55 protein-coding genes and 1 riboswitch (2 of these 56 cut by a window edge) are annotated in these 55,740 nt (G+C 62.9%); of the genes, 26 read left to right on the top strand and 29 right to left on the bottom strand.

Annotated elements, in window-relative coordinates:
* Positions 1–1,071, bottom strand: partial view of a phospholipase D-like domain-containing protein gene (locus FKM97_RS15135; RefSeq protein WP_144293264.1) — the 5' portion only. Its footprint begins 369 nt before the window's first position; the window shows 1,071 of its 1,440 coding nt (coding positions 1–1,071); it begins with the start codon at positions 1,069–1,071; its stop codon lies beyond the left edge, outside the window.
* A gap of 272 nt (positions 1,072–1,343) precedes the next feature.
* Here FKM97_RS15135 and FKM97_RS15130 point away from each other — a divergent pair, with 272 nt between their 5' ends.
* Positions 1,344–2,000 carry a hypothetical protein gene (locus FKM97_RS15130; RefSeq protein ID WP_144293263.1) on the top strand — a complete coding sequence of 219 codons (657 nt, stop codon included), beginning with the start codon at positions 1,344–1,346 and terminating at the stop codon, positions 1,998–2,000.
* A 59-nt stretch (positions 2,001–2,059) separates the two neighbouring features.
* On the opposite strand, the gene FKM97_RS15125 is transcribed toward FKM97_RS15130, so the two are convergent.
* From FKM97_RS15125 to FKM97_RS15090, 8 genes are all read right to left on the bottom strand, one after another.
* Positions 2,060–2,311 (bottom strand): hypothetical protein, encoded by a 252-nt coding sequence (locus tag FKM97_RS15125; protein WP_144293262.1) that lies wholly within the window; start codon positions 2,309–2,311, stop codon positions 2,060–2,062.
* A gap of 109 nt (positions 2,312–2,420) precedes the next feature.
* On the bottom strand, positions 2,421–3,449 hold the full coding sequence (locus FKM97_RS15120; protein ID WP_144293261.1) for a TerC family protein: 1,029 nt from the start codon (positions 3,447–3,449) through the stop codon (positions 2,421–2,423).
* Between the two features lie 308 nt (positions 3,450–3,757).
* A complete protein-coding gene (gene arsH / locus FKM97_RS15115; protein WP_144293260.1) occupies positions 3,758–4,468 on the bottom strand; it encodes an arsenical resistance protein ArsH in 711 nt (236 codons plus the stop codon).
* A complete protein-coding gene (gene arsB / locus FKM97_RS15110) occupies positions 4,468–5,523 on the bottom strand; it encodes an ACR3 family arsenite efflux transporter (RefSeq protein ID WP_144293259.1) in 1,056 nt (351 codons plus the stop codon). Before arsB ends, arsH begins: the two co-directional genes overlap by 1 nt.
* A 95-nt stretch (positions 5,524–5,618) precedes the next feature.
* The gene (locus tag FKM97_RS15105) at positions 5,619–6,146 is read right to left on the bottom strand and encodes an arsenate reductase ArsC (protein ID WP_144293258.1); all 528 of its coding nucleotides are present in this window, start codon (positions 6,144–6,146) and stop codon (positions 5,619–5,621) included.
* Positions 6,139–6,510 carry an ArsR/SmtB family transcription factor gene (locus tag FKM97_RS15100; protein WP_144293257.1) on the bottom strand — a complete coding sequence of 124 codons (372 nt, stop codon included), beginning with the start codon at positions 6,508–6,510 and terminating at the stop codon, positions 6,139–6,141. Before FKM97_RS15100 ends, FKM97_RS15105 begins: the two co-directional genes overlap by 8 nt.
* A 149-nt stretch (positions 6,511–6,659) precedes the next feature.
* Positions 6,660–7,421 carry an SDR family NAD(P)-dependent oxidoreductase gene (locus tag FKM97_RS15095; protein WP_144293256.1) on the bottom strand — a complete coding sequence of 254 codons (762 nt, stop codon included), beginning with the start codon at positions 7,419–7,421 and terminating at the stop codon, positions 6,660–6,662.
* A 112-nt stretch (positions 7,422–7,533) separates the two neighbouring features.
* A complete protein-coding gene (locus FKM97_RS15090) occupies positions 7,534–8,016 on the bottom strand; it encodes an Lrp/AsnC family transcriptional regulator (RefSeq protein ID WP_144293255.1) in 483 nt (160 codons plus the stop codon).
* A 97-nt stretch (positions 8,017–8,113) separates the two neighbouring features.
* Between FKM97_RS15090 and FKM97_RS15085 the strand changes: the two genes are divergently transcribed.
* Together FKM97_RS15085 and FKM97_RS15080 are read left to right on the top strand one after the other, a co-directional pair.
* Positions 8,114–9,316: a diaminopropionate ammonia-lyase gene (locus FKM97_RS15085; RefSeq protein ID WP_144293254.1), complete on the top strand. Its 1,203-nt coding sequence runs from the start codon at positions 8,114–8,116 to the stop codon at positions 9,314–9,316.
* 20 nt (positions 9,317–9,336) lie between these two features.
* Positions 9,337–10,512 (top strand): M24 family metallopeptidase, encoded by a 1,176-nt coding sequence (locus FKM97_RS15080; protein WP_144293253.1) that lies wholly within the window; start codon positions 9,337–9,339, stop codon positions 10,510–10,512.
* A gap of 23 nt (positions 10,513–10,535) precedes the next feature.
* Here the strand turns inward: FKM97_RS15080 and FKM97_RS15075 are convergent, their stop codons facing one another.
* The 6 genes from FKM97_RS15075 to FKM97_RS15050 form a co-directional block, all read right to left on the bottom strand.
* Positions 10,536–13,214, bottom strand: a complete 2,679-nt coding sequence (locus tag FKM97_RS15075; protein ID WP_144293252.1) for an AMP-binding protein — start codon at positions 13,212–13,214, stop codon at positions 10,536–10,538.
* Positions 13,214–14,710 carry a sugar ABC transporter ATP-binding protein gene (locus FKM97_RS15070; protein ID WP_144293251.1) on the bottom strand — a complete coding sequence of 499 codons (1,497 nt, stop codon included), beginning with the start codon at positions 14,708–14,710 and terminating at the stop codon, positions 13,214–13,216. The genes FKM97_RS15075 and FKM97_RS15070 overlap by 1 nt, the downstream gene beginning before the upstream one ends.
* Entirely contained in the window at positions 14,707–15,789 is a 1,083-nt protein-coding gene (locus FKM97_RS15065; protein ID WP_144293250.1) for an SMP-30/gluconolactonase/LRE family protein, read from the bottom strand. Before FKM97_RS15065 ends, FKM97_RS15070 begins: the two co-directional genes overlap by 4 nt.
* Complete coding sequence (locus FKM97_RS15060; protein ID WP_144293249.1) at positions 15,786–17,900, bottom strand: ABC transporter permease; 2,115 nt, start codon at positions 17,898–17,900, stop codon at positions 15,786–15,788. Before FKM97_RS15060 ends, FKM97_RS15065 begins: the two co-directional genes overlap by 4 nt.
* A gap of 69 nt (positions 17,901–17,969) precedes the next feature.
* Positions 17,970–18,965: a sugar ABC transporter substrate-binding protein gene (locus FKM97_RS15055; protein WP_144293248.1), complete on the bottom strand. Its 996-nt coding sequence runs from the start codon at positions 18,963–18,965 to the stop codon at positions 17,970–17,972.
* Between the two features lie 26 nt (positions 18,966–18,991).
* Positions 18,992–19,966, bottom strand: coding sequence for an ABC transporter permease (locus tag FKM97_RS15050; protein ID WP_144293247.1), 975 nt, complete (start codon positions 19,964–19,966; stop codon positions 18,992–18,994).
* Positions 19,967–20,221: 255 nt separating this feature from the next.
* Between FKM97_RS15050 and FKM97_RS15045 the strand changes: the two genes are divergently transcribed.
* Positions 20,222–21,205 (top strand): helix-turn-helix domain-containing protein, encoded by a 984-nt coding sequence (locus tag FKM97_RS15045; protein WP_144293246.1) that lies wholly within the window; start codon positions 20,222–20,224, stop codon positions 21,203–21,205.
* Between the two features lie 64 nt (positions 21,206–21,269).
* Here the strand turns inward: FKM97_RS15045 and FKM97_RS15040 are convergent, their stop codons facing one another.
* The gene (locus FKM97_RS15040) at positions 21,270–21,740 is read right to left on the bottom strand and encodes a cupin domain-containing protein (RefSeq protein ID WP_144293245.1); all 471 of its coding nucleotides are present in this window, start codon (positions 21,738–21,740) and stop codon (positions 21,270–21,272) included.
* Positions 21,741–22,083: 343 nt separating this feature from the next.
* Between FKM97_RS15040 and FKM97_RS15035 the strand changes: the two genes are divergently transcribed.
* The 3 genes from FKM97_RS15035 to FKM97_RS15025 are packed head-to-tail and all read left to right on the top strand — an operon-like array spanning position 22,084 to position 24,771.
* On the top strand, positions 22,084–22,935 hold the full coding sequence (locus FKM97_RS15035; RefSeq protein WP_144293244.1) for an ABC transporter ATP-binding protein: 852 nt from the start codon (positions 22,084–22,086) through the stop codon (positions 22,933–22,935).
* Positions 22,932–23,726, top strand: coding sequence for an ABC transporter permease (locus tag FKM97_RS15030; protein WP_144293243.1), 795 nt, complete (start codon positions 22,932–22,934; stop codon positions 23,724–23,726). The genes FKM97_RS15035 and FKM97_RS15030 overlap by 4 nt, the downstream gene beginning before the upstream one ends.
* A 34-nt stretch (positions 23,727–23,760) precedes the next feature.
* Positions 23,761–24,771: an ABC transporter substrate-binding protein gene (locus tag FKM97_RS15025; protein WP_144293242.1), complete on the top strand. Its 1,011-nt coding sequence runs from the start codon at positions 23,761–23,763 to the stop codon at positions 24,769–24,771.
* Positions 24,772–24,864: 93 nt separating this feature from the next.
* Here the strand turns inward: FKM97_RS15025 and FKM97_RS15020 are convergent, their stop codons facing one another.
* The 5 genes from FKM97_RS15020 to FKM97_RS15000 form a co-directional block, all read right to left on the bottom strand.
* Positions 24,865–25,509, bottom strand: a complete 645-nt coding sequence (locus FKM97_RS15020; RefSeq protein WP_144293241.1) for an ABC transporter permease — start codon at positions 25,507–25,509, stop codon at positions 24,865–24,867.
* On the bottom strand, positions 25,506–26,129 hold the full coding sequence (locus FKM97_RS15015; RefSeq protein ID WP_144293240.1) for an ABC transporter permease: 624 nt from the start codon (positions 26,127–26,129) through the stop codon (positions 25,506–25,508). Before FKM97_RS15015 ends, FKM97_RS15020 begins: the two co-directional genes overlap by 4 nt.
* Positions 26,126–27,100: an ABC transporter ATP-binding protein gene (locus FKM97_RS15010; protein WP_144293239.1), complete on the bottom strand. Its 975-nt coding sequence runs from the start codon at positions 27,098–27,100 to the stop codon at positions 26,126–26,128. Before FKM97_RS15010 ends, FKM97_RS15015 begins: the two co-directional genes overlap by 4 nt.
* A gap of 15 nt (positions 27,101–27,115) precedes the next feature.
* Complete coding sequence (locus FKM97_RS15005) at positions 27,116–28,276, bottom strand: saccharopine dehydrogenase NADP-binding domain-containing protein (protein ID WP_144293238.1); 1,161 nt, start codon at positions 28,274–28,276, stop codon at positions 27,116–27,118.
* Between the two features lie 97 nt (positions 28,277–28,373).
* The gene (locus FKM97_RS15000) at positions 28,374–29,393 is read right to left on the bottom strand and encodes an ABC transporter substrate-binding protein (RefSeq protein ID WP_205015044.1); all 1,020 of its coding nucleotides are present in this window, start codon (positions 29,391–29,393) and stop codon (positions 28,374–28,376) included.
* 106 nt (positions 29,394–29,499) lie between these two features.
* Between FKM97_RS15000 and FKM97_RS14995 the strand changes: the two genes are divergently transcribed.
* Positions 29,500–30,639, top strand: coding sequence for an NAD-dependent epimerase/dehydratase family protein (locus FKM97_RS14995; protein ID WP_144293237.1), 1,140 nt, complete (start codon positions 29,500–29,502; stop codon positions 30,637–30,639).
* Positions 30,640–30,648: 9 nt separating this feature from the next.
* Here FKM97_RS14995 and FKM97_RS14990 read toward each other — a convergent pair whose 3' ends face one another.
* The 3 genes from FKM97_RS14990 to FKM97_RS14980 form a co-directional block, all read right to left on the bottom strand.
* Entirely contained in the window at positions 30,649–30,855 is a 207-nt protein-coding gene (locus FKM97_RS14990) for a hypothetical protein (protein WP_144293236.1), read from the bottom strand.
* Between the two features lie 144 nt (positions 30,856–30,999).
* Positions 31,000–31,188 carry a hypothetical protein gene (locus tag FKM97_RS14985; RefSeq protein ID WP_144293235.1) on the bottom strand — a complete coding sequence of 63 codons (189 nt, stop codon included), beginning with the start codon at positions 31,186–31,188 and terminating at the stop codon, positions 31,000–31,002.
* Between the two features lie 115 nt (positions 31,189–31,303).
* The gene (locus FKM97_RS14980; RefSeq protein WP_144293234.1) at positions 31,304–32,893 is read right to left on the bottom strand and encodes a winged helix-turn-helix domain-containing protein; all 1,590 of its coding nucleotides are present in this window, start codon (positions 32,891–32,893) and stop codon (positions 31,304–31,306) included.
* Between the two features lie 199 nt (positions 32,894–33,092).
* On the opposite strand from FKM97_RS14980, the gene FKM97_RS14975 reads away from it, so the two are divergent.
* From FKM97_RS14975 to FKM97_RS14965, 3 genes are all read left to right on the top strand, one after another.
* Positions 33,093–33,848: an SDR family oxidoreductase gene (locus FKM97_RS14975; protein ID WP_144293233.1), complete on the top strand. Its 756-nt coding sequence runs from the start codon at positions 33,093–33,095 to the stop codon at positions 33,846–33,848.
* A 27-nt stretch (positions 33,849–33,875) separates the two neighbouring features.
* Positions 33,876–34,316, top strand: a complete 441-nt coding sequence (locus FKM97_RS14970; protein WP_144293232.1) for a hypothetical protein — start codon at positions 33,876–33,878, stop codon at positions 34,314–34,316.
* A gap of 92 nt (positions 34,317–34,408) precedes the next feature.
* A complete protein-coding gene (locus tag FKM97_RS14965) occupies positions 34,409–35,902 on the top strand; it encodes an adenylate/guanylate cyclase domain-containing protein (protein ID WP_144293231.1) in 1,494 nt (497 codons plus the stop codon).
* A 14-nt stretch (positions 35,903–35,916) separates the two neighbouring features.
* On the opposite strand, the gene FKM97_RS14960 is transcribed toward FKM97_RS14965, so the two are convergent.
* The 3 genes from FKM97_RS14960 to FKM97_RS14950 form a co-directional block, all read right to left on the bottom strand.
* Entirely contained in the window at positions 35,917–36,879 is a 963-nt protein-coding gene (locus tag FKM97_RS14960) for a Bug family tripartite tricarboxylate transporter substrate binding protein (RefSeq protein WP_144293230.1), read from the bottom strand.
* Between the two features lie 104 nt (positions 36,880–36,983).
* Positions 36,984–37,412: a PaaI family thioesterase gene (locus FKM97_RS14955; protein WP_144293229.1), complete on the bottom strand. Its 429-nt coding sequence runs from the start codon at positions 37,410–37,412 to the stop codon at positions 36,984–36,986.
* On the bottom strand, positions 37,409–38,248 hold the full coding sequence (locus tag FKM97_RS14950; RefSeq protein ID WP_246105100.1) for an alpha/beta hydrolase: 840 nt from the start codon (positions 38,246–38,248) through the stop codon (positions 37,409–37,411). Before FKM97_RS14950 ends, FKM97_RS14955 begins: the two co-directional genes overlap by 4 nt.
* A gap of 149 nt (positions 38,249–38,397) precedes the next feature.
* Here FKM97_RS14950 and FKM97_RS14945 point away from each other — a divergent pair, with 149 nt between their 5' ends.
* The 12 genes from FKM97_RS14945 (at position 38,398) to FKM97_RS14890 (ending at position 50,779) form a co-directional block, all read left to right on the top strand.
* Positions 38,398–39,552: an ABC transporter substrate-binding protein gene (locus FKM97_RS14945; protein WP_144293228.1), complete on the top strand. Its 1,155-nt coding sequence runs from the start codon at positions 38,398–38,400 to the stop codon at positions 39,550–39,552.
* A gap of 52 nt (positions 39,553–39,604) precedes the next feature.
* Positions 39,605–40,642, top strand: coding sequence for a branched-chain amino acid ABC transporter permease (locus tag FKM97_RS14940; protein WP_144293227.1), 1,038 nt, complete (start codon positions 39,605–39,607; stop codon positions 40,640–40,642).
* Positions 40,639–42,414, top strand: a complete 1,776-nt coding sequence (locus FKM97_RS14935) for a branched-chain amino acid ABC transporter ATP-binding protein/permease (RefSeq protein ID WP_144293226.1) — start codon at positions 40,639–40,641, stop codon at positions 42,412–42,414. Before FKM97_RS14940 ends, FKM97_RS14935 begins: the two co-directional genes overlap by 4 nt.
* On the top strand, positions 42,411–43,184 hold the full coding sequence (locus tag FKM97_RS14930) for an ABC transporter ATP-binding protein (RefSeq protein WP_144293225.1): 774 nt from the start codon (positions 42,411–42,413) through the stop codon (positions 43,182–43,184). Before FKM97_RS14935 ends, FKM97_RS14930 begins: the two co-directional genes overlap by 4 nt.
* Positions 43,185–43,217: 33 nt before the next feature.
* Positions 43,218–43,832: a glutathione S-transferase N-terminal domain-containing protein gene (locus FKM97_RS14925; protein WP_144293224.1), complete on the top strand. Its 615-nt coding sequence runs from the start codon at positions 43,218–43,220 to the stop codon at positions 43,830–43,832.
* A 3-nt stretch (positions 43,833–43,835) separates the two neighbouring features.
* The gene (locus FKM97_RS14920; protein WP_144293223.1) at positions 43,836–45,239 is read left to right on the top strand and encodes an amidase; all 1,404 of its coding nucleotides are present in this window, start codon (positions 43,836–43,838) and stop codon (positions 45,237–45,239) included.
* 25 nt (positions 45,240–45,264) lie between these two features.
* Positions 45,265–45,930 carry a TetR family transcriptional regulator C-terminal domain-containing protein gene (locus FKM97_RS14915; protein ID WP_170240927.1) on the top strand — a complete coding sequence of 222 codons (666 nt, stop codon included), beginning with the start codon at positions 45,265–45,267 and terminating at the stop codon, positions 45,928–45,930.
* A 174-nt stretch (positions 45,931–46,104) separates the two neighbouring features.
* A complete protein-coding gene (locus tag FKM97_RS14910) occupies positions 46,105–46,449 on the top strand; it encodes a RidA family protein (protein WP_170240926.1) in 345 nt (114 codons plus the stop codon).
* 14 nt (positions 46,450–46,463) lie between these two features.
* Positions 46,464–47,582, top strand: a complete 1,119-nt coding sequence (locus FKM97_RS14905; RefSeq protein WP_144293220.1) for an LLM class flavin-dependent oxidoreductase — start codon at positions 46,464–46,466, stop codon at positions 47,580–47,582.
* 27 nt (positions 47,583–47,609) lie between these two features.
* Complete coding sequence (locus FKM97_RS14900; RefSeq protein WP_144293219.1) at positions 47,610–49,184, top strand: class I adenylate-forming enzyme family protein; 1,575 nt, start codon at positions 47,610–47,612, stop codon at positions 49,182–49,184.
* Positions 49,185–49,215: 31 nt separating this feature from the next.
* Positions 49,216–49,617 (top strand): Zn-ribbon domain-containing OB-fold protein, encoded by a 402-nt coding sequence (locus tag FKM97_RS14895; protein ID WP_144293218.1) that lies wholly within the window; start codon positions 49,216–49,218, stop codon positions 49,615–49,617.
* Positions 49,618–49,627: 10 nt separating this feature from the next.
* Complete coding sequence (locus FKM97_RS14890) at positions 49,628–50,779, top strand: acetyl-CoA acetyltransferase (protein ID WP_144293217.1); 1,152 nt, start codon at positions 49,628–49,630, stop codon at positions 50,777–50,779.
* An 83-nt stretch (positions 50,780–50,862) separates the two neighbouring features.
* Here the strand turns inward: FKM97_RS14890 and FKM97_RS14885 are convergent, their stop codons facing one another.
* Complete coding sequence (locus FKM97_RS14885) at positions 50,863–51,663, bottom strand: class I SAM-dependent methyltransferase (RefSeq protein ID WP_144293216.1); 801 nt, start codon at positions 51,661–51,663, stop codon at positions 50,863–50,865.
* A gap of 125 nt (positions 51,664–51,788) precedes the next feature.
* Entirely contained in the window at positions 51,789–52,742 is a 954-nt protein-coding gene (locus tag FKM97_RS14880; protein WP_205015043.1) for a polysaccharide deacetylase family protein, read from the bottom strand.
* Between the two features lie 96 nt (positions 52,743–52,838).
* On the opposite strand from FKM97_RS14880, the gene FKM97_RS14875 reads away from it, so the two are divergent.
* From FKM97_RS14875 to FKM97_RS14865, 3 genes are all read left to right on the top strand, one after another.
* The gene (locus FKM97_RS14875; protein WP_246105099.1) at positions 52,839–53,357 is read left to right on the top strand and encodes a GlcG/HbpS family heme-binding protein; all 519 of its coding nucleotides are present in this window, start codon (positions 52,839–52,841) and stop codon (positions 53,355–53,357) included.
* Positions 53,354–54,307, top strand: coding sequence for an alpha/beta hydrolase (locus FKM97_RS14870; RefSeq protein WP_144293215.1), 954 nt, complete (start codon positions 53,354–53,356; stop codon positions 54,305–54,307). The genes FKM97_RS14875 and FKM97_RS14870 overlap by 4 nt, the downstream gene beginning before the upstream one ends.
* 23 nt (positions 54,308–54,330) lie before the next feature.
* A riboswitch (cobalamin riboswitch) is annotated at positions 54,331–54,528 on the top strand.
* A gap of 113 nt (positions 54,529–54,641) precedes the next feature.
* Positions 54,642–55,740 carry the 5' portion of a TonB-dependent receptor plug domain-containing protein gene (locus tag FKM97_RS14865; RefSeq protein WP_144293214.1) on the top strand. The gene runs 917 nt beyond the window's last position, so only the first 1,099 of its 2,016 coding nucleotides appear in the window; it begins with the start codon at positions 54,642–54,644; the stop codon falls past the right edge of the window.

Raw genomic sequence — 55,740 nt, 5'->3', positions numbered from 1 at the left:
ACGTAAGAGCCAGTCATCGATGATCATGATCTTCGCGTGGACATAGATCGGACTGCCTCGTTCGGAGACGGGCGTGTAAATCCGGAATCGTCTGTATGGATCCGATCTTTGCACAAGAGATAGTAATCGAGCTCGTGCGGTATCCATGACGGCTGATTCGAGGAAGCCGTCTGCAGAAAGCGGGTTTATGACAACAATCTCCGGTCCTTGTTCTTCACTGAGACGCTTGATTATTGCTTCCGATACTCGTCGAGAGGCAAAGTACTGACTCTCGCAATAGATCGCTGTTTTTGCACTGGCAATCGCATCCAAGTACAATGTCTCAATTTCCCGGACCTCCTGCTGTTCTCCATCGGCTCCCAAGGTGCGAGCGATGGCGACATCGACATGGGTGAGGGACGGTTTCAGATCCGAAGGCCACAATCCATCCCACGGCTCCGGGGGCAGGAGCTTGTCACCCGTGGCACGATGCCAACGCTCACGGGCAAGCTCACCCAGCGCTCTTGCGGCGGGGCCTTCAATTGCCGTCGTCGCGTCGTGCCAGGGTCCATAGGAATGGCCATCCGGCTTGATCCGGCAGGGATCGTCATCGAGGTGCTTGCGGGTGTCCCAGCGGAGGCCGGTGATGTCGATGCCGCCACAAAAGGCTACGGAATCATCGATGACGACCAGCTTCTGATGATGGGCTGCTCCCGGAGGATGGGCCCCATCCAATTTGAAATTCACATTTGGCGAGGTCATGAAGTTCAAAAGGTGAAAGGGCATCGTACCGCGGCCAAGCGATTTCAAAGCGCCCAGGTCCCATTTCAGAATCCGGACGGAGAGATGGGGCCGCGTCTTGCCGATCCATTTGAGGAAAGACCCCAGGGTGTTCGGGCCCTCCAAGCTGGCGCCCGCGGGCTCGAATTTGATCCGCGTGTCGAAGTCCCAGCCGATCAGATAGATGCAGTGCCGAGCGTCCAGCATCGTGCGCTTGACGGCGCGAAAATAATCGGCCGCGTCAATTATGATGGCAAAGCGACGGGCTGTCTCGACCCGCAAACAGTTACGACCTGGCGATAATAGCGGCATATGGGTCTTCGCACCCTGCAACGAAGCAAAAAAGGAACCGGCCCCCGGTGGTTCACCCGACCAACTGAGGGTGTGACGCGGGCCACGCTTTTCCGGAATGAGGAGTGGCCGCGTCAGTGCGCATGTGGCGGTCTTCCCGGCCAGCAACAAGGCGCACTCCATCACTAAATTCTCTGCGCAAGCCGTCGAACTTGTGGGGAAAGCCACTTACGGAGCCCGCAAAGGGTGAGAGCTTTGCCTCCCGAAAGCTTTTTGAGCACAGGGGGTCAAGGATGTCACCCTTCAGGGCGTTCGCGCGGACATGCCGTCTGATCGTTTTCTGCAGGACGTCCACGGTTGATCTGCGGCCGGCGCCGACGCCCAAGCCGATCCGCCAGTGGGGCAACGGCAGCACCCTCACTCAGAGGTGGGCGATCACGCTGGCCGCGACCGCGGCCTCGACCTACGCATTGGATGCCGCCGCAACGGTGGTCGGTGTCCTGCTCGTTGGTTCAGAACTGTTGCACGGTCTCGATCACATCCTCGTCGTCCTGTTCCTGGCCAGCACTTATCTCGTCTGGGGGGCCGGCTTGAGGGTCAACCTCAAAGCGAACTGGCAACTGCTCGAGACAACGGGGACCAGCACCAGCGCTCTCTCCAAGGCAGCCTATGACCTCAACAAATATGCGTCCGCAAGCGGACGAGTGCGGAGGCTTGCCGCCAGTGCGGGCTACATCCTCATGGAGATCGTCAAAGAAGCGTTCTTCTACGGCGCTGCGTTCGGCGTGGCCATCGTCAGCGATACGGTTACAGCGAACGATGCGATGATCTTTCTCGCCGGCGCCAATTTGGGTGCTGCCGGATATGAGTACGGACTGGCATGGGTGACCCGGTCATTCCTGAAGCGCCGCGGCCATGCCGCGGTCGGCCATGCCAGTGAGGGTCCCTAGACAGACGCCTCGGATCGGCTCACGAACGAGGATGCTTTGCCAAGCGCATGCTCGCCGCATCAGGGGTCGGGCGGGCGCTTCTGGATGAGCGCGAGCGACCGGCTTAGCGCCCAGAGCCCGAGGGCTAACATGGCCGCAAGGACAGCCGCGTAGAAGCCTGCACTCTCCTTGGGAGGCCCGCTCATGAGGTGGTCGAGTGTCGGCACCAGCAAGGCCAGCAGAAAGCCGCAGAAGAGCCCCCATGAAGCGACCAGCGGCGCTGCACCCGCACGCGGTGACACGGCGGCGGCAGCGACCAAAGCAGCCGCCACAGCACCTCGTCGAGCGCCATGGGAAAAAATCGGGGACTGCCCCACCATCGCGCGACTTCTCCGGCAGCAATCAGGACTGCGACCGCAAAGGTCACGTAACGAAGGGTTCTCATGGCTGGTCGCTCCGTGCCGGATCATCGGGCCCCATGCCCGTGGGCCAATCCGGCTCCGGCTGGCCGCGTGTCTTCCACAGCGAATAGCCGATGCCAGCCGCGATCAGGGCGAAGGTGACACCGAGGCTTATCGCTGGCGGGAACTTGTCGCCACCGAGGAGGAAGTCCGCGACGAAGATCTTTGCCCCGATGAACACCAACACCGCCGCCAAGGCATATTTGAGATAATGGAACCGATGCACCAATGCTGCCAGAGCGAAATAGAGAGCCCGGAGGCCCAGGATGGCCATGATGTTGGAGGTGTAGACGATAAACGTGTCAGTCGTGATCGCGAAAATGGCAGGCACAGAGTCCACCGCGAAGACGAGGTCGGCGAGGTTAATCACCACCAGCGCCAGGAAGAGAGGCGTCGCCGCGCGGACCATCTTGCCCGTTTTCGGATCCGGAGTGCGCACGAAGAAGCGGTGCCCATGCAGTTCCCGCGTGACCCGCATGTGGGTGGAGATGAACCGAACCGCGGGGTTGTTGGCAACGTCCATCGGTTCGTCGCCTGCAAAAAACATCTTGATGCCGGTGAAAACCAGGAAGGCAGCGAAGAAGTAGAGGACCCAGTAGGCTTCATTCACGAGGGCGGCACCGCCTGCGATCATCAGCCCCCGCAGGACGATGACGGCGACGATCCCCCAGAGCAGCGCCCGGTACTGATATTTTGCAGGGATCGCGAAATAGGAGAAGATGAGGCTGATCACGAAGACGTTGTCGATCGATAACGCCTTTTCGATGAAGAAGCCTGTGAAATACTGCATGCCGGGCTCAGGGCCTCGAGTGTGCCAGACCCATGCGCCAAACAGCAGCGCCACTGAAATGTAAAAGGCCGAGAGCTTCAGGCTCTCGCTGATGCCCATTTCCCGGTCTTCCTTGTGCAGAATCCCGAGATCGAATGCCGTCAGTGCAACGACCAATCCGAGAAAGGACAGCCAGAACCACACCGGCGTTCCCAACCAGTCGGAGAGTAGAAATTCCATCGCCCTCATTCCTCTCAATCACCTAAGCGACAGGAGGATCCGAGATTGGGAGTGGCGTCAGCCGGGCCTCGCAAGCATCGGATCATCCGATGCGGCCGACATCACGCGCTTCGAGAATCGAAGGTGGGCGTCAGAGGGGCCCGGTCCGCCCGGCGAATATAGAGGGTCGATCTCGCAGGTTCAACCGTGGAGCCATGAGCAGCTTCGCAGGGGCGCCTGGTCTTTGAAGGTGGGGGAGGATCGATGATGCGCCGTCAATGGCGGGTGCAGGTCATTCGGGTTTGACCATCCGCAGAAGAGGAGGGATGTCAGATCGTTGCGAGCTTCACTCGTGCGGACAGCTTCTCGGCCGCCTCCTTGCGTTCGCTGTAGCGGTCCGTGAGATAGGAGGAGGCGTCGCGGGTCAGCAGAGTGAACTTGATCAGCTCCTCCATCACGTCAACCACCCGGTCATAATAGGCGGACGGTTTCATGCGGCCCGCCTCGTCAAACTCCTGGTAGGCCTTCGCGACGGAAGACTGGTTGGGGATGGTGATCATCCGCATCCAGCGGCCGAGCACCCTGAGCTGGTTGACCGCATTGAAGCTCTGGGAGCCTCCCGAAACCTGCATGACAGCCAGGGTCCTGCCCTGGGTCGGCCGAATGGCTCCAAGGGCAAGGGGGATCCAGTCGATCTGCGCCTTCATCACCGCGCTCATCGCGCCATGGCGCTCGGGGCTGGTCCAGACTTGACCCTCCGACCAGAGCGACAGATCACGCAGCTCCTTCACCCGGGGATGATCGATTTCGGCACCGTCCGGCAGCGGCAGACCGCGGGGATCGAAAATTCGGGTCTCGGCTCCGAAGTGCCGCAGCAGTCGTGCGGCCTCAAGCGTCAGAAAGCGGCTGTAGGAGCGCTCCCGCAGCGAACCATAGAGCAGCAGGATGCGAGGAGGATGGCTCGAGATGTTCGGGCGCAGCCTGCCGATGCTCGGCACCTGGAGACAGTGGGCATCACTATTCGGCAGGTCATCGCGCATCAGCGATGGACCTCGACGGGTGTTGCCACCTTCTCGCCCCGCTCGTACCAGCCCTTGGACCGGTTCACGATCCAGACGACGCTGAGCATGACCGGCACTTCGATGAGGACACCCACCACGGTGGCGAGGGCTGCGCCGGAATGAAAACCGAAGAGGCTGATGGCGGCGGCGACGGCCAGCTCGAAGAAGTTCGATGCCCCGATGAGAGCCGAAGGTCCCGCGACGCAATGCTGCTCGCCGGCCATGCGATTGAGGAGATAGGCGAGGCCTGAATTGAAATAGACCTGGATGAGGATCGGGACGGCGAGAAGGGCGATGATCATCGGTTGAGCGATGATCTGTTCACCTTGGAAGCCGAACAGTAGCACCAGTGTCGCGAGCAGCGCGATGAGCGATACGGGGGAGAGCCGGGTCAGCAGCCTGTCCAGGGCCGCGTGTCCTCCCGTGGTCAGCAGCCTGCGCCGGAGCAGCTGCGCAATGATCACCGGGATGACAATGTAGAGCACCACCGACAGAACCAGCGTGCCCCACGGCACGGTGATGGCCGAGAGACCGAGCAGCAATCCGACGATGGGCGCGAAGGCCACCACCATGATGGCGTCATTGAGCGCAACCTGGCTCAAGGTGAAGTGCGGCTCGCCCTTGGTCAGATTCGACCAGACGAAGACCATGGCCGTACAAGGCGCTGCGGCCAGGATGATAAGGCCGGCAATATAGCTGTCGATCTGATCCGCCGGCAGATAGGGCCGGAACAGCCAGCCGATGAAGAGCCAGCCGAGGAGCGCCATGGAGAATGGCTTGATTGCCCAGTTGACGAAGAGGGTGACGCCAATGCCGCGCCAATGGCGGCCAACCTCGCCAAGGGCGGCGAAGTCGATCTTGAGCAGCATCGGGATGACCATCAGCCAGATCAGGACCGCGACCGGCAGGTTGACCTTGGCGATCTCGGCCGCCCCGACCAGCTGGAAGGCGCCGGGCATCATATGCCCGAGGGCGATCCCCGCGACGATGCAGAGGGCGACCCAGAGGGTCAGATAGCGTTCAAACGTCGACATGACTCTTCCCTCAGGTGGCCGGAACCCGGCGGCCGTGCTCGTCGATCAGAGGCTCGCCGTCGGATTGTGATAGATGACCACGTCCATGCTGGACCTCACGCCGCGGTGTGCCGCGGTGAGGTTGCGCCTTCAGCCTGACCGATCTCGCGCAGCTTGGTCCCCAGCGCCATGCGATCGAGGCTGTTGATGGGCAAGGCCACGAAGATGGAGATGCGGTTCTTGAGGTATCGGAATGCCGCAGCGAAGGCTGCTTTCTTTGCGATCTCACTGCCCTCGACGGCGGCCGGATCCTCGATACCCCAATGCGCCGTCATGGGCTGGCCGGGCCATATCGGGCAGACCTCGCCGGCGGCGTTGTCGCAGACGGTGAACACGAAATCCAAGGCTGGTGCGCCGGGGAGAGCAAATTCATCCCAGGGTTTCGACCGCAGGCCTTCGGTCGGGTAGTCGAAGCTCTCGAGCACTTTCAGCGCCATCGGGTGCACCGCGCCCTTGGGCTGGCTGCCTGCGGAGAAGGCACGAAAGCGGCCATCGCCGTCCTTGTTGAGAATACTCTCGGCCAGGATCGAGCGGGCCGAGTTGCCAGTGCATAGAAACAGAACATTGTAGATGCGATCAGCCACGAGCGGCCTCCACGGTGATAGGGGTTGAAACTGTGCAACAGGGCGTGAGATCGGCAATCAGCGGTGCGCAGATCTCCGGTCGACCGCCGCAGCAATCCTTCACGAGGTAACTGGCAAGCTCTCTGACAGCGTCGAGCTGCGCCCGATAGACGATCGACCGGCTCCGGCGCTCAGCCTCGATCAGGCCGGCGCGCGACAGCACCGCCAGATGCGTCGACATGGTATTGTGGGGCACCGCCAATTGCCGCGCAATGTCGCCGGCCGGCAGCCCTTGCGGTTCGTTTTCCATGAGCAGCCGGAAGACGTCGAGACGGGTCGGCTGGGCAAGGGCTGAAAACGCCAGAATGGCTTCATTCGATTCCATATGTCGAGAATTATCGACATATATTGATGACGTCAAGAGGAGTCTGGCTTCACTCTTCCACGCTGGTCTGCCGGTGACGGGCCCGTTCATGGATCGACCAGGCGGAGATCGTCCGCTGCTGGTTCAGCGGGCGGCGGCCAAGACCTCGATCAATGCGTGGTGCTGCCCCCGTCGACGGAGAGAATGGCTCCGGTCATGTAGCTCGCATCGTCAGAGGCCAGAAAGCGGATCGAACGGGCCTGCTCCTCGGGCTCCGAGATCCGGCCAATGGGGATCGTCTTGCCCATTTCCTCGAAGCCGGTCTCGGGAGTGAAACCGCGCCGTTCGAGCCCCGAGGCCAGCATCGGCGTCCGGACTTCGCCAGGACAAATCGCGTTGATGCGGATCCCGTCGCGGGCATGATCAAGTGCAAGTGCGCGGGTCATGTTGATGACGGCGCCCTTCGTCGCGCAATAGGCGACGTGCCCCTTCCCCCCGACCAAGCCCCAGTCGGAGGCCACGTTCACGATCGCGCCGCCCCCGTTTCGCTTCATGACGGCAATGGCTTCCCGGCACATGAAGAAGGTGCCGCTGACATTGACGCGAAAACTTTCGGACCAGTCTTCGTCAGTGAGATCGAAGACATCGCCTCGCCTCATGATCGCGGCACTGTTGACGAGGACGTCCACGTGCCCGAAGCGCTCGACGACGCGGCTGACCGCTCCCGCGCAAAATTCACTCTCACCAACATCGCCGAGAATCGCCGTGAGACGCTCTCCCCCGCCAAGCGAGGCAATGATCTCATCCGCCTTGGCCGGGTCGCGCCCGATCAGGACGACCTGTGCACCAAGCTTGTGAAACTCGCGAACACAGGCTTCGCCGATGCCCGAAGTGCCGCCGGTCACGACGACCACGCGCCCGTGAAAATCCATGTCCTTCCGCCTCCCGTCCTTCCACTTGCGCAAGACGGTAGAGTTCGAAGCGCAGGGAGTCACGCGCCGACTTGAGCCGGAGGCGCTCAGACCGCAGACGGGGACAATCGATCTATCGGGTGGGGACGGCCAAGCCGACTTTCACCCTGTCCATGGCGACAAAGCTGCGGAAGCGCTTCACATTGGTGTTGCCGAAGAACAGCCGCTTCGTCAGCGCCTCATAATCAGCCATCGAGGGCACGACGACCACGAGAACGAAGTCGATCTCGCCGGTCACGTAATAGCATTGCTGCACTTCGGGGGCGGACGCGAGGTCACGCTTGGCCGCATCAATGTTGGCCGCCGTCTCGCTGATGATTTCAACTTCCACGAAGATGGTGATCGGATGTCCGACGCGGGCTGGATCGAGGACGGCCACATTGGCACGGATCACTCCGGCTTGCGTCATTCGCTTGATCCGGCGCTGCACCGCGGGCGCCGACAGGTTCACCCTGCTTCCAATGACCCGCTGGGGAGTCGTGTTGTCCTGCTGGAGAATGTCGAGGATCGCGAGGTCAAGCCGATCGAGAGTAAGGGGGGCGTAACGATCCTGCATAACGGTCCCTGCGAAACAAACTTGCGCCAAACGCCGGAAGTTCGAGCGCCTTTATTGCGGGTTGTAGAATAAAACATCGTGCAGGAGGCGATAGACAATGCTCATCCTGAACGACGATCCCGATCACGGCCAGCCTCTGGAGGCCATGGACGCCGCGACGCTCAGCCTGACCGCCGCCGCGGAGGTCGCGCGATACCTGTCCCACCGGCCCCATCACCGAGAGACGCCCCTGCATTCGCTTGAGGGGCTTGCGCGGAGCGTCGGCGTGGCTTCCATCCATATGAAGGACGAGGGGTACAGGCTGGGCCTCGGCAGCTTCAAGGCGCTGGGCGGCTCCTATGCGGTGACAAGGCTGGTCCTGGAGAAGGCTGCGAGCATCCTGCAGCGCAGCTTGGACATCGAGGACCTGCAGAAGCCCGAAGTTCGGGGCGTCGCCGAGGACATGATATTCGCCTGCGCGACCGATGGCAATCATGGGCGCTCGGTCGCGCAGGGCGCGCAGCTTACGGGCGCCGCGGCGGTGATCTTCCTCCATGGCGGGGTCAGCGAGGGGCGCGCGGCTGAAATCGCACGCTATGGTGCGAGAATCATCCGCGTGGAGGGGACGTATGACGATTCCGTGGCGGAGGCCGCGCGGGTCGCCGATCGGGAGGGGTGGACCGTCGTGTCGGACACGTCCTGGCCCGGCTATGAGCGGATCCCCGGTCTTGTGATGCAGGGCTACACGGCTATGGCGCGAGAAATTCTCGGCCAGATCCCGCAGCCTCCAACCCATGTGTTCCTGCAGGCGGGGGTCGGTGGCTTTGCAGCGGCCCTGGCAGGCTATCTCGGGATGGCCCTCGGCGAGCGCAGGCCCCGGGTGATCGTCGTCGAGCCGGCGCGCGCGGCCTGCCTCTATGAGACGGCCAAGGCCGGGAAGCCGGTGAAGATTCCACACGGTGAGCCCACGGTGATGGCCATGCTGGAATGCTACGAGCCGTCGTTGATCGCGTGGCGGATCCTGCGTCGGCTGGCCGATGGGTTCATGACGGTCGCGGAATCCGATGCGATCGGCGTGATGAACCGGCTGGCGCGGCCAGAGTCCGGCGACCCGGCCATCATCTCAGGAGAAAGCGGCGGCGCCGGACTGGCCGGCCTTCTCAACATCATGAGCGAGGCGAGCGCCATGAAGAGCCTTGGGCTCGGCGCCACATCCCGTATCCTGGTGATCAACACGGAAGGGGCGACCGATCCAGAGAAATATCGAGACTTGGTCGGCATGACGCCAGAAGATGTCGAGCTTTCCAACACAACCCGATGAGTTTCACCGGAGGATCGAAGATGCGGCCCGGAACAGCACCCAAACGCGGCTTTACCCCTGAAGAATTTGCCCAGCGAACCCATCGCGCCCAGACGATCATGCATAAGCATCAGCTGGACGGCCTGTTGGTCACCATGCCGCCGAATGTCCGCTACTTCACGGGGTTCGATTCGCAGTTCTGGGAGAGCCCCACCCGACCCTGGTTCGTGCTGGTTCCACAGCAGGGTGCCCCCATCGCCATCATCCCCGACATCGGGGTGCCGGAGATGGAAATGACCTGGATCAAAGATATTCGCAGCTGGCCGGCGCCCGTGCCCGAGGATGACGGGCTGTCACTGATCGCCGCCGCGCTCGCCTCCCTCCCGGTGCGTTTCGGCCGGATCGGTGCGGAGCTGGGCCGCGAGATGACGCTTCGGATGCCGGTCATGGATTTCCTCAAACTGCGGGACATGATCAAGCAGTTCGAGTTCGTGGATGGTTCCCCCGCCCTGTGGGACATCCGCATGGTGAAGACCGCGGCCGAGATCGCGCATATCCACCACATCTGCCATATTGCCAGCGAGGCCTATAACGGACTTCCCAGCCTGATCTCGATCGGCGACACGGAACGCGAAGCGGTGCGGCGCCTGCGCATCGACGTCGCCCAACGCGGTGCGGATTCGACGCCCTTCATGCCGGGTATCGCCGGGCCCGGCGGCATCAGCCAGATCGTCTGTGGACCGCATGACCGGGCGCTGACCGAGGGGGATATCCTGTTCATCGACAGCGGCTCGACCTATGACGGCTATTTCTGCGACTTCGACAGGAACTACGCGGTCGGAACGGTGGCCGACGAGGTCCACCGCGCCCATGAGGCGGTATGGCTGGCCACGGAGGCCGGCATCGCCGCAGCCGTTCCCGGAGCGACCACCGACGACGTCTATCACGCCATGGCCAAGATCATCGATGCCGCCGGCTCCGTCGGCAACAATGTGGGACGCTTCGGTCATGGCCTCGGACTGCAGCTCACCGAGCCGCCTTCGCATCGGCCTGGAGACGGTACGAAGATCCTGGAGGGGATGGTTCTCACCATCGAGCCGGGGATCGAATATGCCAAAGGCAAGATGATCGTCCATGAGGAGAATGTCGTCATCACCTCGTCAGGGGCCGAACTCCTGACGCTTCGGGCGCCACGCGAACTGCCGGTGATCCGCTAGGGCGCCCAAGCCAGCGATCATGATCATTGAGGGTCGTCGTATCGGGGCGACTGCTTCTGCTTGAAGGCCGCAAGCCCACGCTGGAGATCCCGACCGTCGAGATGGCTGGCGAAAGCCGCCAACTCGGCCTGCATCCGCGCCTTTCGCTCAGGGCTGGTCGAGCGCCAGCCGGTGAGCGACTTCATGTGACGGATGGTCTCCGGGCTTCTCCGACCGATCTCGTCCGCAAGTTCCCTCGCGCGGGACAGCAATTGCTCCCGAGGAACGATTTCGTTCACCAGCCCCCAGTCAGCGAGGCGCTCTACCGACATCAGGGAGGCTGTGTAGAAGAGGTGCGCGGCGCGACCCGGCGAGATCCGCTCGCCCAGCCGGACGGTTGCGCCGCCGGCCGGCACCACGCCGTACTGCGCATGCCCGTCGCCCATCTTCACGCCTGCCGCCGCCAGGATGATATCGCAACAGAGCAGCAGCTCGAGGCCGCCCGCCACAGCCACACCATTGGCGGCCCCGATGACCGGCATGGGCAGGTCCTCGATCAGCTGGAGGACGCTCTGATTGTAGGCGAGATCGTGAAGCAGACGCGCCTTGTCGGTCTCCAGCGCCTCCCCGAATTCAAGGAGGTCGCCGCCGGCACAGAAGGCACGGCCGTTCCCGGTGACGATGACCACGCGGATGTCCTTCCGATCCTGCAGCGACCTCACCTTCGATTCCAGGTCGGTCATGACTTCGCGGGAAAGAGCGTTCATGGCCTCGGGGCGATTGAGGGTCAGAAGGGCGACTGCGCCATCCACCTCCAGGATGACCGGGGAGGCCGAGGGCGCACCGGCCGAAGACACGGTATAGGTTTGCGGCAAAGGCCGCAGCACGTTCGACAAGGCTTGGACCCCTTCTGGTGTGGCTCCCGTCACCGTCACGTCGACGAGGGTTTGCTTCTTGGCGTCGAGGCCGATCTTGACTGCGACCTCGGCGGTGTCGCCACAGGTTTGGAGAGCTTCCAGTCGCACCTTCTCGGCAATGGCCCTATCTCGCAGCGCGGGCTTGAAGATCTTGCCCACCGCCGTCACGGGCAGCGCATCGATGACGAGGATGCTGCGCGGCCGGGCCGGCGGTTCGTGAAGGTGCCGATGGAGATGCGCACGCAGGGCGTCGAGATCCACCCGGGCGCCGGGAGACGGGACGATGAAGAGTGCCGGCACCTCGCCTGCATATTGGTCTGGCATGCCGACGGCGGCGCTGAGGGCGATGCCCTCGAACTGGTTGGCCACATCCTCGATGGCGGCCGGATCGATGTTATGGCCGCTGCGGACGATCAGGTCCTTCTCGCGCCCGGTCAGCACCAGCCGCTCATCGGCCGTCAGATAGCCGACGTCGCCGGTGGTGAGCCAGCCATCCGGCTCCAGCATGCCCACATCGTGCCGGGGATCGAGATAGCCCGGGAAGACCTGCGGACCTCGGACCTGGACGCTGCCGCTTTCCTCCGTCTGGCACGGGGTCGGATAGGGCGCGCCTTGGCGAAGGATGCGGATTTCCGAGAAGGGAGCGCGGAAGCCGACGCTGCCGGCGCGAGGAGTCCCACGTCCCGGATTGAAGGCGATGGCGGCGGCGGTTTCGGTCATGCCATAGGTCTCGAACAGCTTCAGCCCCGTCGTTGCTTCGAACCGCGCCCCCACCGCTTTGGGGAGGACGGCGCCACCGGTGACCGCCATGCGCACGCTGGAGGCGTCCGTGCCCTCGGTCCAGGCATTCGCCATGGCTGCAATCGAGGTCGGGACGCCGCTTACGACAGTCGCCCTGAAATGCTCGACGATGCGCCAATAGGATCCGATTGCGGCAGGGGTGCGCAGGCCATAGGGCGAGGGCACGACGACATGGCCGCCGGCCGCAAGGACCGACAAGCCGACCGTCATGGTGCCGCCGACATGGAAGAAGGGAAAGCCGCTGACGACGCAGTCGCGCTCGTCATAGCCGAAGACTTGGGCAAAGCCGAAGGCCGCATGGATCTGGTTTCCATGGGTGAGGCGGACAAGCTTCGGCCGGCCCGTTGTGCCTCCGGTATGGAAGAGCGCGCAGATCTCCTCGCGATTGGAAGAGGGGGCGAAATCCAACCGGTCGGCCCGCACGGCAGCGATCGCCTCTTCGAGACCCACAAAGCCGGGAACGGCTCCCGCTCCACCGCCGGCGACCACCACATGGCGCAGGCTCGGGACATGATCCAGAGCGCCTTCGGCAATCGACCAGCAGGCCGCGTCACTGTCCGCCGAGGGGATTACAAGGATGCTCGCCTGCTGGGCGTTCAAGAGATCGAACACCGCCTCCCGGCTCAGCAGGTAGTTGATCGAACTCGCGATACCGGCGACCTGGGCTCCCAGAAGCAGGGAGGGAAGGCAGGGCAAAGTCGGCATGAGGAAGGCTGCGACCCCGCGGCCGGGGGCGAGGCCGAGCGTGTGGAACAGGTTGGCTGCACGGGTCACCTCGGCCAGCAGCTGGCGATGGGTGAGGGAGGCACCGATGTCGATTGGGTCTGGGCTCCGAAGAACCGTGAGCGCCTTTCTCTCGCCCCCATGCTCGGCCGTCGCGAGACACAGATCATAGAGATTATGCGCCGTGACGAGGTCGTCATAGGGGGAGCGCTCGATTTCGACAATGTCGGCGATGGTGCGGACGTCGCGAACCGGCCGGGTGGTCTTCAGCGCGCGTGCCATCAGTGCACCGCCGCATACATGATGGTTTCCTCGTCCGCCTTGTCGCCGGCGAACTCCTCCACGATCCGGCCCTGCCTGCACACGAGCACGCGATCGGACAAATGAAGGACCTCCGGCAGGTAGGAGGAGATCACGACGACGGCGATGCCCTCATCGGCGAGCCCGTTGATCAGATGATGGATATCGGCGATGGCGCCCACGTCGACGCCGCGGGTCGGCTCATCGAAGATCACGAGCTTCGGCTTCTGGACCAGGGATTTGGCGACGACCACCTTCTGCTGGTTGCCTCCGGACAGTTCGATGACGCGTGCGTCGCTGTTGATGGCCTTGACATTCAGGGCCTTGATCCAGACGGCTGCGACCTCCTTCATCTCGCTCATGCTCATGGTCGAGGAGCGGGTCCGGCCTGCGGCGACCGCGCCGAGATAGATGTTCTCGGAGATGGACATGGTCTCGAAGAAGCCTTCGAGCTTGCGATCCTCCGTGACGTAGACAAGCCCGTCGCGGACGGCGGGGCGCGGCACGCGGTAGCGGACGGAGCGTCCATTCAGCCGCACCTCGCCTCCGTGAAAGAGGTCGCGCTTCAAGATGCCGGAGACGATTTTCGCCGCTTCGGTGCGTCCGGAGCCGATGAGACCGAACACCCCGGTGATCTGGCCTGCGAAGACTGAAAAGGAGGTGTTGCGCACGATATTGCCCATGGAGAGGTTCTGCACGCTGAGCACCTTCTCCGTGCCGGGACGGATCTCGCGGTCCTTGCGCTCCCCGTAAAGCTCCTGGCTGAGAGAGCGGCCAACCATGGCGCGCACGATCTTCTCACGATCGAAGGTGGAGGTTGCATCGGTCACCACATGCCGGCCGTCCCTGAGAACCGTGATCCGGTCAGAGATCAGGAGGGCCTCCTCCAGCGCGTGCGATATGAAGATGATCGAGACGCCGCGTCCCCGCAGCCGCTGAACGAGCGAGAAGAACTGGTGCTTTTCTTCCGGCGTCAGGCTGGCGGTCGGCTCGTCGAAGATGATGACTCGGGCATTGTGATGAACGGCGCGGGCGATCTCCACCATCTGCTTCTGGCCGGCCCCCAGGCTGGAGACCATGGCGGTGGGGTCGACGGGAAAGTTCAGCGACTGGAGGAACTGCTGGCCGGCGATATAGATGCCGCGGAGCCGGTGAAACCACTTCCTGTCCGCCAGATAGAGGTTCTGGGCGACAGTAAGAGAGGGCACAAGGCTGGTCTCCTGATAGACCATGGCAATGCCGCGCGCCAGGGCTTCGGACGGCGTCCTCAGCACGACCCGTTGGCCGTCGATCAAAATCTCGCCCGATGTGGGCTCGACCCCGCCGGCGAGCATCTTGGTGAGCGTCGACTTCCCGGCGCCATTCTCGCCGAGCAGGGCATGCACCTCGCCCTGGAGAAGGCTGAAGCTCACATCCTGGACAGCGGGAACGCCGCGATATTCCTTGGTGGCCTTTCTGAGCTCCAGAATGGGGGTCATTCCTCGCCTCCCAGCGCATTCAGGTCCACCAGCGCCACGACGCCGTCGCCACGGGCCGCGACATAGAGGCGGCCCTCGTGTTCGAGTGCCGAGGTCACGCCATGGGTCGCACCGTCGGCGCGGCTCTGGAGGCTCATGATCGGTTGGAAGGTGCTGCCGAGCTTCACGCAAAGGCCCGCGGACATGGTGGGGGCCCAGGGTTTCAGAATGCCCAGATGCTTCACCCCGCCCCCCTGAAGTGGCTCGTAATAGCTGCGCCCCGACCGGAGCTTGGGCGCAATCCAGAAGTCAGGGGGCACCTCCGCGATCATCCGCTCACGATAGGCGGGCTCACGCAGAACGAATTCCACGAGCTGGCTGCGCGGGGCGAAGACCGACAGCCAGTGGTGGCCCTGCGCAGAGGAGATCCGGCCCGGATAACCAGGGAGATCAGCATAGACGATTGCAGGCCTCGCGGTGCCGCCAGGGCTCAGGCGCATCAGCCGATGACGCCATGCTTCGGCGTAGACGAGGCCATCGCCCTCCACCGCCAGGCCTGCGGGCCAGGCGAGGTTGCCGGCCAGCTGGGAAACGGCTCCGTCGTCGAGGTCGATCCGCCAGAGACTGCCTGCCGCGGTCTTCCGCATCAGATCTCGCTGCCAATCTGCCGCATCGTGGGTGGAGGAGCCGTTGGCGACGAAGAGATGCGAACCGGTAGCGATGAGGGCCGTCATGCAGCGGACATTCTCCGCCACCCGATATCGGCGCCCATGGTAGCGACCACCCTCGATGGCGATCTCCCCGTTTGCCAGCGCCAGGCACACTCCCTCTCCGTCGATGGTCGCCATCGCGGTTACCAAGTCGGAATACTCGCTTCTGAGCTGCCAATGGCTTCCTTCAAGGCTGTACAGCGCCTTGGCCGTGGACGCGACGAGCTGACCGGAGAGGAAGGCGAGGTCGTCGACATCGGCCAAGGGCAGACGCGCCGCTTCGTCCAAGCGCCGGTTGGGACGCAGGGGTCCATCGAGCGGCGGCACGGTGACTGCGGCATCCCCACGGCCAAGGAGATTGTCCAGCACGCGGACCAGTGCGCCCGTCATGGCCGGCCCCAATAGGAGCGCTGACCCGTCCAGGCCTCATCGGCGCCTTCGATCTTCAACCTGCCGATGCGGTTGTTGAAGATGCCGCCGATATAGAGATGGCCCTTGTGCTCGCGCATGGAGGTGATCATGGGATGGTTCTCGCCACCCAGATCCCACAGGGTCTCCAGCACCCGACCCGTCTCGTCGAAGCGGACAATGCAGCCGGTGTTGATGTTGGGGTACAGCCACTCGTCCGGGGCCGTCCGCCGGGCCATGCGCTTGCGGAAGCCGGGCAGCTTCATCGCCAAATCGAGGGAGGGAGTGCGCATGCCGACAAGGGCGAGCCAGTAGGTGCCGTCGGAGGCGCGATTGATGTTGTCGGGATAGCCTGGCAGATCGGCGATCACCGGCTCGACCCGGCCGGCCTTCGGCCCGTCGAACCAGTAGCGGCTGATGCGGCAGGCCCAGGATTCGGCGAAGATGAAGGACTGGCCATCGCCGGCCATGCAGATGCCGTTGGGGAAGACCAGGTTCTTCAGCACGGTGCGGGTGGTTCCGGAGTTCGGATCATAGCAGATGATCCGCCCATTGCCGCGCGATTCCAGGCAGTCCACGGGCCAGTCATGCATGTCGTAGCGGATCGTCGCCTCGCTGAAAAAGACGCGTCCGTCGGGGGCGATGTCGAGATCGTCGGCAAGCCTCAGGCGGGAATCGTCGATGACCGAAAACCACGACCGGTTCGTTTCGTCCGTCAGGCGGTGGATCGAGCGGTCCGGGTCAATGCGATAGAGGCCCATGCCGCCGACACAGCAGAGCAGCGCACCATCGCGCGCAAAGGCCATGCCGAGGGGCCTGCCGCCGATATGGACAAAGACTTCGCTGCGAGCGTAATCCGGCGCCAGGAAGCGCATGATATCGCCCGTCCGGTTGCCGGCGTAGAGATTGTCCGCATCATCGAGGATCACGTCTTCAGGTCCGTCAATGGCTCCCAGGGCCAGGGACTCGACGTCGCGCAGGCGGTCATTGAGTGCATAGGGGGAGGGGGCTGCGGTCGCCGGGGCGGGCGGCAATGCCGCATAGGTCGGCGAGACGTAGACCTTAGACAGAACTTTCCGATAGTTCTTCAGCCAGCGAACATCGATGGCGACCGCCCCCAGCAGCGCGAGCCCCAAAAGCAGCGAATTGGCGCCGCTGGTCACGCCAAGCCGAACCAGGCTGTTGACCAGGACCATGACGGTGATGGAGCCGATCACGGCTTTGGCCGCCGAGCCACGGCCACCGCCCAGGCTGTTGCCCCCAAGGACCGCGGCGGTCAGGGCGGCGATTTCCAGGCCGATGCCGGTGTCCGCACCAGCACCGCCCAGGCGGGACGCGAAGATGAGCCCCGCCAAAGCACTCAGCGTCCCGGAGACGACATAGGTGGCGCAGATGACACGGCGGACGGAGACCCCGACATTGTGTGCGGACCGGCGGGAGCCGCCGGTTGCGAGGATGTGCCAGCCGATCCGCGTCCGGCTGAGCACGAGGTGAAGCGCGATTGCGATGACCACCGCGACCACGACGCTGAACGGCACACCGAGCACCGATCCCTCGCCGAAGAAGTACCAGAGATCGGAGTCCACGAAGGCCGCCGCGATGGGAACGGAATATTTCAACAGCAGCATGTCGACGATGGCGCGGACGATGATCAGCGTGACCAGGGTGGTGAGGAAGGCGCGAAGGCGGAGGAACCCAACCAGCACGCCGTTCACCAGACCGACGGCCGCTCCGCACGCGAGGGTGGCCGCTACTGTGGCGGGCACGGGCCATTCCGCGACGTTCAGGAGGGCGAGGGCCACGATATTGCCCAGGGCGAAGGTTGATCCCACGCTGAGATCGATGCCGCCGGCAACCATGACGACCATGAGGGCGAGCACCAGGAGGCAGAATTCACCCCATTGCCGCATGAGGTTGGTGATGCTGGCAGCCCCGAAAAAATCCGGGATCGCAGACCCGAAGACGGCGATCACGGCCATCAGGATCAGGAGTGGAATGGCATTGTCGATCCAGCGCTTGCTCAAGACCTCGCCGACCAGATGGTCGGGAATGGCCCGGTATCGCCAACGCATGATCGTGTCTGACACGGACATAATGAAGGGCTCTGTTCAGCGGTTTGCCGGCACGGTTCGCCTGAGGGCGCCGTGCCGGGGCGGAGTGACTCAGCTCTTTGCGGGAAGGCTCCAGCATGAGGACGGCGTCATGTTTTCCTTGGTGAGGAAGGTCAGGGGCGTGAAGAGCGTGGTCTTCGTCGAACCCGGCGTCTGCTTCAGCTGCAGCATTTGCTTGATCATGGAGGCCATGTCCCGGGCCTGTCCCGGCACGAAATAGACCACGACCTCGGAATAGGTGCCGTTCGCCAGTCCATCGCAGGCTGACTGGTTGCCGCTCCCCTGGGTCAGGAGATAGACGTTCTTGCCGGATTCCTTGATGGCGGCTGCGGTGCCCACATCCATGACGTCCCAGAAGCCGGTGATGGCGCAGAGGTCAGGATGCTGCTGGATGACGGTCGCAGCAATGTTCCGCGCCTTGGTAGCGTCCCAGTCGGCCGCCTGGTTCGAGACGATCTGTATTTCGGGATGCTTCGACAGGACGTTGTTGATGCCCTGCATCTGATAGACGCTCGCCGCTGCGGTCAGCACACCCTGGGTGATCGCGACCTTGCCGCTGCCGCCCTTTTCGGGCGAGCATTTCTCGACCAGCCGATTGCCGATCTGCTCACCCATGCCGACGTAATCGGCGCCGATGAAGGCGTCGGTCGAATAGCTGGAGCGCATGTTGACCTGCACCACATAGATGCCGGCCTCCTGTGCCTTCTTGAGCAGGCGCGCATAGGATTGGACGTCGGGATTGTGCACCACGATCACGTCGGGCTTCTCGGAGATGAGCGAGGTGATGGCCTGGGCGCCGGCATCGGTGCTCCAATTCGGATCCCGGATCTCGAAGGTGACGCCGAGAGGCTCGAGGGCCTCCCGCAGGCCCGCAGCCCAACCCTCGGTGAGGTCGAAGCCCATGGCCACGGGGACGTAGGCGACGCGCTTGCCCTTGAACGAACTGTAATATGGCTCCCGGGTGGGATCATCGATCCCCTGGGCCATGGCTGCGCCGGCGCCGAGAACGAGCGCTGCGGCCAAGATCATTGTCTTGAAGAGCTTCATTGGTGGGTCCTCCCTTTCGTTTGAATTTAGATGTCCCCCTGCTGACCGGTCTGTTCGTCGCGGGGGTTGATCATGGTGTCGATGACGATGGCCGTGAGCAGGATCACGCCCTTGATGACGTTCTGGACGGTGTATTGGATATCCATGATCGTCATGCCGTTGAGCATCACACCGATGAGGAGCGTGCCGACGATGACATTGCGGATCCCGCCCTTGCCGCCGGAGAGGCCGATGCCGCCCAACACCACGACGAGGATGACGTCGTAGACATAGGTCGAATTGGCGATCCGCGTGTTCACGCTGGCCACCGACGCGGCGGTGACGATGCCGGCCAGGAAGCCGATCAGCGATGACAGCATGTATTGGAGAATGATGATCGGCCGCGCCGGAACGCCGGTGATGCGGGCGGCAAGGAGATTGTCGCCGATCGCTCGGAGGTAGTGGCCGGCCTTGGTCAGGCGCAGGAAGGCATGGGCGGCGAGACATATGCCGGCAAACAGGAGGATCGGCACGGGAATGCCCAAGAGGCTGCCCTGTCCGAGCCACAGCAGCGCCTTTGCGCTTTCGGGCATGTAGATGACGTCGAGGCGGAAGAGGAAATAGCGCCCAAAGCCATAGATCGTGGTGCCCATGGCCAACGTGGCGAAAATAGGAGGGATCTCCACATAGGCAATGAGGCAGCCGGTAATCATCCCCGTCACGAGGCTAAAAGCGAGACCCATGGCGAGCGCCTGGGGGAGCGGTACGCCCGTCGAGGCCAGTTGCAGCGTCCAGGCAATGGAAATCGCCATGAGCGCGACAAGGGAGAGATCGATGCCGCGGCCGATCACTACGAGACCCATCGCAACCCCCAAAATGCCGAGGATCGAGACGCTCCTGACGAGATTCAACAGGTTCGTGGTCGTCAGGAAACCGGGCAAAGCGAAGGCAAATGCGACGCAGAGCAGGACCGCCAGGCCGAATACGATCTTCTCTTGGGTGAGGCGCCCGAGGACAGGCATGTCTTTCGTCCCGATTATGCTCTTCGGTCGCCCGAAAAAGGCAGATGCGGGGAAGTTATCCGGGAGATCTCGGCAACTCTTTTCCAATAGCGCACGAGACTTGCTCAAGCGCGTACTCGTTCCTTTCTTGCTGAAAGGCTGTCAAATCGGCTAGAAGGACTCTCAGAGAAAGAAAAAGCCGGCACGATCGAAGTGTTCGCCTCGAGCTCGTTTCGATTGTTGTACGGCATGTGTGGTCACGGGGTGGAGGAACCCATGGACCTCGTCTTCACGACGGAAAACCTTCCGCGGGCGAAGCGCTATGATGCATGGCGCGCCGCCATATGCGATTTCTACGTGCATGTGGACGTCAAGGCAAAGGAACCGGAGAATTACAAGGGCTTCATCCGGGAAGCCTGCTTCGGTGACGTGGTGCTGACGGACATCCTGCTGTCGGAACAGAGTATCCTCCGCAACACTCAGCACATCTCGAAGCTGGACAAGGACTGCTATTATCTTCAGCTCTTGTATCGAGGAAACTTGACCGTCCTGCAGCGGGGTGCCAGCCACTTGTCCAACGCAGCCCGAGGTGCGATTTTCTGTGCGACGGAGCAGTATGAGCTGCAATGCGCCGGCGAGGTTCGCTCGTTCTATCTGGAGATCCCGCGCGCGGACTTCGCCCAGAGGTTCCCCAAGGGGTGCATTCCCGTCTCGGCGACGATCAACAGCATTCAGGGAATGGGTCGCATCACCACGGAATTCTGTGCGATGCTGGCCAATGAAGGGTCGAGGCTCGGCGTCGACGTCAGACGACATCTCGGCGGGCAGCTGATGGATCTGCTGGCCGTCACCCTGCAGACGGCCGAGCCCGACATTCCCATGCTGGACCGGTCAGTGCAGCAGGCCCGACTGAGATCGGTCAAGCATTGGATCGAAACGCATCTCAGTGATCCGAATCTGACGCTTGAGCGAATCGCCAACGCGAATGGAATGTCGCTGCGTTATCTACACCGCCTGTTCGAGCGAGACGAAATGTCGGCGTCCGAGTGGATCTGGGACCGGCGGCTGCAGCTTTGTTATGACCAGATCGCAAAGGCGGATGGGCGTTCGATCACCTCCATCGCCTTCGAAAACGGTTTCAACAGTTCTGCGCATTTCAGCACGATGTTCCGCCGTAAATACGGCGTTGCACCACGGGAGGTCGCGTGCCGGAAGCCGGCCTGGCAAAGGACGGCGCAGCCCGACGGGACGAAAATCTAGTTTCCGGCGACTGCCGGGGTGCGGGGTCAGTCCTGTGTCGGTGCGGGGGGCGGCAGCGTGCGGCTCACTCTCGGTTGGTCAAGGGGCCACCGAGGAACTCAACGTCCCAGGGCCCACCGAACGCATTGAGTTCCGTAAGGGGAACGGGGCCGTTGCGGAGCAGGTCTCCCAAGGCGGCGAAGAATTCCCGTGCGTTCATGCTCGGGCTGATCACAACGAGCTGACGGGCGGGGGTCTTGCCTATGTTCAAGAACCCATGCGGCTGTCCTCCGGGAATACAGACGACGTCCCCTTCTTCCGCAAAGAACCGTTCCCCTGCAATTTCATAGAGATAGCGACCCTCGAGGACGCGGAAGATCTCGGTCTGGGGATGCCTATGAAGAGGCGGGCCAAAGCCCGGAGCATTGATGGTCTCGATGATCTCCAAGGTTTCACCCCGGTCGGAGCCAAGCCGCACGGACAGCGTGAGGCCCAAAGCCGGGATCGACAGGGCCCCGTCCGCACCTAGGTGGTTGTGAACGAATGTGAACTCCATGGGTCGGCCTCGTATCGCGCTGCGCCTGAGCCGCTATCCCCAGGCTTCGGCGTTAGATTATGGCGGGGCGTCTGCGACTTCACCCTCAACGAGGGTACCGCAAATTACCGTCTGGTGGCGAGCCGGTGTTGACGCCCCAGACCGGCGGGACCGATGGCGAAGAGTTCGGGAGCATCGCTCCGATGCAAAAGCGGATCCAACTGAGGTCTTGGTAGCGCGAGGGCTGCCGAGCCTGCTAGGCATTGGACAAGCGAACAAGTGGCCGAGGGGGGCCGGAGCCGGATGGTCCTCCCGCACAGGGTCCCTCTCAAGGCCGCGACCTGACGATGATGGGAGAACGGACATGGAAACCGCCGTGCGAGGGGCGCGCACCAAGGCGAGCGAGCCCGGCGCGAAGCCATTTGCCGTTGCGCTCGACGATGTCAGCATAGAGTTCGCCATCACGGGTGGTGCGTCCTACAAGGCGGTGGCGCCGACGTCGCTGCATGTCAGTCAGGGAGAGTTCGTTGCCATCGTCGGCCCGACGGGGTGCGGGAAGTCGACTTTGCTCAATGTCGCAGCCGGCTTGCTGAAGCCGGCGAGTGGCACCCTGGCGATCTTCGGAGAGACGCTGGAGGGTTTGAACGCCAGGGCCGGCTACCTGTTCCAGCAGGATGCGCTAATGCCCTGGAAGACCGCGATCGACAATGTGGCGATCGCGCTGGAGATCGGCGGCACCCGCCGTACGAATGCCCTGGCGCAAGCGCAGGACTGGTTAAAGAAGGTCGGCCTCGCGCGTTTCGGTGAACGCTATCCACACCAGCTTTCCGGTGGACAGCGTAAGCGGGTGGGCCTTGCCCAGGTGCTGGTGCGGCAGCCGAAGATCCTGCTCATGGACGAACCCTTCGGGCCGCTCGACGCGCAGACCCGACAAATCATGGGAACGCTGCTGCTCACTCTGTGGGCGCAGGACCGCAAGGCGGTGCTGTTCGTCACTCACGACCTGGAAGAGGCCATCGCGCTTTCGGACCGGGTGGTGATCATGTCGGCCGGCCCGGAGGCGCGCATCATCGGCGACTTCACGATCGATCTGGCACGTCCGCGCGACACCGCCGACGTGCGGCTCGACCCGCGTTTCCATCAGCTGCACCGCGACATCTGGAACCGGCTCAAGGCCGAGGTCGCCAAGACGTATGGGGAGGATCTCCAGCCGTGAAGCTTCATCCCGGCAAGCTGCTCATTCTACAGATCCTGGTCGCGGTCGCCGCCCTGGCCTTCTGGCAGTTCGGTGCCACGGTGCCGATCGGCGGCGGCTATCTGCTCCCCGAATTCTTCTTCTCTAAGCCCTGGGACGTGCTCAGCCGCGTCGTGACGCTGTTCGTCAGCGGCACGATCTGGAAACACCTCTGGATCACCTTGACGGAGACGGTGCTCGCCTTTGCCATCGGCTCGCTCGGGGGCGTCATCATCGGCTTCTGGTTCGCCCGCAAACCGGTCGTGGCGGCGGTGTTCGACCCCTATCTGAAGATGGCCAACGCCCTCCCGCGCGTGGTGCTGGCCCCCATTTTCATGCTGTGGCTGGGCCTCGGGATCTGGTCGAAGGTGGCGCTTGGTGTCACGTTGGTGTTCTTCATCGTGTTCTTCAACGTCTATCAGGGCGTGAAGGAGGTGAGCCCGGTCGTGCTCGCCAACGCGAGGATGATGGGGATGAACGAGCGACAGCTGTTCCGCAACGTCTACTGGCCGTCGGCCATGTCGTGGATGTTCTCGTCGCTGCATACCGCGGTCGGCTTCGCCCTGGTGGGTGCGGTGGTGGGCGAATATCTCGGATCGTCCGCGGGCCTCGGCTATCTCATCCACCAAGCCGAGGGTGTCTTCGACGTGACCGGCGTCTTTGCAGGCATGTTCATCCTGGCCGCCTTCGTCCTCGTCATCGATTGGGTGGTGACGCGGGTGGAGCGGCGACTTCTCGTGTGGCGGCCCCAGGCCGCCAGCGAACAGAATTGAATGCCCATTCCAGAAGAAACGGAGGAAACATGAGATGATACGGACCTTATTTCTGGCCGCGGGCCTCGTCTTTGCCGCTTTCGGAGCCGTCCAGGCGGCCGATGTGGAAAAGCCCGACCTCACGCTCGGCGTCGGCGGCAAGCCGCTGCTCTATTATCTCCCGCTGACGCTGGCGGAACGGCTCGGCTATTTCAAAGATGAGGGACTGAACGTCGAAATCAACGATTTCGGCGGTGGCGCCAAGTCGTTGCAGGCGCTGATCGGCGGTTCGGTCGACGCCGTGACGGGGGCGTATGAGCACACCATCCGGATGCAGCAGAAGAAGCAGGATATCCGTGCCGTGATCGACCTTGGCCGGTATCCGGGAATCGTGCTGGCGGTGCGCAAGGCGGAAGCCGACAAGTTCAAAACCGTCGCCGATCTCAAGGGCGCCAATATCGGGGTGACCGCCCCCGGCTCCTCGACCCATATTCTGGTGCAATATGCCTTCGCCAAGAACGGGCTCAAGCAGGATGACGCCTCCTTCATCGGCGTGGGCGGCGGCGCTTCGGCGGTGGCTGCCATGCAAAAGGGCGAAATCGATGCCATCTCGCATCTCGATCCCGTCATCTCCAAGCTGCAGGATCTCGACCTGATCAACGTGCTGATCGACACGCGCACCACGCAAGGCACGGAGGATCTGTTCGGTGGCATGAACCCGGCTGCCGTTCTTTACTTCAAAGAGAGCTTCATCAAGGACAATCCGAAGACGGTCCAGGCGCTCACCAATGCCTTCTACCGCACCTTGAAATGGCTGGAGACGGCGACGCCGGAGCAGGTCGCAGCGACCGTGCCGGAGGAGTATTGGCTGGGCGATAAGGCGCTTTACATCAAGGCGTTCAATGCGTCGCGCCAGTCCTATTCGACCGACGGCACGATCGACGAGGCGAGCATGAAGAGTGCGCTCAACCTGCTGACGACGGCAGATCCGGCCTTCGATACGTCGAGCATCGACCTTGCAAAGACCTTCGACGGTTCGTTCCTCGCCAAGGCGAAGGCGCAATGAACAGAGCCGCATGAGGTGACGGATTCGCAGTGAAGGCTCCGGGGGGCGGTGCACAACGCATCGCCCCCTGAGCTATAAGTCACGGGGGTGCGCTTAAGGCCGTCCCACAGCCATGACCGTAGTGAGCGCCCTTTGCACTCTGGCGAGAGAGAGCTCCACGCAAATCGCCAGACCAGCGGCCGGAATGGCCCCGGCGAGCAGCCTGTCGGTGTCGCGCAAGGCAATCCCCTGAAGGATGAGATCGCCCAGGCCGCCCCCGCCGATGAAGGCCGCCAAGGTCGCGATCCCCACACTTTCAACCGCGGCGGTGCGCAGGCCGCCGATCGTCGCGGGCAGCGACAGGGGCAACTCGACCATGACGAGGCTCTGCCAGCGCGTCATGCCGATGCCTTTGGCTGCCTCGCGCAAGGCCGGATCCAGCCCCTGCAGGGCCACATGGGCGTTCAGATAAATCGGCAGCAGAGCCCGCAGGCTCAAGGCGAGCAGGGCCGGGGCGAAGCCTATGCCGAGGAGGGGAATGGCAAGCCCCAGCACGGCGAAACTCGGGATGGTCTGGGCGATGTTGGCGGCAGCCGAGAAGCCTTGGCCGAGGCGTGGCATTAGAGCGGCCAGGATCGCCATGGGGAAAGCAACGGCCAGACCCAACGCCGTCCCGGACGCGCTGAGGACGATGTGTTGCTTCAGCAGGAGCCAGATCTGGTCGCTGTTGTCGACCATGAAGTCCAGGAAGGAGCTCATGGCACAGGCTCGGCTCTCGCCAGGCGCTCAGCCTGGCGCAGCAGCCAATCGCAGGCCAGCGCCAAGGCCGCAGTCGGCAAGGCGCCGGCGATGATCATGTCATTGTCGGCCGTGGCGATGCCGCGGAAAATGAGCACGCCGAAGCCACCGGCACCGATATAGGCGGCGAGGCTGGCGACGCCCACGGTCATCACCGTCGCAATGCGGATGCCGGCGATGATCATCGGCACCGACAGGGGAAATTCGACGAGTCGGAAGCTCTGCGACCTGGTCATGCCGATGCCGCGCGCCGCCTCAAGCAGAGGTTCCGGTACGGCCGACAAGCCGATGGCAACATTGCGCATGATCACCAGCAGGGAATAGATGCTGAGGCCGACCACGGCAGTCAGGGTGCCGAGGCCGAGGATCGGGATGAGAAAGGCAAAAAGGGCGAGACTCGGCACGAGGTAGAGAAGCCCGGCTAGGGTAAGGGCCGGGAGCTCGAGCCAGCGGATCTTGGCGGCGGCAATGCCCAGGGGAAGGCCGATCAGGACGGCGATCAGCACAGCTCCGAGCGACACCGACAGATGCTGCAGGCCCAGGTTTAGGATCGTCCCAGGGTTGGCGATCAAAAAGTTCATGCACCCTCGGCCGGATCGGCAACCGCGCCTACCACCGCGCGCACGAGGCCGGCCGCGTCGAGCGTCCAGCACGGCCCATCGGCGTCGCCCATAATGACGGGGGAGAGACGGTCGACCTCTTGGCGTCCGGCCAAGGCGAGCACCACGTCAAGAACCGACACGTCCGCCGGCAGTTCCGGGGCGAGCGCGGATCCGGGCATGGCGAAGTCCCGCGCTTTCATGAACCGCAGTCCCAGGAGCTCCCGGCTTTCGGCCAGATATTCGGAGACGAAGGGCGAAGAGGGGGCAAAGAGCAGCTCTTCGGGAGAGCCCGCCTGGATCACGACCCCATCCTTGAGGAGGACGATCCGGTCAGCCAAACTGAAGGCCTCCAACAGGTCGTGGGTTACGAAGACGATAGTTTTGCCGGTCTCGCGCTGGATGCGCCGCATTTCGTCCTGCAGCTGCTTGCGAATGACCGGATCGACGGCGGCGAAAGGTTCATCCATGAGGATGATGTCGGGGTCGGCGGCAAGGGCGCGTGCGACACCCACGCGCTGCTGCTGGCCACCGGACAGGGCGCTCGGCCGCCGATCGGCATAGACGGACGCAGGCAGTCCCACCAGGTCCAACATCGCGCGGGCACGGGCCCGGCACTCTTCCCTGGGACGGCCCATGATCCGCAGAACGGCGCCAGCATTGGCTTCGACCGACATGTGCGGAAACAGGCCGACCTGCTGGATCACGTAGCCGATGCGCCGACGGAGCAACACCGGATCCATGGCGGCGGCGTCTTCATCGTCGATCAGCACGCGGCCGGAGCTCGGCTCTATGATGCGGTTGATCATCTTCAGCGTCGTCGTCTTGCCGCAACCGGACGGGCCGACGATGGCACAGAACTCGCCCTGGGCCACCGTAAAGCTTGCGCTCCTCACCACCGGCGTGGCGCCATAGGCCTTGGAAACGGCGTCGAGGCGAAGAGCATCGGGCATGGGATCTCGGTCGCGCTAATGGGTCTGCAGTGCGAGCCCGTGGCGCTCGCCAAGGGATCGTAGCGCAGTCGTCAGCTCCTTGGCGATGGCCAGACAATCGGCTAGGGGATAGCGGCGGATCTCATAGCCGAAGACTTCCCGCAGAGTGCCTGCCGCTATGTCGGTCAGCACGATGGTGCCGCCGGGCTCAATGGACTCGATGCCTTCGGCGCGCTGCGCCTCCCAATTGACGGCAACCGCCTGGTCGCGATCGACGTCGTGCGGAAGCGCCAGCTCGAGGCCACCGGCATTCACCTGGATCGGATAGCCGCCGACCAGCCCCAGCGGGCCCGGAGCGTGGATTAGCTGGCCGAGGGGATCCAGCAGCGCCATCAGGATGCGGATCGCCGAAGCGGCCACGATCCACGTGGCGGCCGCCGCACCCGGGATGCGGGCGATGTCGGGGACCTCGGCGAACAGGGCCGCCTTATCCAGGCTGTCCGTGACATCGCGCCCGTCGATCGAGATCCGGAGCGGGAAATCCAGCCCATGGGCGTGACCGTGCATGAGGATGTTATAGGCGTGGAAATGATGCGCCACGAGGACGATCCCGACCCGATGCGGGGCCACGCGGAAGCGAGCGGCGACCACCTGCTGGAGGGCCGGAACCAGCAGGTCGCCATTGCCGATGCCGATGTCGGGGGCAAGACCCGCCGCAGCGAGGGCGGGATTCACGCCGTCGGGATAAGAGCTGTTGATCACCGGCACCGTCAGGCCGCTGTCGCGGACGGCTTGCATGAGGGTGTAGGCCAAGGCTGCATGGGAGGCCGACCATACGCCGGAGCCCGCGCCGAACACATGCAGGCGCTGCTTGACCGCCTCGGGGAGGAGATCGCGCAACCACCAAGTCGCCAGGGTCGTCGCATTGAAGACGAGATCGGGCGCGATCCGCTGCAGCAGAGCCGCGGTCTGGTCGATGTTGCGAAGGTCGACCGTCGCGGTCGTGACGCGCGTCTCGGTTCCCCATTGCAAGGCGCCCTGCTGAGCCGAGTTGGCTCGCCGCATCGCCAGGTCCGCGTTCAGGTCGGCGAGCACGATCTCACCCCGGAACTGCGGATGACGCGCGAGGAGCTCGGCTACGATGCCACCGAGTTCACCAGCGCCGAAAATGATGATTTTGCGATGCGACTTGATCATGAGATTCCAGATCGTATGGAGTGAGGAGGATTGCGGGCATGGCGGGAGCGTCGTCCGCCAAGGGCGGATGGCGCTCCGAACCGGATGACAGCTGCTGCTAGGAGATGAGGCCCGACTTCTTCAGAAATTCCTTGGCGACCTCTTCTGCGGGACGCTTGTCCTGATCGATCGAGGAATTGATCTCGATCATGGTCGCCTCATCGATCTTGCCCACAAGGGCGTTGAGGGCATCGGCGACGTCGGGATGGGCAGCCAAGGTCTCGGCCCGGACGATGGGCGTGAGGTAGTAAGGCGGGAAGAACATCTTGTCGTCCTTGAGGACCACCAGGTCATTGGCCTTGATGCGGCCGTCGGTGGTGAAGACGGAGATGACGTCCACATTGCCGTTGGCGATGGCCTGGTACACAAGGCCCGGGTCCATGCCGCGGCTCGCCTTGAATTTCAGATCATAAGCCTTGGACAGGCCCGGCAAGGCGTCCGGGCGGACCTGGAATTCCTGGGTCGAGCCGAGCGTCAGATCGCCCGAATGGGCGCCAAGGTCGCTCAAGGACTTGATGCCAAGCTTTTCGGCATCGGCGCGGCGCATGGCCAGTGCATAGGTATCGTTGAAGCCAAGGGGTTTGAGCCAGGTCAGCTTGAACTTCTCGGCATAGCCGTCCTTGACGATCTCATAGGCCTTGTCGGGATCATTGACGACCGGCTCCTTGAGGATCACCAAGAGCGCCGTCCCGGTATATTCCGGATAGACGTCGATCTCACCGCTGACGATCGCCTCGTGGATCACGGAGGTGCCTCCCAACCCTATCTTGCGATCGACCTCGTAACCCTTAGCCTCCAGCAGGTCGGCGAGCATATGGGTGATCACGATGCTCTCCGTATAGTTCTTCGAACCGACGGTGATCTTGTCGGCGGCCTGCGCCGCGGTCAGCAGCGCTAGGCTGCCCATGATGGCGGCGCCGGCCAGGATGGCGCGCCTGCTGAGGGTCGAGGGCATGATGTCTTCTCCGGACAGGTTCTCGTTGCCGGCATGCACCCCGCATGCCGCATCCGCGCCGCTGATCGCGACGGACAAAGCATCGACCCTGTCGGGTAAAAAATCAAACAAAATCAATGACATCAGAGTGACGTCACTTTGATGCCACGACGAAACTCCGCTGGCAATGGCTTGGAAAATGAGCTTAGGTTTGGCACCTGATTAATTCGCCACGCAGGGAGACGAGGGCTTGCGCAAGCCGGTTTTGATGATCTTCGGACTGGGTAATGTCGGTGGCCAGCTGGTGGAGTTCCTGGCCCGCATCCCGCATCTCGGCTGGCGCATCGTTGCGGCCGGCCGAGACGCCGAGCGCGGCCTGCGCAAGACCCGTTCGGCCCTGTTCGGCGCCAGTTACATGGGACTCTATCCCGACATCGAATTCCGCCAGGCCGACCTCACGGACCTCGATGCGACTGCAGCTCTGATGCATGACGAGCAGCCCGAGATCGTTGTCAATGCCGCGAGCTTCGCAGCCTGGTGGCTGCGCGACCTGTTGCCGCCGGATATCCGCGCAGAGCTCCTGTCGATCGGGCCCGGGTTGTGGGCGGCAGCGCATATGACGCCGTCCTTCAGCCTGATGCGGGCAATCGAAAGAAGCGGCACCGCGCCGCGATTTCTCAATGTTTCCTATCCCGATGTTGTCAATGTGGCCCTGGCAAAAGTCGGCCCAGGACCCACTATCGGCGTCGGCAATATCGACCTGCTGGTGCCGGCCATCCAGTATGTGGCGGCAAAGCGGCTTGCAGCACCCATGCGCCACATCGTGCCCTATGTGGTCGCGCATAATCATCACTCCTACAACATCCTGACGCGGGGGACGACCTGCGGCCATGATTTCTATCTCAAGATCGTCCTCGCCGGCACCGACGTGACCGACAGGATTGACCGCTCCAGCCTGATTGCCGAGATCGCCGCCGAGGCCTCCATCCCGACCGCGGCCGGGGCCAGCAGCCTCGCTGCCGGCTCGCTCTGCAAGGTGCTTCTGGCGGTCATGACCGATAGCGGCGAGCGCTCCCATATCCCAGGGCCGAACGGGCTTCCCGGTGGCTATCCCGCGATCGTCTCAGCGGCCGGCGCTGAGGTCATGTTGCCGGGCAATCTCTCCCTGGCGGAGGCGATCGCCATCAATGAAGTTGGCCAGCGGGCCGAGGGCGTGGAGGCGATCGAAAGCGATGGCCGCATTCTCTATACCGAGGCGGCGCAGCGGGTGCTGCGCGACCGCTTCGAGATCAATCTTTCAGGCTTTCCACCAGCAGACTCCTACAAGGTCGCGCGTCTCGTCGACCAACAGCTCAAGGCGTTGGGCGCCAGGTTCGGCCTGCACAGCTGAGACCCTCCCTCACCCCTGCTGTTCCTTCTTCAGCTTCTCGGTGATGGCCTCCAAAATCCAAGTATTGCGCGAGATCTTGCCCGGACGACGCGACCGCGCCTGGTCAATGAGCGTGAACAGGTAATGCGAGGCTCGGAGCGTGAATCGCACCTCGTCTTCGGGATGGGGTGCCGGGGGGCTCCGAACCGGAAGCTTGGGAGGAAGTCTGCTGGTCATCGACACTCCGAGACGGCGCTGACGAAATCGCCAGCCCGACGCTACCTCGAAGCCCGTCGACATTCCAGCCATGGGAATGTCGTCAGGCGCATCGATCCTCTGGATGCAAACGCGCAGGGGGAAGCGATCGCAGCTCCGGTCCGATTAGAGATCAGGATCTTCGGCCCGTCGTCCCGGCTGGTCGACTTTCAGGATCGGCTCGCGGCCGCGACGCATCCGGCGGCGAAAATTGGGGGAGCGCTCGCGCTGCCATCGCTTTCGCTGAAGATGCCATCGCACAACCAAAGTGCCGGCAAAGGCCGCGCACAGGACGAAGATCAGCATCATCAGCATGTGTCGCTCCGAATATTTGCGCCGGCACAGATGGGATCAAAGCCCGAAAATGTGAGCAGAACATGATCACTGTCAGCACTCTTCCGGGTCGCCGAGACGTTCGCTGCCAAGAGCATCATTCCGGGAGCCCGGCCAGCCGAAGTCCCTCGGCGAAGATCGCGAGATCCTCAGCCCGGTGGATCGGCAGCCAGTCGCCAAGATTCGAAAGGCGAAGTGCTGGATCAAGCTGGCGCAAACGCCGTATGGCAAGCCGGGCGCGCTCCTGGCGGCCGGACAGAGCGTGGCTCGCCGCGATGATGCCGATCACCATGAGAAAACTCGGCAGGTTCCTGTGTGTCCGCTCCACCCATAACGAAGCCGCATCGAACCGGCCGGCGAAGAGATGAGCCATGGCGATGCCGGCTTCCATTCGATAGAGTTCCGGATCCAGCGGGCTGAGGCGCATGGCCTTTGTGAAGCGCTCGATGGCTCCATCGCTTTCACCCCGCCAAACCCGCAAATAGCCGCCGAGAAACCAGGCAGCAGCCAGATTGGGATTGAGCACGAGCGCCCGGTCGAGGAGGGCTATGCCGCCATCGAGGTCGCCGACCAGATGAGCCAGCGCATGACCCGCCCGCGTGAGCGCCACCGGATCATCCCGGCCCAGCTCGACCGCCCGCCTGGCGAGGCTTGCTCCGGCGGACACCTCCTGCTCAGGATCGGTCATCCAGCCATTGACCTTGCGCCAGAAGTGACACCATGAGGCCATCGCATAAGCGGAGGCAAAATCATGATCGAGCTCGATCGCCTTGTTGAACAAGGGGAGGGCCTCGTCGATGGCCTCCCTGCTGCCCTGATGAAGGTGAGCTATTCCCCTCAAGTAGCAGTCATAGGCGTGCAGGCTCTCAGTCGGCTTGCGCTTGGCCCGTTCCATCTCCGCGCGCTCGAGCTGCGGCGCCATCGCCCCCACGACGCTCGCTGCAATCTGCTGCTGGAGATCGAAGATGTCGTGGAGGGTTCCCTCGAACCGCTCCGCCCAGAGATGCACCCCGGTCGCGACGTCAATCAGCTGGCCGGTGATGCGGACGCGATTGTCCGCTCTGCGCACGCTGCCTTCCAAGACGTAGCCGACGCCGAGTTCACGGCCCACCTGCTTTACGTCGACCGCCTGATCCCGGTAGGTGAAGCTCGAGTTGCGCGCGATGACGAACAGCCACCGGATGCGCGACAATTCGGTGATGATGTCCTCCACGACACCGTCGGCGAAATAATCCTGCTCCCGGTCGCCGCTCAGGTTCTGGAACGGCAACACGGCAATGGACGGTCTGTCGGGCAGGATCAGCGGGGTTGCCGGCGCAGCGATCGTCTCTGCCCCGATGGCCACGCCTTCAGGGGACGGGAGGCGCTCCAGGGCCCGAACTTCGCTGACGTCGGCCACAAACCGAAATCCCTTACGCGCGATCGTCCGGACCAGCCGCTGGTCCTCGCCGCTGTTACCGACAGCGCGACGCACCGCGTTGATATGACTGGTCAGGGTCGATTCCGACACGATGCGCCCACCCCAAACGGACTGGAGCAGATCATCCTTGCTGACGACCCGCTCGCGGTTCTCCACCAGGAAGGTCAGGAGGTCGAAGACCTGGGGGCCGAGGGGTACGACTTCAGTGCCCTGCTTCAGCTCCCTCCGGTCGATATCGAGCGCATAGGGTCCGAACCGGAACTGCACGCCTACTCTCCATCTCTCAAAAACGACCCGACTGGTGCAACATAGCAGTAATCTCCAAAGGATTGACGTCCTGTTGGACAAACAAACAAGACAAATCCAAGCAAGAGACGATGGCTCTACAAGGTCTTCCCGCGCGCTGCAGGCTAGTCTCAGTTCACTCGATCGCGATGACGCGGTCGCTCTCGTGAAGGAGAAGACAATGAAGATCGTGGTGATCGGAGGCAGCGGCCTCATCGGGTCCAAGCTGGCCAGCGCGTTGCGCGAAAGGGGTCATGAAGTCAATGCGGCCTCTCCCGCTTCCGGTGTCAACACCATCACCCGGGAGGGTCTGGCCGAAGCCTTGGTGGATGCGCAAATCGTCGTCGACGTCGCGAATTCCCCCTCGTTCGAGGACCACGCAGTGATGGAGTTCTTTGAGACCTCCGGTCGCAACTTACTCGCCGCCGAGGCGGCCGCGGGCGTCAAACATCACGTCGCCCTGTCCGTCGTCGGTACCCAACGCCTGCCGGAAAGCGGCTATCTGCGGGCGAAGGCTGCCCAGGAGAATCTCATCAAGGGCGCCGGCATTCCCCATACGATCCTCCAATCGACGCAGTTCTTCGAATTCGCCAACAGCATCATCCAAGGCGCCTCCAAAGGAAATGTCATCCATCTCTCGCCGGCGCTGTTTCAGCCCATCGCGTCGAACGATGTCGTCGCCGTGCTGACCGAATTGGTGCTCGGTGCACCGGTGAACGGGACGATCGAGGTCGCTGGGCCCGAACTGATCCCGCTCGATGCTTTTGCACGGCAATATCTTGCGGCCAAGGGCGACACGCGACAAGTGATCGCCGACGTTCACGCGCGCTATTTCGGCACCGAGCTGAATGATCGGTCGCTCACTCCAGGGGCTCATCCGCGCCTGGGACGGACCCGCTTTGGAGAGTGGCTGCAGGACGATGCCATTGCAGCATAAGCCGCTGTCGGCGAGGAGGACGAAATCATGCAGATCTCCCAAGACAGCCGTGCGGTCACCATCATCGTCGGGGGGATGGTCGCGTTCAACGCGCTGTTCCTCTCGCTGAATGGCGTCTTCATGCTGGTCAATCCCGTTGCTTGGTATGAATTGGTTCCAGGGGTGACCGATACCGGCTTCTTCAACCAGCACTTCATCCGCGACATCGGGATCATCCAGCTGTTTCTGGGCCTCGCGTTCGGGATCGGCATGATGCGCCCAGAGCGACGCATCGGGCTCTGGGCCGCATCGACCTTGTGGCTCAGTGCGCATGCTCTCTTCCATTTCTGGGAAGTTGCCGTGGGAATCTGCTCCCCTTCGGCCATTACCCGGGATTTCCCTGCCGTCACCATGCCGGCGCTAATTGGGGTGGCCCTGACCTTGTGGGCGATCCGCCGCTCTCGAGGCGTGATGGCCGCCGCGGCCTGAGGGGCCAGTCGCTCATTGTGAGCCATGGCTGGTCGACGCACTAGTTCATAGCCCGGTCCGGCACCTGCAGACGGGCGATCAGGAGGCTCAGTATGACGAGCGAAACGACGCTGAACGTGCCGTCTTCCACTCCCCTCAATGAGGGGGAGGCTCCGGTGCCCTTGGATTTCAGTCGGAGGGCCATGGCGCGGCTGCTAAACACGCCCGCTTCGATGCTTCGCCACTTGGTCAGCCCGCGCGCGCAGCTCAGCGCTCTCGACCGACGGATCGCCGTTGCATTGGCACAAGAGCGGCAACGCAACGGGCGGCTGGGTACGCATGCGCTCACATTGGCCTTTGCCGCGATCGCGATCTGGTGCGCTCTGGTCCATCCTTGGCCGGGTGCCGTTTACTATTTGGGGATCGTGGCGGCCTTCGTCGGTCTGGCCTGGAGCTGGGGATGGCTGTCGCGGCGGCCGCTGCCGGCCTGGATGGTGCTGTTCCTCGTGCTGGCGAACGCCGGCCTGCTGACGGTGACGCTGCTCGTTCCCAATCCTCTGGACGTCCAGCCATGGCCGGTGCAGATGAAGCTCCGGCCCCCGGCATTCCCCTTCTTCGTGATGATCATGGCCTGGGCCACCTTCACGCTGTCCCCCGGGCTCGTCCTGGCGGCGGCCGCCATCGTCATCGCCACTTGGACAGTGGGCGTCGGGATCATCGCCTTCAGACCCGACAGCCTCCTCGGCTTTGGATTGCCAGGAGCCGGACCCGAAGCATTGGCGCGGTATCTTGATCCGCGTTTCGTCGACACGGCAGCCTGGGCCTCGAACATCTTCGCCGCATGCCTGATCGCCGGCATCCTGGCAGTGGTCGTGGGCTGCATGCGGAGGCTGGTGGACGTCCAAGCACGGATTGCCCGCGCCCGGGACAATCTCGCTCGGCACGTCTCGGCGAACCTGGTCGAAGAGCTGGCGGATAACGATGAGCCCTTCGGTTCGCCCCGAAGCCAAGAAGTCGCTGTGCTGTTCGTCGATGTCGTTGGTTTCACCAGCCTTTGTGAAGGGCTGGACCCGCATTCCGTCGTCATCATGCTGCGCGGCTTCCACGAGCGCATGGCGGACTGCGTCTTCGAGCATGGCGGCACGCTCGACAAATTCGTCGGCGACTGTGTGATGGCGACCTTCGGCACACCCCAGCCCAGCCCTCATGACGCCGCCAATGCCCTGGCTTGTGCCCGCTCGATGCTCGAGCGACTGGAGAGTTGGAACATCCAGCGACGGTCAAACGGCGAGGCCCCGATATGCGCCGGGATTGGAGTGCATTACGGGCCCGTGGTTCTGGGGGATATCGGCAACACGCAACGCCTCGAATTCGCAGTGCTCGGCGACACGGTCAACACGGCCAGCCGGCTCGAAGGGCTGACCCGCACTCTTGGAACTCCGTTGGTGGTCAGCCAGGCCGTTGTCGATCGCGTGGGCGATCTTGCCGCCGATCGAGGCACCGAAGATCTGCGCCGACATGCGGCTGTCACCTTGCGGGGCCGCTCCCAGCCTGTGGAGGTCTGGACCTTGCATCGCGGCGGAATGGCGGTGAGCAACGGCCCCTGAGCGATAGAAAATGTTCAGTCGAGGGTAATTTTGGCGGCGGTCACCACCTGCCGCATCTGGGAGAGTTCGCGCGCGATCTCAGCCTTGAATGCCTCCGGCGAATTGCCATCGACGCGGATCTGCTGGGCGATCAGCTTGGCGCGTATCTCCGGTATTGCCAGGAGCTCGATCAATGCCTCGTTCAACCTGGCGATGAGGGCAGGGGGCGTCCCCGCTGGTGCGATCAGCCCGAAAAAAGCCATCCAGTTCATATCGACGAGACCCAATTCTGCGAAGGTCGGAACGTCGGGCAGAGCGGGATTCCGCTTGTCGCCCGAGATCGCCAGGGGCCGGAGAAACCCCGCTTTCACCAGAGGCAACGAGGTCGGCAGGTTGTCGTAGAGCACGTCGACATGCCCTCCGACGGCGTCATTCAGCGCCGGGCCCACGCCGGCATAGGGGACATGGGTGATCTCCGTCCCCGTGGCGAGGCCGAACTGCTCCCCGAGCAGGTGGCTCACCGAGCCCAGGCCCGCGGATGCATAGGACAGCTTGCCCGGGCGCTGACGGGCCAGGGCGATGAACGCCGCCATATCGATGGCCTGAACCGCCGGGTTGATGGACATGATGTTCGACACTCCGGCAATCTTACCGATGGGCGATAGATCAACCTGCACATCGAAAGGCAGGTTCTTATAGGCCGCGGGATTGATGGCGAGGGTGGAGGTCGTGCCGATCCCAATCGTATAGCCATCGGGCGGGGCCTTGGCTATGGCCGCCGTGCCGATCGACCCCCCCGCGCCGGCGCGGTTCTCGACGACGACGGGCTTCCCCAGCACCCGCTCCAGGCCCTCGGCGATAATGCGGCCAATGGCATCGGTGGATCCGCCAGCCGCGAAGGGGACAATCAGATTGATGGCCTTGGCCGGGTAGGCCTCCTGTGCAGAGGCGGGCGCCAGCAGTGTCAGCAGGATCAGCAAAGCGGCCGTGATTCTCATGGCCTCATGTTAGGCGCGCAGTGCGGCGATGCAATCGCGTTCAGACGAGGCGGGCCCTGTTCCGGCGTGGGCCGCCGCTGTCCCACGTACCGGAGGAGGGCTTCCTAAGGGTGTCGCACCATGATCCGCTTCAAAGTGCAAGAGAACATGGCCAGCGGACGATCGCGGCACTGGACCAGGCCGCGGGCAAAGATGAGGCTCTTGCCAATCTTGATCACTTCCGCATGGGCCTCGACGACATCATCCAAACTCGCGCTGCCGACAAACTCGGTCGTCAGGGAGACGGTTACAGCCTCGCCCCCCTGCGTCGCGCGCCTCGCCAATGTGAACAGGGTGTAGTCAATCAAGGTCAGGATGCAGCCGCCGTGGATAATGTCGATGCCATTCAGATGCGAGCGGTCGGCACGAAAGCCCCCGACTACGCTGCCGTCTTCAAGCTCGCGATGGAAAAAGGGACCGGCTTTGTCCTCGAAGGGTTCGCCTGGACGGGTCTGCCATCCTTCGAAGAGTGCAGCCTCTGATCCTCCGGTCATGGCGTGCCGACCGCCGGGCGGTGCGCAAACTCGCTCAGACGATCGACCATGGCGCTGTCCGGATCTTCAAGGGCTGCAATGATGGTGAAGTGATGGGCGGCGGCGACAGGTACGCAGCGCGCATCGGCGCCCGCCACTCTCCAACGGTCGACAAATTCCTGGCTTTGCCGGTTGAACTCCTCGCTTTCGGCTCCGCCCACCCAGGCATCGATCATTTTCCCACGCGGGGGTTGCCAGTGAATTGGCGATAATGAGCGTGCCGTGGCGGGCGTCAATCGCAGGGCGTCATTCATACTGGTCTCCATCAGGGGCGCCAGGTCGAACACACCCGATATGGCCAGTCCGGCAATGATGGGATCGGGGATGTGGAGACCTTCGGCCCGCCAGTCCGTGGCGAGCATCGCAGCCACCAAGTGACCACCCGCCGAGTGGCCGGACAGGACCAGGCGCCGGTCGTAGCGCTGCACGAGAAATCTCACGGCGTCGCGAATCTCGCGAACAATCTCCTCGAGCGTCACCGTCGGACAGAGGTCGTAGCCGATCAGCGCCATGGGCAGACCTCGCTCGTTGGCGCCGCGGGCGAGATGGGAGAAGAGGGAGGGACCGAAAAGTTGCCAATACCCGCCATGGATAAAGACCGTCAAGGGCTGGCCGGTGTCGTGCTCCGGCCAGAACATATCCACGACCTGTCGCGAGGTCGAGCCATACTTCAGACCGAGCTCGGCCCGGCCGGCCGCTTCCAAGTCTGAGCGGTAGCGCTCTGACTCGCGCGTCCAGCGCTCGATAAACTGGGGCGTGTCGGGATTGCGGAGACGGTTGTTGTATTGGATTTCCAAGGCTCGGTCTCCTTTCACATTCGCCAAGAGCACAGCATAAATTTGTTGTATGTTCAACAAACGTAACTATCATCGGAACGGTGATCGTCAGGCTTGGAGGAACGGCTGGACGGTCGCGGGATAGTGGGGACAGTTTTGGAGGACTATTCATGAATTTCCTGACCCGCACGGTTGCGGCGGTGGCGATGGTGTTCGCCTTCGCCGTCAGCGCGCATGCGCAAGTAAAAATCGGCATCGTGATCAGCATGACCGGGCCGGCGGCTACTCTCGGTCTTCCGCAGAAGAATGCAATCGCGCTGATGCCGAAGACCATCGGCGGCCAGGATGTCGAATATATCACCCTGGATGATGCTTCCGACCCGACGACCGCGCGACGCCTGGTTGAACGCCTGATCACCGAGGACAAGGTCGACCTTTTGATGGGGCCCACGATCTCTCCGTCAGCTCTCGCCGTCGTCGAGGCGGCGGGGCGCGGCAAGACACCGATGATCACCTTCGCCGCGGCACGCTCCATCGTTCAGCCGCTCGATGAGAACCGTCAGTGGGTCTACAAGACCACGATCAACGACGATATCTTCGCCAAGGCGACGGCGACCTACATGGCCGCCCATGACCAGAAGAAAGTAGCGGTGATCGGGTTCAACGACGCCTATGGGGAGAGTTGGGCCAGCGCGTTCGACCAGGCGGCCAAGAATGCCGGCCTCGAGATCGTCGCTTCCGAGAAATTCAACAAGAACGATACGTCGGTGACGGCACAGGTGCTGAAGGTCATGGCCGCCAAACCCGACGCCGTGCTCGTGATCGCTGCCGGCACGCCGGGCGTGCTTCCGCAATCGACCCTGGTGGAGCGCGGTTTCAAGGGTGCGATCTACCAGACCACGGGCGTGACGACCAACGACTTCCTGCGTGTCGGCGGTAAGGCCGTGGAAGGCGCCATCATTGCCACCGGACCGCTGATCGTCGCCGACCAGCTGCCGGAGTCAAACATTGCAAAGGCTGCGGCGACCGAATTCGCAAAAGCCTATAACGACGCCAATGGCGCCAACAGCATCTCGGCCTTTCCGGGTTTCGCCTGGGACGGTTTCCTCCTCGCTCAGGCGGCCATACCCGTCGCCCTGGAGAAGGCGAAGCCGGGGACGCCGGAGTTCCGTGCCGCCCTCAACGATGCCCTGCAGAACAGCAAGGCGGTCGTCACGACTTCCGGACCGGTGACTTTGACACCGAAGGACCATACGGGCTTCACTCCGGAGTCGTTGGTCCTGATCCAGGTCAAAGACGGGAAGTGGACCTATCTTCCCAACTGAGTCGAGACCTGGCGATCATGCAGCCCAAGGCTGAAACGGGGACAGTCGTGCCTTGACTACGGAAATCGCCTTGCTCCTCGCGCAGGATGGCCTCGTCAACGGGGCCATCTATGCGCTGCTCGCCCTTGCCCTGATCCTGGTTTTCACCGTCACCCGGGTCGTGTTCGTGCCGCAGGGAGAGTTCGTGACCTATGGCGCACTCACCATGGCCGCCCTCCAGCAGGGGGCTGTGCCGGGGGTGGTCACCTTCCTGGTGATCACGGGATGGATGGCCGCGGCCATCGAGCTCTGGACCGGGATCCGGACACCGCACCGCCGCCGCGCGATGACGACCGCCGCCCTGTTCGCTCTCTATCCGAGTTGCCTCGCCGCCATCCTGTTCTGGGTGACGGGCGCACCAGACGCCGTGTGGATGCAGGTCGTGGTCACGCTTGCAATCGTCGTGCCCTTCGGCGCCATCCTCTATCGCATCGTGTTCCAGCCCATGGCCAATGCCAGCGTGCTGGTGCTGATGATTGCCGCAGTCGCGCTGCACCTGCTGCTCATGGGCGTCGGGCTGCTCGCCTTCGGACCGGAGGGTGCCCGCACGCAGCCGCTGATCGATGCGACCTTCACCTTCGGCACGATGATGATCACAGGACAGAGCCTGACCGCCATAGCGGCCAGCATCGTGCTCATCGCCGTTCTTTTCTGGGGATTTACCTTCACGCTCCGCGGCAAGGCCCTGCGCGCCACCGCCGTCAACAGCGTCGGTGCACGTCTGGTGGGCATCAGGCCAGAGGTTGCCGGTACCCTCTGCTTCACTCTCGCCGCACTGGTGGGCGCGATCTCGGGCATCCTGATCTCGTCCATCACCACCATCTATTACGATACCGGCCTGCTCATCGCCCTCAAAGGCTTCATCGGCGCGATCATCGGTGCGCTTGTGAGCTATCCGGTCGGTGCTCTCGGTGCGATCCTGGTCGGCCTGATCGAGGCCTTCTCCTCCTTCTGGGCGAGCGCGTTCAAGGAAGCGCTGCTGTTCGGCCTGATCCTGCCGATCCTGCTGGTCCTGTCGGTGACGCATCCGTCCAGGGGTGAAGCCGAATGAGTGGGCGTTCGGGCCGTATCCTGCTGTGGGCCGCCATTTTGCTTGCCTGCCTTCTGGGCGGGCAAGTCTTCTCGGAATTTTACATCACCCTGCTGAACTATATCGGTCTCTATGCCCTGGTGGCCCTGGGGCTAGTGCTGCTCACCGGCGTGTCAGGCATTACCTCCTTCGGGCAAGCCGCCTTCGTGGGCATCGGGGCCTATACGACCGCCGTCCTCACGGTGAATTTCGGGCTCTCGCCCTGGGTTGGCCTCGGGGCCGGCCTCGTGGTCAATCTGCTCGCCGCCCTGGTGCTCGGCGGCATCACGCTCAGGCTCTCCGGCCATTATCTGCCTTTGGGCACGATCTGCTGGAGCATGAGCCTCTATTACGTGTTCGGGAACATGGCCGAACTCGGTGGTCAGACCGGCATGACCGGCATTCCGGCAATCTCCGTGTTCGGGACCGTTCTCGATTCCGGCCGCAGCATGTTCTACCTGATCTGGTTCGTCGTGCTCGTCGCCCTGCTATTGACCCAAAACCTCCTGGATTCACGGCCGGGGCGGGCGATGCGGGCGCTCAAAAAAGATGCCGAGATGGCCGAGAATTTCGGCGTCAACGGCAGCCGGGTCAAGTTGGCCGTGTTCGTCTATGCAGCGCTTCTGGCATCGATCTCCGGTTGGCTCTATGCCCATCTGCTGCGCTTCGTCAATCCAGCGCCTTTCGGTATCACCATGAGCATCGAATACCTGTTCATGGCCGTCGTCGGCGGCGCGGGTTATGTGTGGGGAGCGGTTCTCGGCAGCGCCGTGATCGTGATCCTGCGCGAAAGCCTGCAGGACGTCCTGCCGGCGATCCTCGGGCGCAGCGGCAATTTCGAGATCATCGCCTTCGGAGCGCTCATCATCCTTCTGCTCCAGCTCAACAGAGACAAGGGATTCGGGGTCCTGCTGGAACGCCTGCCTCGGTTTCGCAAGCCCGCCGCTGCCGAGGACGCATCGCTGGAGCCCATCGTGCGCCCCGCCATGACCAGCGGAACGTTGCTGGCGGTGAAGGGGGTGGGCAAGCGGTTCGGCGGTCTCGTGGCCGTCAATGATGTGTCCTTCGAGGTCGGTCCAGGCCAGATCGTCGCCGTGATTGGGCCCAATGGTGCGGGGAAGAGCACATTGTTCAACGTGCTCACCCGGTGCCTGGCTACAGATGGCGGCGAAGTCTGGCTGCGGGGCGAACGGGTCGACCAATTGCCGGCACATGAACTCGTCCATCGGGGGCTCTCCAGGAGCTACCAGCATGTGCGGCTGGTGCCGGACCGCTCGGTGCTCGAGAATGTGATGTTCGGTGCGCATGGGCGGAGCCGCAGGGGGCCGCTCGCCGCGGCCTTCGGGATCAGGCAAGCGGTGGAGGATGCGCTGCGCAAGGAGGCCGAACGGCAGATCGGCCGTGTGGGCCTTGCGGCGATGATCGATGAGCCGGCCGGCAATCTCGCCCTTGGTCAGCAGCGGCTCGTCGAGATCGCACGGGCCCTGTGCGCCGCCCCGGACCTGCTGCTGCTGGACGAGCCGGCCGCCGGGCTCAGGCATAATGAGAAGAACGATCTGGCCAGTTTGCTCAAGCAGCTCCGCGCGGGAGGCATGAGCATCCTGCTGGTCGAACACGACATGCGCTTCGTCATGGAAATCGCCGACGATGTCGTCGTCCTCAACTTCGGAAACAAGCTGGCACAGGGCGCACCGCAGCAGATCCGGCGCGACCCGAAAGTGCTCGAAGCCTATCTGGGGGTGAGCGCCCCATGAGTGAGTTGTTCACCGTCGCCGGGCTGACGGGCAGCTATGGAAAGATTTCCGCCGTCCGGGATATCGACCTGACCATCGCAGAGGGTGGGGTCGTGACCGTGATCGGGCCGAACGGCGCCGGCAAAAGCACATTGCTCAACAGTCTGATGGGCCTGCATCCCAGCCGAGGAGCAATCACCTTCGAAGGCAGGAGGGTGGACCAGCTATCGGTCGAGGAACGCCTCGAGCGTGGCATGTGCCTCGTGGCCGAGGGCCGCGAGCTGTTCGGTACGATGTCGGTCGAAGACAACCTCCTCCTCGGCGCCTATGTGCAGCGCCGGCACGGCCGCTCACAGGCGCGGGAGGACATCGAGAAGGTCTATGCACAGTTTCCAAGATTGAAGGAGCGTCGCAGTCAGGAGGCGGGAACGCTTTCGGGAGGCGAACGGCAGATGCTGGCGATCGGCCGGGCGCTGATGTCGCGGCCGCGGCTGCTGATGCTGGACGAGCCGAGCCTCGGGCTCGCCCCTCTCATCGTGGCGGAAGTGTTCCGCATCATTGCGACTCTGCGCCAATCCGGCGTATCGATTCTGCTCGTGGAGCAGAATGCGCGCGCCGCATTGCATGCGTCGGATTTCGGATATGTGCTTGAAACCGGGGATATCGTCCTCTCGGGGCCGAGCCGCGATCTGCTGTGCAACCCTCTTGTGGAAGAAGCCTATCTCGGCGCATCGATTGAGGGCGGCGAGGCAAACGATGCCGAGGCGGTCGCAGCGCGGTCCCCGCGCTAGGTGCCAGGGATGCGAAATGAAGGGTAGTAAAACATGCGCCTGCTGAACGATGCGACGTCGCCCTTTGGGCGCAAGGTGATGATGGCGGCCATCGAGCGGTCGATTCCTCTGAGCGAGGAGTTCGTCGTCCTGGCGAGTTCGGAGGCTTTGGCGAAGGCCAATCCGCTGCGGCAAATCCCCGTCCTGGTCCTGGACGACGGGTCCGCGCTGTTCGACAGCATGACAATCATGACCTATCTCGACACCCAACATCAGGGGGCCGCGCTTTTCCCGGATGATCGCAAATGGTCAGTCATGACGCGGGTCTCGCTCTGTGACGGATTGATGGAATCGGTGCTGCTGCGGGTGATGGAGGTGCGGCGGCCACAGAACGAGCAGAGCCCGGCTTTTATCGCCAAGCTCGAAAGCCGCATCGATCATGCGCTGGCAGCGCTCGACCATCTGCTTGCCGAGAGGGATCCGCAGGACTCCACACTCTTGGCCGATGATATCGCAGCCATCTGTGCGATGGGCTATGTCGACTTTCGGTATGGGACGGAGTGGCGGGAGCAGTATCCCAAGGCGGCGGCCTGGTCGGCCGCGTATGCCGAGAGGCCAAGCGTCGTTGCCACGGCACCGACCCGGACTGCTCCGGCGACGAGTGGCTAGGAAATGCAAGCTGTACACGCCATGGGCATTGCCGCGCTCGGCCGCGCCTATGCCAGCGGAGCGCTGTCGCCCGTCGAGGTGATCGGCGCCATGCTTCAGCGGATCGAGGCGCTCAATCCCGCTCTCAACGCGTTTTATCTGGTCGATCACGAAGGGGCATTACGTCAGGCGCGGCTGTCGGAGCAGCGCTGGCGGGAAGGGCAGCCGCTCAGTCCCCTGGATGGTGTTGCAACTTCGGTCAAGGATGCACTCCCCGCGATCGGGTGGCCCGCCTATCGAGGTTCCCTGGCGCATTCGGCCGAAACGGGACGATGGGACAGCGATGCCCCTGCCATCGCGCATCTGCGGGAGGCGGGGGTTGTCCTGCTGGGAAAGACGACCATGCCGGACTTCGGAATTCTCGCCTCCGGTTACAGCTCGAAGCATGGCATCACCCGCAATCCCTGGAGACTGAGCCTCAATCCCGGAGGATCGAGTTCAGGAGCCGCGGTGGCGGTTGCGGCGGGCCTGAACACCGTGGCCATCGGTACGGACATCGTCGGCTCCATCCGCCTGCCAGCGTCGTTTTGCGGGCTGTTCGGGCTGAAGCCCAGCCAGGGTCGGGTGCCCTATTATCCGCCCAATGATCCCGCTTTGGCGGCTGGCCCGCTGACACGAAGCGTCGAGGATGCCGCGCTTCTCATGAATGTCGTGACGCGGCCGGATCCGCGCGACTTCACCGCCCTCGCGTTCAGCCCCATCGATTACTGCGCAGAGCTCGATGCGCCGGTCGGAGCCAAACGGATCGGGGTGTTGACGGGATTTGATTTCGGATTGAAGCCGGATGCAGACGTCGTCGCCCTCACGCTGGCGGCGGCGGAGCGTTTCACGGCGCTCGGCTGCGATCTGGTTCCCGTGGAGCTCGCATTCACCGCCGATGATCTTGCTCAGGCCGAGCTCTATTACAAGACACGATGCTATAGCGAGTTTTCGACGTTTCCCGATGATCGACGCAAGGCGGCGAGCGTCATCGACCAGTGGACGGCCACCATTTCCGGCGAAAGTGCCGCCGCGCTGTTCACCGCCATGGTTGCTATGCGGAGAATGCGTGAACTGACGATGCGGCTGTTCGACGATATCGATTTCCTCGTCCTGCCCACCGTGCACCGCCCGTCCTATTCAGCCGACAGTCCCGCGCCTGATCCACAGGCGCTGTTCGAGCCATGGGCGAATTGTTTTCTGTTCAATCTGACGGAACAGCCGGCGAGTTCGGTCCCGTGCGGATTCACGCCTGGCGGCTCTCCCGTCGGAATGCAGATCGTCGGGCGCCGTTTTGATGATGTGGGTGTGCTGCAGCTGTCGAGGGCCTATGAGAGGCTCACGGGAGCGTTTGCGAGTCCACCGGACATTCCTGCCGGACAGATCTGACAAGGTGCCAAAGGGGAGACAGCGGATGACATCCGTTCCGAGCGAAACGCGCAGGCGGCCCAGGCAGCGGGAGAAGCCTTCAGCCATCGCCATCGAACGGCGCCGCGAGTTGCAGGAGGCCGCGATCCGATCGATCGCGGAGAAGGGATACGCCGCCGTGACCGTCGCAATGATCTGCGATGAGGCGGGATTTTCACGAGGCCTGATCGGTCACTACTTCAAAGGAAAGGACGATCTGGTCCTGGAGGCCATCTCCGTCTTCACATCCGAGCTCGCGGAGGCAACGCGACAAGCCGTGCGAGCAGCAGGTCGGGATCCCTATGATCGGCTCCACGCCGTCGTCAGATCCAGTTTCTCGCCGCCCGGTTTCACGCCCGACAAGGCCGCCGTCTGGACCGCGCTTGCCGGAAGCGCCAAATGGTCGCCGCCTCTCGCCGCCCTCTATCGTGAATTGTGGCGAAGCTACCGGTCCGGCATCGCCGGGTTGATGACGCGGGCAGCTGCCGACAGAAACCTGGAGATCGATGCGGATCTGGCTGCGATGCTGTTCTCGCAAATGATCGAAGGGTTCTGGATCGGGTGGGTGGCCGACCCGGTCGCCGTCAGCAAGGAAAACGCCGAGAAGGCCTGCCATGGCATGCTCGACCTCCTTCTCGGATCTCCCTCATCCCTGTCAAAGCCCAAAGGCTGAGCTGGCCCATCGAAGGAAAGGGACGATTGCATTCCGCGCCATGCCGTGTAAATTGCTGAACGTCCAACAAATAATTGGTGAGCCTCGGAAGTGGCGCCAGGGAGGGCCGCAATGTCGCATCTTCGCGTGATTCAGCCGGAAGGCTGGAAGCGCCCCCCTGGATTCTCTTGGGGCATGTCAGCATCACAGGGCAGGCTCGTCACCGTGGCGGGCCAGCTTGCGACGGTGGGCGGCAGCATCGAGGTGGAGCCCGGCCTGTCCTTCACCGAGCAGTTTGAACTCTGTCTCAAGAACGTCGCCACGGTCGTTGCAGCAGCCGGGGGACAGCCGGAAGATATCGCCATGATGCGTGCCTATGTCCGCGACATGCAGGCCTTCAAAGAGGGCGGGCCTGCCATTCGCGAGGCGTGGCTCAAGATTTTGGGAAAGCACTATCCCCCCATGACGATGCTGCAGGTGCAAATGCTGTTTGATCCCAATGCCCTCGTCGAAATCGATGCTTTCGCAGTGGTTCAGTAGCTGAGGTTTTTCCCATGCGCTTCGTTATTCTCGTCATTCCCTACCTCATCGGCCGCGGCGAGCGGGTGCAACTGGCCGGCTCGGACAAGGGGCGGTTTCGCATTTTCATGAACCAGCTTCGCGAGCAGATGCAGTACGCGGAGTCGCTCGGCTATGATGGGTTCTGCATGACCGAGCAGCACATGCAGGTCGAAGGCATCGAGCCCACGACGAACCCTTTGTTCTGGGATTATTTCGTTGCCCAGCACACCAAGAAGATGCGCGTCGGCCAACTCGGAATGAACCTGACGGTGGTCAATCCGATCCAGCTCGCCGAAGACATCGCCTTGCTCGACCACTTCACCGACGGCCGCGTCTTTGCAGGGTTTTCGCGCGGCAACACGCCCCGATGGACCGCGACGTTCGGCCAGCACATCAACGTGACATCGACCCATTCCGATCGGTCCGCTGCGGACGCCCGCAATCGCGCGGTGTTCTATGAAAACTGGAAGATCGTGAAGCAGCTTTGGACGCAGCCGACGACCCGCATCGACGGCGAGTTCTGGAAGGTGCCATACCCCACCGAGTGGCGCTTCGCGCCGACGGAAGATTTCGGCGCGCATGCGATCGCCGAAGACAAAACGTTGATGGAGGTCGGCATCGTGCCACGGCCATTCCAGGATCCGCATCCGCCGGTCTATGCACCCTTCAGCAACAGCATGGAGACGGTACGGTTCTGGGCGCGGGAAGGCGGCAAGATGGTGTCCTTCGTCTCGAACGAGAACGAGCGCTTCATGCCCATCGTGCTGGAGGAATACGCCAAAGAGGCGGGGCGCGTCGGGCGTCAGTCAACAAATAATGACGCGCTGGCGATCGGCGGCCATCTCACCCTCGGACGCAACCCTGCCGAGACCAAGGACATCGAGCAGGGCTTCATGGAGCTGTTCAACTACGCCTATAATGCACCGCCTTACAATGTTCCGGTGGGGCGCCTTTGGGGGGGCAGCAAGCAGGCGGTGCAGGACGATATCGGGCGGATGAAAGAGCTCTACAATGTGGATGAATTCTTCCTCTGGCACCATGTCGGCTATTTCCCCCAGGAGGTCGAGATGGCAATGCTACGGGAATTCGCAGATGCGGCGATGAAGCTTTAGAGCGCTTGAGTCCGAGGGGCAGCCGGGATGATGACGTTTGGGGATTTGGTGCGCCGCAATGGGGCGCACTGGCCGAACAAGGATGCGTTCGTCGAACTGGATCGGCGGGTGACTTGGGGAGAGGTCGACCGGCGCACTGATGCCATCGGCCATGGTCTCCGTGCGCTCGGAGTCCAGAGCGGCGACCGCGTCGCCGTCCTGTCGAATGACTGCATCGAGGTTGCCGAGACGTTCCTGGCTTGCGCCAAGATCGGCGCGATCCGGGTGGGCGTCAATGCCAGGCTGGCGGCTGCGGAAATCGCCTCGATCATCAAGGATTGCCAGCCCCGCATTCTGATCTATGCAGGCGAGCACCAGAGGGTCGTCAGCCTGATCCAACCCGATCTAGACAGGCTGCCGCTCTCGCCCACGCTGATCGGCTTTGCAGCCAATCATTCTGCCTCGCATGATTACGACGATCTGATCGCGCGCTTCCCCAAGACGGGGAGGCTGGAGCAGAGCCCCGCCGCTACCGTCATGATCGCCTATACCTCGGGATCGACGGGCCTGCCGAAAGGCGCGATCTATCCCCATGACAAGTTCCTGCGCACCATTCTCTATACCGCGATGAATGAGGGGCTGGTGCACGACACCGTCTGGCTGCAGGCCATGCCGGCTGCCGGCGTGCCGATGATGCACATGCTGCGCAACATCTTCCTGGCCGCCACATGCGTCATCGTCGGCCCATGGAACGCCGAGCGGGCGCTCACGCTGATCACTCGCGAGCGGGCGACGAATTGCGTGCTGGTGCCGACGATGCTCGCGGCCCTGCTCACCGTCGACAATATCGGCAAGGCGGATGTCTCGTCGATGAAGCTGCTCGGCTACGGCGCCTCACCCCTGCCACCGGCCACCATCAGGGAGGCCATGCGCACCTTCGGCTGCCCGTTCCTACAGATGTATGGAACGACAGAGCTGCTGGGCATGACGAATATGTTGTTTCCCTCGGACCATCAGCGGGGCCTGACGAGCCGTCCAGAGCTGCTGGCATCGATCGGGCGGCCGCTCTCCTATGTCGATACGCGCATCGTGGACGAGGATGATCAGGATGTCGCGCCGGGCGAGATCGGCGAATTGATCGTTCGCAGCGACGTGGCGTTTCCGGGTTATTGGAACGCGCCGGAGAAGACTGCCGAAATGTTCCTCGGAGACTGGATGCGGACCGGCGATCTGGCCCGTGCCGATGAGGAGGGGTATGTCTACCTTTCCGATCGCGCCAAGTTCAGGATGAAGTCGGGCGGATATAACGTGTTCCCAACCGAGATCGAGAACGTGCTGGCGGAGCATGCGGCCGTGCACGAAGTGTCGGTGTTCGGCGTGCCCGACCCGGTCTGGGGCGATCGCATCGAGGCCGTCGTCTCGCTCAAGCCTCAGCAGTCGGTGGATCCCGAGGACCTCAAAGCCTTCTGCAAGGACAAGATCGCCAACTTCAAGATCCCGAAGAACATCGAGATCTGGGCGGACCTTCCGAAAGGTGCCACAGGCAAGATCCTGAAGCGCGCCATCATCGAGACGATGACCGCTCGGACCGAGGCCGCCGGTGCCGAGGAGGAGCCGGGATAATGCTCCAAAAAACTGCAGTGAGGGCCCTTCGATGAACCACCCCTTCGATCAACCGGGGCCGGTCGATCACTATCTCAAACATCTTGCGAATGGCCAGTTCAAGCTGCAGCGGTCGAAGCGCTCGGGTGAATATCTCTATTACCCGCGCGCCTTTACTGAAGGGATTGCCAGCGATGACCTGGAATGGAGCGAGGTCACCGGCCGTGGCACGGTCTATGCGACGACCACCGTCCGCAGGCCTGCGAAACATGGCGGGGACTTCAACACCGCCATCGTAGAGCTGGAGGAGGGCCCGAGACTGCTGACGCGGGTGCTGGGGATCGCGCCAGAGGCGGTCACGATCGGCATGGCGGTGGTTGCCCGGATCGAGACGCCATCATGGGCACCCGAGACAAACCAACCCCTCGTCGTCTTCTATCCCGAACCGACATGAGAATGTGCTGATGACATCGTTGCGTGGCAAGACAGCCATCGTCGGCCTGGGCTATGCCGGGCTTGGCTCCTCTCCCGGCTGGTCGCCGATCGAACTTGCGGCCATGGCAGCCGAGCGCGCCTTGGCCGATGCAGGCCTTGCGCTGAAGGATGTGGACGGGCTGTGCGCCAGCACCTTCTATCACTTCTTTCCCACCCTCTCCATGGCCGAGCAGTTGCGGATCAGCCCCAAATGGTCGAATGCCGACATGGTGGGAGGATCGACATTCTTGTCGCATGTGCTGCAGTCGGCCTTGGCGATCGATGCCGGGCTGTGCGAGACGGTTCTCATCCTCTATGGCAGCAATGCCCGCAGCTCACGGGACATCTACGGATTGATCGACCTGCATCCGCTGCAGGCTCTCTATGCGCCGTCGATGCCGGTGAGCGCCTATGCGATGGCGGCTGCGCGCCATATGCATCTCTATGGCACGACACGATCCCAGATGGCGGAGGTGGCGGTCGCCGCGCGCCGGTGGGCTCAGGGGAACCCGGATGCCGCCCTACGCGATCCCCTCACCATTGCCGATGTGCTCGCTTCGCCGATGGTCAGCGATCCCCTGTCGCGGCTCGATTGCTGTCTCGTCTCCGATGGGGGCGGCGCGCTGGTGATGACCTCGGCAGCCCGTGCCCGCGACCTGAAGCAGCCACCCGTCTATCTGCTCGGTGCAGGAATGGCCCACAGCCACCGGGACATCTCGCAGATGGCGGAATTGACGCGGACGGGAGCTGTGGAAAGCGGTGCTCGTGCCTTCGAGATGGCCGGCCTTTCGCCTTCGGATGTCGATGTTGCCGAGCTCTATGACGCCTTCACCATCTTGCCGATCCTCTTCCTGGAGGATCTCGGCTTCTGCGAGAAGGGCGAGGGCGGGCCTTTCGTCGCCGATGGCGCAATCGGCCCCGGGGGCCGGCTGCCCGTCAACACCGGTGGCGGCGGCCTCTCCTTCGTGCATCCGGGGATGTTCGGCCTCTTTGCCATATTGGAAGCCTGCGTTCAGCTCAGAGGACAAGGCGGTGCGCGCCAAGTGCCGGGGACACCGGAAATTGCCCTGGCGCACGGGAATGGCGGATATTTCTCCCATCAAGCAACCACGATCTTCGGAACCGCGGCCACGGTCTCCTGACAGTCCCCCCGATAAAACGCCGGATAATTCCTTGCCTTAGAGCCATTCGGCAGCGGCAGAGAAGTCCGGTCGCGGAGAGCGCGTCACGCCTCGTAGCGGAACATCCGGTAGAGATCGGTTGGATCGGTAAACAGTTCGGACGCGTTCGAGAACCCCGCCTCTCGACCCAGGCGAAGCCAAGATTCGGGTGATTCCGGCAGGTCGTTCGATTGAATATGCTGCCAGATCTGCTGGAGTTCAGAGGACGACAATCCATCCCATCTGCGATTGATGATCTGATACGTCCGGGCCAGATAGTCCTCGCGCGTCTCGCCCGAGGCGAGAGTGGGTTCATAGATCATGAACAGACCTCCGTCGCCGATCGCAGTGCGGATCTCGCGCAGGAGGTCGAGCTTTTGCTCGGTCACCAAGTGATGAAGTGAAAGACCGCACCACGCAGCATCGGCATGGGCGGGGCGATCGGCCATGGCTTCGACGAAGTCCCGATGGTCGAGATCGACCTCATAGGGCTCGTTTGCAAGATTGGCCGCTGCAAGATCGATCGCCGGTGCCGCGAGGTCGATGCCGTGATAGTGGCTGACCCGGGTGCCGGACAGCGCCGCCTTCGTGAGGCTCGCGTCGCCACAGGCGATATCGAGAAAGGAGAAGGGCGCCGAAAATCGCTCGACCAAATGATCGTGCAAAATGCGGCCGACAGCGCGGTGACTGAGGACGTCGCTATCGACAAGCTTCTGATAGATCGTCCATTGCGCCTGAAACACTTCCATCGCTTCGGCATCGACGACTGCACCGCTGGCGGTAAAATGATGAATGTGGATATTGACCATGTCGTTGCTTGCCCCCTGCCAGCCCTTGATCCGACGCTGCCAAAGCAGCGCCGGCATGCCGATATCACAACAGTCGATTGTACAAAGGGGTGTTTCGACCTGAGCTTAATTTTGGCTTATGCGCCCGTCAGCTCCAGGCGGCGAACGATTGGGTCAGGGATCACCTTTGCCAGTCCGCACGATCATGGCTGGGACGGGGATGCCCGCAGGATGGCTTCCACATCGGTGAGCCAAACCAGATCCTCCTTCTGGAAGGCCTGCAGGACACGGCGCAGGGCCGCTGCACCTGCCGGGGTGCCCACCACGAAAGGATGGATGCCGATCGCTACGACGGTCGCCTCGCGGGTGGGATCGGCCTTGGCCTCGCGGACCAATTCGCCGACATAATCGATCCACAAGCGCTCCAGATCGGCGGCCTCCTTAAAACGGGAGAGATACTGGCCCATATCCACCACGGTGGGCGGGTAGGGGATCAGCAAGAGAGACGTGGGCTTCGTTTCCAGCGTCGAGAGAATATCGGAGTCCATTCCATCGAGCGAATAGCGGATCCCTTCGGCTGCGGTTGCGGCGAAAGTCTCCGCATTGGGATAGACGCTCGGACTGGACCAGCCGATGCTGCGGATGCCTGTCTCCATCTCGATGAGGTCGAGGGTCTGTCTGATATAGGCGCGCTGGGCCTCCGGACCCTGTGACAAAGGGAGCAAGTCGGTCGAGTTGTTCATGCCGTGGGCGACGATCGGCGCGTGGGGCACGGCGGAGCGCAGTTTCTTCCAAACGCCCGGCTGTTGCAGGGGAAACTGGGCGTTGAGCGCCAGGCTCAGAGGAACGCCCATGTCCTGGAACAGTCGAGCCGTCCGAGGCAAACCCCAATTGATGGCGTATTGGCGGAAGGCCTCATCTACAATGTCGGGTTTGCGGCCCCCCATATCCGAGCGGAAGTTCGGCCCTTGATCATGGCCCCAGACTTCCACATAGAGCACGAAGCTGACAGCAACCTTCTTCTGCTCCGGCCATGATTGAACATGGAGGTCGCGGCGAGGGAGGCCGGTGATCCAGTCTTCATAGTTCTCGCTGCGAGCCGGTGCCGAGAGGACCAAGCAGGCGGCACAGAGTGCCAGCAAGGCGAACAGACGCATGACTCGGCTCCTTCGGGCAATTTCTTAAGGAATATTCGAAACCGTCTGAACAACTAGCATGGGTTGCAGTATAGCTGCCGCAGGGAGAATATTTTCATGGTTTACAACCGCCGCCTTCATGCAGCCCTCGGGATTGGTATGTGGTGCCTTGCAACGGGGTGCCTTGTCACGATGTCCGCACCGGCAGGCGCGCAGCTGATCACCCATCGGGATCTGTCGCTGTCGGCAGCGCTGGCCATCGCGACCGCTGCGAGCGAACACTGCAAATCACAAGGCTACAAGGTGTCGGTGGCGGTCGTCGGGCGAGAGGCTCAGCTTCTCGTGCATCTGCGTGGGGACGGCTCGCCGCCGCATTCCATGGAAAACAGCTACCGTCGAGCCTTTACCTCGGTCACCTACCGGCAAGCCTCCGGCAGCGTGGAGAAGCGGGTGCGGGCAGATCCCGGCGACAAGCTGGTGTTGCTCGAGCACATCATGCCGGCACAAGGCGGGCTGCCCATCCTCGTCGATGGCGATACGATCGGCGGCGTTGCCGTCTCCGGCTCGCCGGGCGGGGAGAAGGATGAAGCCTGCGCGCAGGCTGGCCTCGACAAAGCCGCGGAGCTGTTGAAATGACGGTGGTGATGCATCGCCGGCAATTTCTCTCCGGCGTTGCCGCGTTGAGTGGAGCGGTAAGCTTCGGCGGGGCTCCGTCGGCATTCGCTCAGCGGTCCACCGTCTTCCTGGATTACGACCAGACACAGCTGGATGAGGCCTATGACCAGTCTTATTGGGCGCCGACGCTCAACGAGCTGCAGCTTGACGACCGACGGGTCAGTGCGGAGGTGCGCTCGCGGATGCCGCCGCGCACCGAGCATTATGGTCCCGCCGAGATCGAGTTGATCGACATCTTCACACCCGCCACCGCGAAGGGCGCGCCGATACTCGTCTATTTCCACGGGGGCGCGTGGCTGTTCAACTCGCGGCTCGATGCGTCCTTTCCCGCCCCCACCGTGGTCGGACGCGGGGCGGCCTTTTTGGCGCCGGACTTCAACACGGTGAAAGACGTCCGGTTGCCGGTAATGATCGAACAGTGCCGGGAAGCGGTCGCCTGGACCGCTCGCAATGCCGGGAGCTTCGGCGGCGACCCTGATCGTATCTATATTGCGGGCCACTCATCGGGTGCGCATCTCACCAGCTGCGTGCTGATCACTGACTGGGAAAAGCGCGGGCTGCCTGCGGATACGGTCAAAGGCGCTCTGGTGATGAGCGGGATGTATGATCTCTATCCCGCTATGCTGTCGTCGCGCGGCCGATATGTCAACATCACCCCGGCCGAGCAGGCGGCCGCAAGTGCCATGCGTCATCTCGATCGAATCGCCTGTCCCGTTGCGGTGACATGGGCCGTCTCGGAGAGCCCCGAATTTCGCCGGCAATCGATGACGTTTGCGAGTGCGCTTGAGGGCATGGGGCGGCTGGAGAGCCGAACGGAAGTCTTTACCGCCAACCACTTCACCGAACCCAGGCAGCTCGACAGACCCGACACCCAGGTCAGCCGCGCCTTGTTCAACCTCATGAAGATCTAGGATTGACTCAGCGAGAGCGGCCGAACATTGTCGCCTGTGACGGTGCCTCTTTGAGGCTCAATAGGGAACACGGTGCGGGGCTTGCCCCAACGCCGGGACTGCCCCCGCAACTGTAAGCGGCGAGTTGTCCGTCATAGGCCACTGGAGCCAAAAGCTCTGGGAAGGCGACGGAACGACAACGACCCGCAAGTCAGGAGACCTGCCGTCAACCGTGGTCACACGCGATCACATCGGGCGGGGTGTCTCGGTGGGTAGGTCTGCCGTTCTCCATCCGGAAGCGGCGATATCTCGATCGCGGTGACGTGCCACAAGGCCGCGTGCCGCTCGAGGTTTCATGTTCCTGCTCATCGTCCGCAAGGACTCCGCACCGGAGTGCCTTTCAACTCCTTCCTGCCCCATACCCAACACTGTCGTCCCCATCCGGACCTCCGTGTGCGTGGTGCTCACCGCGTTGCTCGCCGGGATCGCCAGCGCCAAGGCGCAGGATGCCGATCTCACCTCTGGAGGCAATGTCGACCTGCCCGAGATCTCGGTGACAGCCAATCTCGTGGAGACGCCCCTTTCACAGGTCGGGAGCGCCGTCACCATCATCACCGGTGAGGAGATTCGCGAGCAGCAGATCAAATTCGTGTCCGAAGCATTGCGGCAAGTCCCAGGGGTCGCCGTCAATCGGACCGGGCCGGTGGGGCAGTTCACCCAGGTGCGGATCAGAGGCTCGGAGGGCAACCAGACCAAGGTCTTCATCGACGGTGTCGAGGTGAACGACCCCGCAGCCGGATCCGAATTCGACTTCGCGCAGCTGCTCGCCGACGACATCGAGCGCATCGAAGTGCTGCGCGGGCCGCAAAGTGCGCTTTATGGCTCGGACGCCGTGGGCGGCGTCATCAACATCATCATCCGGCGTGGCGAGGGTCAGGTGCGGACAGCGGCGCGGGTCGAAGGCGGCGCGTTCGGCACCATCGACGGCAACGCCTCGGTGAGCGGCGGCACCGACCGATACAGGTTCATCGCCAGTGCATCAGGATTTCAGACCGAGGGCATTTCCGCGGCGAGCACTCGGCTCGGCAACACGGAGAAGGACAGCTACAGCAACGCTACTGTCTTCGCCAAGGGCGGCTACAGTTTAACCGACACTTTGGATCTCTCCGCCGTGGTCCGCTATACGGCCAACAGGACCGATCTCGATTCGGAGATGTTCTATCCAAAATACGGCCATACGGGACCGGTCGATTCGCTCCAGGACGTGAAGGGCGAGCAATTCTTCACGCGCGCCCAGGCGCGACTTGTACTCCTCGACGGTCATTGGGAACAGATCGCCGGGTTCGCCTATACGGATCAGAACCGGGCCTATCGCGATCTTGATCCGCGGATGGTGACCAGCAGCTATGACGGCGAGCGCAGCCGGCTCGATTACCAGTCCAACCTCTTCTTCA

The organism is Rhodoligotrophos appendicifer, from assembly GCF_007474605.1.
Classification (GTDB): domain Bacteria; phylum Pseudomonadota; class Alphaproteobacteria; order Rhizobiales; family Im1; genus Rhodoligotrophos; species Rhodoligotrophos appendicifer.
Note: the sequence above shows the minus strand (reverse complement) of the source record. Positions and strands in the feature narration are given on the sequence as shown.

Bases quoted from the DNA above. Each gene is read 5' to 3' on its own strand.
- FKM97_RS15130 (WP_144293263.1), top strand. From the start codon at position 1,344: ATGTCACCCTTCAGGGCGTTCGCGCGGACATGCCGTCTGATCGTTTTC.
- FKM97_RS15120 (WP_144293261.1), bottom strand. From the start codon at position 3,449: ATGGAATTTCTACTCTCCGACTGGTTGGGAACGCCGGTGTGGTTCTGG.
- arsH (WP_144293260.1), bottom strand. From the start codon at position 4,468: ATGCGCGATGACCTGCCGAATAGTGATGCCCACTGTCTCCAGGTGCCG.
- arsB (WP_144293259.1), bottom strand. From the start codon at position 5,523: ATGTCGACGTTTGAACGCTATCTGACCCTCTGGGTCGCCCTCTGCATC.
- FKM97_RS15100 (WP_144293257.1), bottom strand. From the start codon at position 6,510: ATGGAATCGAATGAAGCCATTCTGGCGTTTTCAGCCCTTGCCCAGCCG.
- FKM97_RS15095 (WP_144293256.1), bottom strand. From the start codon at position 7,421: ATGGATTTTCACGGGCGCGTGGTCGTCGTGACCGGCGGCACTTCGGGC.
- FKM97_RS15090 (WP_144293255.1), bottom strand. From the start codon at position 8,016: ATGCAGGATCGTTACGCCCCCCTTACTCTCGATCGGCTTGACCTCGCG.
- FKM97_RS15085 (WP_144293254.1), top strand. From the start codon at position 8,114: ATGCTCATCCTGAACGACGATCCCGATCACGGCCAGCCTCTGGAGGCC.
- FKM97_RS15080 (WP_144293253.1), top strand. From the start codon at position 9,337: ATGCGGCCCGGAACAGCACCCAAACGCGGCTTTACCCCTGAAGAATTT.
- FKM97_RS15075 (WP_144293252.1), bottom strand. From the start codon at position 13,214: ATGGCACGCGCGCTGAAGACCACCCGGCCGGTTCGCGACGTCCGCACC.
- FKM97_RS15070 (WP_144293251.1), bottom strand. From the start codon at position 14,710: ATGACCCCCATTCTGGAGCTCAGAAAGGCCACCAAGGAATATCGCGGC.
- FKM97_RS15065 (WP_144293250.1), bottom strand. From the start codon at position 15,789: ATGACGGGCGCACTGGTCCGCGTGCTGGACAATCTCCTTGGCCGTGGG.
- FKM97_RS15060 (WP_144293249.1), bottom strand. From the start codon at position 17,900: ATGTCCGTGTCAGACACGATCATGCGTTGGCGATACCGGGCCATTCCC.
- FKM97_RS15055 (WP_144293248.1), bottom strand. From the start codon at position 18,965: ATGAAGCTCTTCAAGACAATGATCTTGGCCGCAGCGCTCGTTCTCGGC.
- FKM97_RS15050 (WP_144293247.1), bottom strand. From the start codon at position 19,966: ATGCCTGTCCTCGGGCGCCTCACCCAAGAGAAGATCGTATTCGGCCTG.
- FKM97_RS15045 (WP_144293246.1), top strand. From the start codon at position 20,222: ATGGACCTCGTCTTCACGACGGAAAACCTTCCGCGGGCGAAGCGCTAT.
- FKM97_RS15040 (WP_144293245.1), bottom strand. From the start codon at position 21,740: ATGGAGTTCACATTCGTTCACAACCACCTAGGTGCGGACGGGGCCCTG.
- FKM97_RS15035 (WP_144293244.1), top strand. From the start codon at position 22,084: ATGGAAACCGCCGTGCGAGGGGCGCGCACCAAGGCGAGCGAGCCCGGC.
- FKM97_RS15025 (WP_144293242.1), top strand. From the start codon at position 23,761: ATGATACGGACCTTATTTCTGGCCGCGGGCCTCGTCTTTGCCGCTTTC.
- FKM97_RS15020 (WP_144293241.1), bottom strand. From the start codon at position 25,509: ATGAGCTCCTTCCTGGACTTCATGGTCGACAACAGCGACCAGATCTGG.
- FKM97_RS15015 (WP_144293240.1), bottom strand. From the start codon at position 26,129: ATGAACTTTTTGATCGCCAACCCTGGGACGATCCTAAACCTGGGCCTG.
- FKM97_RS15010 (WP_144293239.1), bottom strand. From the start codon at position 27,100: ATGCCCGATGCTCTTCGCCTCGACGCCGTTTCCAAGGCCTATGGCGCC.
- FKM97_RS15005 (WP_144293238.1), bottom strand. From the start codon at position 28,276: ATGATCAAGTCGCATCGCAAAATCATCATTTTCGGCGCTGGTGAACTC.
- FKM97_RS15000 (WP_205015044.1), bottom strand. From the start codon at position 29,393: ATGTCATTGATTTTGTTTGATTTTTTACCCGACAGGGTCGATGCTTTG.
- FKM97_RS14990 (WP_144293236.1), bottom strand. From the start codon at position 30,855: ATGACCAGCAGACTTCCTCCCAAGCTTCCGGTTCGGAGCCCCCCGGCA.
- FKM97_RS14985 (WP_144293235.1), bottom strand. From the start codon at position 31,188: ATGCTGATGATGCTGATCTTCGTCCTGTGCGCGGCCTTTGCCGGCACT.
- FKM97_RS14975 (WP_144293233.1), top strand. From the start codon at position 33,093: ATGAAGATCGTGGTGATCGGAGGCAGCGGCCTCATCGGGTCCAAGCTG.
- FKM97_RS14970 (WP_144293232.1), top strand. From the start codon at position 33,876: ATGCAGATCTCCCAAGACAGCCGTGCGGTCACCATCATCGTCGGGGGG.
- FKM97_RS14965 (WP_144293231.1), top strand. From the start codon at position 34,409: ATGACGAGCGAAACGACGCTGAACGTGCCGTCTTCCACTCCCCTCAAT.
- FKM97_RS14960 (WP_144293230.1), bottom strand. From the start codon at position 36,879: ATGAGAATCACGGCCGCTTTGCTGATCCTGCTGACACTGCTGGCGCCC.
- FKM97_RS14955 (WP_144293229.1), bottom strand. From the start codon at position 37,412: ATGACCGGAGGATCAGAGGCTGCACTCTTCGAAGGATGGCAGACCCGT.
- FKM97_RS14945 (WP_144293228.1), top strand. From the start codon at position 38,398: ATGAATTTCCTGACCCGCACGGTTGCGGCGGTGGCGATGGTGTTCGCC.
- FKM97_RS14935 (WP_144293226.1), top strand. From the start codon at position 40,639: ATGAGTGGGCGTTCGGGCCGTATCCTGCTGTGGGCCGCCATTTTGCTT.
- FKM97_RS14930 (WP_144293225.1), top strand. From the start codon at position 42,411: ATGAGTGAGTTGTTCACCGTCGCCGGGCTGACGGGCAGCTATGGAAAG.
- FKM97_RS14925 (WP_144293224.1), top strand. From the start codon at position 43,218: ATGCGCCTGCTGAACGATGCGACGTCGCCCTTTGGGCGCAAGGTGATG.
- FKM97_RS14920 (WP_144293223.1), top strand. From the start codon at position 43,836: ATGCAAGCTGTACACGCCATGGGCATTGCCGCGCTCGGCCGCGCCTAT.
- FKM97_RS14915 (WP_170240927.1), top strand. From the start codon at position 45,265: ATGACATCCGTTCCGAGCGAAACGCGCAGGCGGCCCAGGCAGCGGGAG.
- FKM97_RS14910 (WP_170240926.1), top strand. From the start codon at position 46,105: ATGTCAGCATCACAGGGCAGGCTCGTCACCGTGGCGGGCCAGCTTGCG.
- FKM97_RS14905 (WP_144293220.1), top strand. From the start codon at position 46,464: ATGCGCTTCGTTATTCTCGTCATTCCCTACCTCATCGGCCGCGGCGAG.
- FKM97_RS14900 (WP_144293219.1), top strand. From the start codon at position 47,610: ATGATGACGTTTGGGGATTTGGTGCGCCGCAATGGGGCGCACTGGCCG.
- FKM97_RS14895 (WP_144293218.1), top strand. From the start codon at position 49,216: ATGAACCACCCCTTCGATCAACCGGGGCCGGTCGATCACTATCTCAAA.
- FKM97_RS14890 (WP_144293217.1), top strand. From the start codon at position 49,628: ATGACATCGTTGCGTGGCAAGACAGCCATCGTCGGCCTGGGCTATGCC.
- FKM97_RS14885 (WP_144293216.1), bottom strand. From the start codon at position 51,663: ATGCCGGCGCTGCTTTGGCAGCGTCGGATCAAGGGCTGGCAGGGGGCA.
- FKM97_RS14880 (WP_205015043.1), bottom strand. From the start codon at position 52,742: ATGCGTCTGTTCGCCTTGCTGGCACTCTGTGCCGCCTGCTTGGTCCTC.
- FKM97_RS14875 (WP_246105099.1), top strand. From the start codon at position 52,839: ATGGTTTACAACCGCCGCCTTCATGCAGCCCTCGGGATTGGTATGTGG.
- FKM97_RS14870 (WP_144293215.1), top strand. From the start codon at position 53,354: ATGACGGTGGTGATGCATCGCCGGCAATTTCTCTCCGGCGTTGCCGCG.